The following is a 57131-nucleotide window of genomic DNA, read 5'->3' as shown; positions in this document are numbered from 1 at the left end:
TACTATCAATCACAATGCAGGCTTGCTCTGCGAGAGGTGTTAGGAGTGTCTTTTCCAAATCAATCGCTTGCTCAAGAGATAATTTTTCTTGGCCGATCGATAACGGGTGGATTCTGCGTGTTTCGCTGTAGCGCTTGAGTAACGTCTGCTTGCTTGCATCGAGGAACAAGACGTTCACATCAATGTTGGTTGCAGACTCTAGCTGCTCTAGCATTTCTGTTACTAGCTGAGGCTCTTTCGGTAGGTTACGAATATCAATGCTAACCGCGACGTTTTGATTGATCTCACGTACCGATTCGACAAAGTCGTTGAGCAGGTTTACTGGCAGGTTATCGACGCAGTAATACCCCAAGTCTTCAAGGACTCGTAGCGCAACACTTTTACCGGCCCCAGATTGGCCACTAACAACGATTAACCGCATGTTATTGCTCGCAAGTTGGCACTTGAATCATGATGTCGTAAAGCTCTTGATCGCTTTGAGCGTTACGCAACTGTTTCAGAGTCTGCTTATCGTTTAGTCGCTCTGCCATACAAGAAAGGGTTTTTAGATGCTCCTTACATTGTTCACTTGGAACAAGCAGGGCAAATAGTAGGTCGACAGGACGATTATCAATCGCATCAAATTCGATGGGATCTTGGCATTGCAGTAATACAGCAATCGCTTTATCACTGACATTCATACGAGCGTGGGGAATAGCAATGCCATTACCAATGCCTGTACTGCCCATTTTTTCACGGCTCAACATGCACTCAAACAGTTCTGTTGAATCTTGACCACAGCTTTCTGCTGCGATCTGACTGATGAGCTCAAGGGCTCTTTTTTTGCTTGTGCATTGGACTGCACTTTTGGTGCAGTCCAATGAAAGTACTTCGCTTAATTGCATGTTAGTGACTACTTAGCTTTTCTTTGTGCTTGTTGAGTTGGCGGACGAGTTTATCAACCAATGAATCAATCGCGGCATACATGCTTTCATCTGTTGCTGTCGCATGGATTTCCCCCTGATTTATATGCAGGGTAGCTTCTGCGATGTGATTGATTTTCTCAACTTTTAAAACAACCTGAACGCTATTGATATGATCAAAGAAGCGCTCAAGTTTGTCGAATTTGGTGTGAACATAGTCTTGCATTGAATCGGTAAGATCAACGTGATGGCCTTGAATATTGATTTGCATAGACTTTCCTTTTCAGTTGGTTGCCTGATCATAGTTGCTAAGTAACTAGCGACTAAATGAGCTTATAGCAGGCGTTTACGCTGACTCGAAGGGGCAATGCCCAGAGACTCACGGTATTTCGCTATCGTACGTCTAGCTACCTGAATTCCTTGGTCAGCCAGTAAAGCAGCAATCTTGCTATCACTAAGAGGTTTCGCGGTGTTTTCTGCTGCGACAAGCTTCTTAATGAGTGCGCGAATTGCTGTCGATGAACATTCACCGCCATTGTCAGTGCTGACATGGCTTGAGAAAAAGTATTTGAGTTCGAAGATTCCACGTGGTGTATGCATGAATTTTTGAGTCGTCACACGAGAGATCGTGGATTCGTGCATATCAACAGCTAACGCAACATCATTCAGAACCATTGGCTTCATCGCTTCTTCGCCATGTTCGAAGAAATCACGTTGATGTTCAACAATGCATCGCGCAACTTTGAGTAGCGTCTCATTTCGACTCTCTAGGCTTTTAATTAGCCACTTTGCTTCTTGCAAATTTGAGCGGATGTATTGATTGTCGGCGCTGTTGCCTTTACTACCCAGATCAGCGTACTGCTGATTCACTTTCAGTTTAGGCACGCTATCAGGGTTAATGGTCACTAACCATTTGCCAAGGTCTTTGAAGACAGATACATCCGGGACCACATACTCAGTTTCATCCGGAGTAATCTTACTGCCAGGGCGAGGGTCCAGCTGTTGAATAAGCTGCAAAACTTCACGTAGTTCTGCTTCTTTCAACTTGGTCTCTTTGATAACCAATTTGTAATCACGGTTACCAAGTTGGTCAATATGGCTAGTAAGTACTAACTTAGCTTCGTTGAGCCAAGGAGTATCTTGAGGGAAGGTTGCCAGTTGCAGTAATAAGCAATCTTGCAGGTTGACTGAACCGACACCTAGCGGGTCAAACTGCTGAATTCGTTTACGTACGGCTTCAATTTCATCAAGCTCGATCTCTTCATTGTCGAAATTTTCAAGGATGTCTTCACAAGACACAGTGAGGTAGCCATAGTCGTCGATGGCGTCAATTAGCGCGAAAGCAATGCTTCGGTCAGTATCTGTGAAGGGTGTTAGATCGAGTTGCCAAAGTAGGTAATCGTGCAGGCTCTGTGTGGTTTCGCCTTGATAAACAGGCATGTCATCATCAATCGCAATGCCAGTGTTACCCGTGTTTGCGCTGTAGACATCTTCCCAAGTTGTGTCGATTTCGAGTTCGTTGCCAATCTCTGATTTTTCGATTAAGTCTGAGCTATCAGGTAAGTCTTGCTCTGTGGCTTCAACGGCTTCTTTTTCGTCACTGCTAGGTTTTTCTTCCGATGTTGGCGTGTCTTCATTGCCTTCTTCGACATCGAGTAGTGGGTTAGATTCAAGTGCTTCTTGAATCTCTTGTTGCAAATCTAAAGTAGACAATTGCAACAAACGAATCGCTTGCTGCAATTGAGGAGTCATTGCTAACTGTTGGCCTAGCTTAAGTTGTAATGAGGGTTTCATTCAGTGTGACTTACCTAGTTATTATTCTTAGAACTCTCGATACTCTCTATATAATCATAGACGGAATTGTTCGCCTAGATAAACTTGTTTAACTTGTTCGTTATTGAGAACATCTTCAGGAGTACCTTCAGCGATTAGGTGTCCTTGGCTTACGATGTAAGCTTTTTCACATACGTCTAGTGTTTCACGAACGTTGTGGTCGGTAATCAAAACGCCCAAGCCACGATCGCGTAGGTGAACAATGATTTTTTTGATATCGATAACCGAGATCGGGTCAACACCAGCGAACGGTTCATCCAGAAGAATGAACTGCGGGTTTGCTGCCAATGCGCGAGCAATCTCAACACGACGACGCTCACCACCCGACAGAGCCATACCATTACTGGTGCGGATATGTTGGATGTGGAATTCTTCAAGCAGGTCTTCCAATTTATCTTGACGCTGTTCATTGGTCATCTCATCACGGGTTTGTAATACCGCCATGATGTTGTTCTCAACTGACAACTTACGGAAAATCGATGCTTCTTGCGGTAGATAACCGATACCAAGACGAGAGCGACTGTGCATTGGCAAGATACTGATGTCTCGGTCATCAATGCTGATGGTGCCCTCATCACGCGCAACTAAACCAACAATCATATAGAAAGACGTGGTTTTACCTGCACCGTTAGGCCCAAGCAGACCAACGATCTGGCCTGACTCTACCTGCAAGCTTACATCGGTTACTACCTTACGCTTGCTATAGGTTTTCGCTAGGTTTTTTGCTTTAAGAACAGCCATCGCTACTTATTCACTTCCGTTGGTTGTAAAACCGTTGACACTCGTTTGTTTTCACCACTGTCAGCGACTAATTTCTGAGAACCGATCTGGTAAGTGATCTTAGAGCCGCGAATGATACTGCCATCTTGAGATAGCATCGCATTCTTGGTCATGATCAGTTTGTCGGCAACAAGCTGGTAATGCAGGTCGTCAGCTTCACCGTAGAGTGTCTTACCATCGTCAGTAAGCTGAGAGAAGGTTGCTGGCTTACCGAAGCCTTGAATTTCTTCAATCTCGCCGTTTACGGCGTTGCGGGTAACAATAACCTTATCGGCATTGATATTGATGCTGCCTTGTTTAAGGTTTACATCACCAAGAAAGGTTACTTGATTACTTTTCATATCCAATTGCTGGCTGTCTGAGTCAATGTAGACAGGTTGCTCGCTATCCGAAGAAAGGGCATAGACATTTGGTGCCGCAAGGGTCAAAGCGAATAAACTAAGGTGTAAGAGTTTCATATCTACCTTGAACAGAATTAAAGAGGGTTGCATTGTTGGTACCGAAGTTACCTTTCATTGCTTGTCCCTCAGTTTCAAAAAATGTACCGATCATATGGACCGGAGTCTCTGAATAAAAATCTCGGCTAGGCAGCTCAACAACCATTTTATCTGTAGTCATTGTATCGAAGCTGGCTTCTGGCAATAGGTTCTTTGCCACGACGTTGTCATAAAAAGTGACAACTTGATTCTCATCCATAATCGCGCGATCAGCGGTGACTTGCCATTCAATCGTGTGTCCTTCTCGGAATACCGAAAGAACCGGGTTTTGAAAGTGCGTATCGCCAACCACTGAGTAATGTTCTAAATACGTCGATTCAACCTGATAGCTACGAATACCGCTTTCGTCATAGCTAATGTTGTTTAGGCTTTTGCCACTAAACGCGGGCAGCTCCAAATTTGGAGCTACTTGTATCGTTGATGTTTGCTCTTTGTCGTACAGGTAATAGGTCGACCAAGAGGCAATAAATATTAGTATTAAATAGATAATACGAGTAAAACTCATATGCTTAAACCTTTATGCACGTCGAGTTCATTTCTTGCTTGTAAAATAAGGTCGCAAACCTCACGTACCGCACCATGACCACCGTTAATGGTTGTCACGTAGTTTGCTCGCTTTGCAAGTAGCGGGTGACCATCTGCTACACAGACCTTCAAGCCAACTTTTTCCATCACAGGCCAGTCGATCAGATCGTCGCCGATGTAACCTGTGTTTTCAGGATTTACAGAAAGCTTATCGCAAATATCCTGGTATGCCTTAACTTTATCGTCTTGGCCTTGATAAATCAGCTTGATGCCTAGAGCAGTCATTCGATTCTCAACAATTTGAGATTTACGACCAGTGATGATCGCGATTTTAATACCCGCGTTCATCAGTGATTTAATGCCGTAACCGTCACGAGTGTGAAAGGTCTTCAGCTCTTCACCGTTGTTGCCCATGTAGATGCGACCATCAGAGAATACACCATCGACATCGCAAATTAGTAGTTTGATCTCTTTTGCTACTGCGAATACATCAGCATCTACTGTGCCGTATAAGGTTTCGACTGTCTGTGTCATTACATTACTCCTGCTTTCAGTAAGTCATGCATGTTTAAGGCTCCAACCAGCTTACCTTCATGGCACAACATCAGGCCATTGATGCTTTTAGCTTGCATCAAGTTTAATCCCTCTACTGCGAGCATGTTTGGTTCTGCTACAGTTGGGTTAAGTGTCATTACGTCGCCGATCTGCGTGTTATGAATATCAACGCGCTTGTCTAGGATTCGGCGTAAATCACCATCGGTAAAAATACCGGCCATTTGGCCATCTTCACCAACGATGGCTGTCATGCCCAAGCCTTTTTGAGATATCTCTAACAGAGCATCTCGTACTAGCGCATTTGGTGCAACAACAGGGAGTGCATCTCCTGTGTGCATGATGTCGTCTAGTTTTAACAGCAGTTGACGACCTAAAGCGCCACCTGGATGAGACAATGCAAAGTCTTGAGCGGTAAAGCCTCGAGCCTGCAAAAGTGCAACGGCTAATGCATCACCCATAACCAAAGTCGCCGTGGTACTGGTTGTTGGTGCTAAGCCCAGTGGACACGCTTCTTCCGGTACTGAAATTTGTAAATGGATATCAGACAAGGTCGCCATGTTTGATGCTGGCTTACCTGTCATGCTGATGATCTTGATGTTCAGACGCTTTAATACAGGGAATAGGCTGAGGATTTCTCCCGATTCGCCTGAGTTGGATATTGCGATCACAATATCGCCAGGTTCGATCATGCCTAAGTCGCCATGCGCTGCTTCTCCTGGGTGCACAAAGAAAGCAGATGTCCCGGTACTTGCTAACGTTGCTGCTATTTTGTTGCCAATGTGGCCTGATTTACCCATGCCCATCACAACGACTTTGCCTTTGTTGTTCAGGATAAGGTCGCAAGCTTTACAAAAATCATCATTAAAATATTGGTCTAATTGAGTGAGACCTGCAACTTCGGTTTCCAAAACTTGTTTTGCAACGCTGCGGTAATCAAATGGCTGAGACATCAAATACTCCAAGTACGGGAAGTTAAATCAACAATTAAGCCGACATGTTCATTAGTAGGTAACTTTGGTAGGCCACAAACGTGATAATTAACACTCCGCCTTCAATACGATTCACGCTACGAGATTTTCCTAGTGCCATAACAACAAGCAGTAGCGATACGCCTAGCATTACCCAGAAGTCACGACCCATAGCGAACTCGCTCAAGATCGAAGGGTTTAGGATGCCCGGGATACCCATAACAGCAAGGATGTTGAATACGTTTGAGCCAATGATATTACCCACGGCCATATCATCTTCACCCTTCATAACACCAGCAAGTGATGCGGCAAGCTCAGGCAGACTAGTACCTACGGCAATGATAGTTAGACCTATGACAAGATCGCTCATGCCAAAATATTTCGCGATGATTACCGCATTATCTACCAGCATATCAGCAGCCAAAGGCAGGATGATCAGGCCAATCACGACCCACATTGCGGCTTTAGGGTTGCTTACACCCTCTGGGATTTCTGATTCTTGTTCATCAAGGAAAGCATCGCCGTTCTTTTTCTCGCTGCGGCTGATTTGCAACATAGCAAACAAAAACGCGGCAAAAAGAACAAACAACAACACGCCTTCATAGAAGCCTAAATGGTTATCCCACAGTAGGGCGCCCGCTAGTAGAGTAACACCGATCATTAATGGTAGTTCACGACGAATCACGCCTGAGCTAATAGATAATGGCTTAATCAGTGCTGTAATACCTAAAATCAGCGCGATGTTGGCGATGTTTGAACCTAAAACGTTACCAACGGCTGTATCTGTTTTGCCATCAAGGGCTGCTGTTGCAGAAACCATCATTTCAGGAGCCGAAGACCCCATTGCTAAGATCGTCATACCGATAACTAGTGGTGAAATACCGAAGTTGCGAGCAAGAGCTGCGGCACCGTAAACCAGCTTATCTGCACTCCACACCAAAAAACCTAGACCGATAATAAGAAACGCAATCGCTTCAAGCATGATGATTCCTAAAAAATTAATAAAAACGGAGAATTAACCGCTAATTTTGACCTGTTGCTAGATAAAAGGGAAGTCACTCGGCAAATTAATTACCAGTTAGCTGGCAAGAAAGAGAGCTCAATAGATAATTTTCTAATGCTTTCAAATTCCTGCATAGATTCCTGTTTAATATGAATTAATTGAACAGTGCTTTTAATTCTAAAGTAGACTCATTATTATTGCAGCCATAATTGGCGTTTTTTAAAGCAAGGAAACAACAAAAATATGTTGAACACTGAGCTTGTGAAAGTTAAGAACCTCAGCTTTTCACGCGGTGATCGCGTTATCTTTGATGATATAAGTTTAGAGGTTCCTCAAGGTAAGATAACCGCAATTATGGGGCCGTCAGGGATTGGTAAAACGACCTTGTTGCGTTTGATTGGCGGACAGTTGCCGCCAGATGGAGGCGAAGTCTGGTTTGATGGCGACAACATCCCTGCATTATCACGTCGAAAGCTGTATCAAGCACGAAAAAAAATGAGCATGCTTTTCCAGTCGGGTGCACTTTTTACGGATCTTAATGTCTTTGATAATGTGGCATTTCCACTACGCGAACACACTGAACTGAATGATAAATTCATTCGTACCATCGTATTACTTAAGCTTGAGGCGGTAGGGTTACGAGGGGCAGCACAGTTAATGCCAAGTGAATTGTCTGGCGGTATGGCGAGACGAGCGGCGTTGGCTCGGGCGATCGCATTGGATCCAGAACTTATCATGTACGATGAACCGTTTGTTGGCCAAGACCCAATCACCATGGGTGTTTTGGTTGAGCTTATTCGTAACCTCAATCAAGCGTTGGGCTTAACCTCGATTGTCGTTTCTCACGATGTTCCAGAAGTAATGAGTATTGCGGATTGGGTTTACCTCATGGCGGATAGCAAAATCATTGCTGCGGGAACGCCTGAAGAGTTGTACAACAACGACGATCCGAGAGTGCAGCAATTCTTACAAGGTGAAGCTGATGGTCCGGTGCCGTTTAGATTCCCTGCGCAAAGTCTAGAAAAGGATTTGTTTTAATATGATAGCTAAAACTATTGCGGGTGTCGGTAGACGTACACTTGCGATTTGCGAGTCATTTGGTCGAGCAAGCCTGATGTTATTCGGGGCGTTGTTTGGCATCCCGAGACTAAAAAACTTCCCTTTATTAGTAAAACAACTTTATAGCGTTGGCGTTCAGTCATTGGCTATTATTTTAGTTTCGGGTCTGTTCATTGGCATGGTACTCAGCCTGCAAGGTTATGTCGTGTTAATCGACTACGGCGCAGAGGGGAACCTTGGGCAGATGGTCGCTCTTTCTCTGTTACGAGAGCTCGGTCCTGTAGTTACAGCGCTGCTGTTTGCAGGTCGCGCAGGTTCTGCGTTAACGGCTGAGATTGGCTTGATGAAGGCTACAGAGCAGATTTCCAGCCTTGAGATGATGGCCGTTGACCCTCTTAAACGCATTATTGCACCACGACTTTGGGCCGGGCTTATCTCAATGCCATTGCTTGCTATGATCTTTATGGCGGTAGGCATTTGGGGCGGTCAGTTAGTGGGTGTTGATTGGAAAGGCATTGACCACGGTAGTTTCTGGTCTGCGATGCAGTCTTCTGTTGAGCTAGGTCGAGATATTGGTAACAGCATGATCAAGTGTATGGTCTTCGCTATCACCGTAACTTGGATCGCACTTTTCAATGGTTATGATGCGGTACCGACCTCTGAAGGTATCAGTCAGGCAACCACACGCACAGTAGTGCACTCTTCTCTAGCGGTATTAGGGCTAGATTTTGTTCTTACCGCATTGATGTTTGGGAATTAATCATGCAACAAACTCGAAAATTAGAATTATGGGTCGGCACCTTTGTTATTGCCGGAATTTGCGCAATCTTAATCATGATCTTTCAAGTCGCTGACGTAAAAGGCATAGGTTCGAACCATACTTACAATCTAAAAGCGACCTTTGACAACATTGGTAGCCTAAAGGTTCGTTCTCCGGTGAAAGTGGGGGGCGTGGTTGTTGGCCGAGTTCAAAGTATTGAACTTGATACCGAGAGCTACCTGCCAGTGGTTAAATTGTCTATTGATTCGAAGTACTCACAATTTCCTGATACCTCTAGTGCTCAAATCTTAACGTCAGGTTTAATCGGTGAGCAGTACATCAGTTTAGTTCCAGGCTTCATTTTTGACGATGAAGAGATGTTGGTTGATGGTGATTCGATTGAAGACACCAAGTCAGCATTGGTACTAGAAGATTTGATCGGCCAAGTGCTGTATAGCGTTGGTGGCTCTGATGACAATAAAGCTGAGGAATAAGAGGATGTTGAAAAAGATGAGTCACTTGAAAATAGGGTTTTTCGCTGTAATGGCCTTGTTGATTTCTACTCAAGCTTTTGCGGATGAGACTATTGATAAAACGCAGCCTTACCAAATGATGACGCAAGTCGCTGAGGTGGCATTTGAGCGCTTAAAGATCGAACAAGACAACATTCACCAAGATCCAGAGCTCCTTAAGGTGATCGTGGAAGAAGAGTTGATGCCTTATGTGAATGCTCAATATGCAGCACTTAAGCTGCTTGGTCCAAACTTGAAAGGCGCAGATAGAAAAGACGTGCGTGTATTTATCGACTCATTCCGTAAATACTTGGTTTCTTCTTACGCTCAAGTGCTAACTCAATACACAGATCAGACAATTGAATTTGGCCCTGAACCAAAAATCAAAGCGGACAGCCGTATTACCAGTATCAAGGTAGACATCATTGATTCGCCGCGACCTAACATCAAGCTTGAATTTAAACTTCGTAAAGACAAAAAATCTGGCGAGTGGAAGGCATTTGATATGGTTGCGGAAGGGATCAGTCTGCTGTCGAGCAAGCAATCGGAGTGGAATACTAAGATTCGTCAAGAAGGCATCTTACAGGTTGCTGACGAGCTAGAGAAATTAGCAGCACAACCGATTCGTTTTGAGAGTAATAAATAATGAGCCATTCTCAATGGCAAGCACTAAGCTCTAAAGAATATCAGCTGCTTGGCGATATCGACCGAGACAGTGTCCCTGCAATCTGGCGTATATTGGAAAAGTGGCAAACGACGGAATCGAGCGTTGAAATTGACCTTAGCCATATAAATCGAGTCGATTCAGCAGGAATGGTGATGCTAATTCACTTATTAGAGCATGCAAAAAATCAAAACTGTCATATAATGCTCAGTTTCGTGCCAGAACAATTACGAACGTTGTTCCAATTGAGCAATATCCAGCCAATGATGGCAGAACACATAAAAATTAGGCAGGAGCTATTTGTGGACAGCACAAAAGTACAAGAATTATTAGCAGAAGCACTGAACCTTCAGGAAATTTTCGTGAAGGGTGAAGGCAGTCATTACGAAGTTGTTGCGGTTGATCCATGTTTTGACGGCATGAATCGAGTTAAGAAGCAGCAACTAATCTACGGCCCACTAATGGAATACATTCAACGCAATGATATCCATGCTCTTTCTATTAAGGCTTTTACGCCAGAAGAGTGGGAACGTGATAAGAAACTGATGTCACTTTAAGGTTTATGATGGAAAAGTTTCGAGTTATTGGATCAGACAAGCCGTTAAGCGGTGAAGTGACGATCTCAGGCGCAAAAAACGCAGCGCTACCTATCTTATTTGCTTCAATTCTTGCTGAAGAGCCAGTAGAAGTAAGTAACGTTCCTCACCTACGTGACATCGATACTACGATGGAACTACTAAAGCGTTTAGGCGCAAAAGTATCACGTAACGGTAGTGTTCATGTTGATGGCAGCGAAATCAATGAATTTTGTGCGCCTTACGATTTAGTGAAAACAATGCGTGCTTCTATTTGGGCTTTAGGCCCTTTAGTGGCTCGTTTTGGTGAAGGCCAAGTGTCACTTCCTGGTGGTTGTGCAATTGGTGCTCGACCTGTTGATTTGCATATCCATGGCCTAGAGCAACTAGGTGCGACCATTAAGTTGGAAGATGGTTATGTGAAAGCAAGTGTTGATGGCCGTTTGAAAGGCGCGCACATCGTGATGGATAAAGTAAGCGTTGGCGCTACGATTACTATCATGTGTGCAGCAACACTAGCGGAAGGTACAACAGTACTCGATAATTCAGCGCGTGAGCCTGAGATTGTTGATACGGCTGACTTCCTAAACAAACTAGGTGCTAAAATTTCTGGCGCAGGTACAGATACGATTACTATCGAAGGCGTTGAGCGTCTTGGTGGTGGCCAACACTCTGTGGTTGCTGACCGTATTGAAACTGGTACTTTCCTGGTTGCTGCTGCTGTTTCTGGCGGTAAAGTGGTTTGTCGCAACACCAACGCTCATCTTCTTGAAGCTGCCTTAGCGAAGCTTGAAGAAGCGGGTGCGAAGGTTGAAACGGGCGAAGACTGGATCAGCCTTGATATGACGGGTCGTGAACTGAAAGCGGTGAAAATCGTAACGGCACCTCACCCTGGCTTCCCAACCGATATGCAAGCACAGTTTACTCTGCTTAACATGATGGCGAAGGGCAGTGGTGTTATTACTGAGACTATCTTTGAAAACCGCTTTATGCACATTCCTGAGTTACAGCGAATGGGCGCAAAAGCGGAAATCGAAGGCAACACGGCTATCTGTGGTGAGACGGAAAAACTGAGCGGCGCTCAAGTAATGGCTACGGACCTTCGCGCATCTGCGAGCCTTGTGATTGCTGGCTGTATTGCTCAAGGCGAAACCATCGTTGACCGTATTTATCACATCGATCGTGGCTACGATAAGATTGAAGATAAACTGTCAGCCTTAGGCGCAAACATTACACGATTTAGTGAGTCGAACTAACCTAGGTTAGTGGATTCATGAATCAGTAAGATGAAAACATAAAAGTCGGAACCTTGGTTTCGGCTTTTTTATAGTTGTATTTACCGCAAGTAAATCTATTGCTCATTTTTGCGCAAATAGATGAATCAACTTGGCGGTCGGTGAGGAACAAAATGATAGCAATATTACGTATTTTCGCAGTGGCGATATTTGCGATTCTTATGTTTGTATTTGGGTGTGGTTACTGTTTACTGAGCCCGCGCAACCCAAAACACGTATTTACCTTTGGCCGCTATTTCGGTCGCATGTCGAAGATCTTCGGCATGAAGTTAGAGCTTCGCATCCCAGAAGATGCCTACTCTCGCGGCCAACATGTTTATGTGGCGAACCACCAAAACAGCTGGGATCTATTCACGATTTCATCAGCGGTAACGCCTAAAGTGGTGACGGTTGGTAAGAAAAGCCTAGTGTGGATGCCTCTATTTGGTCAGCTTTACTGGCTGACGGGTAACATCCTAATTGACCGTGCTAACCGCAGCAAAGCGGTGGGTACAATTGATCAGGTAGTGACAAGCCTAAAAGAGAGCGACGTTTCAGTATGGATGTTCCCTGAAGGGACTCGTTCTCGTGGCCGTGGTTTGTTGCCATTCAAAACGGGTGCTTTCCATGCTGCAATTGGCGCAGGCTTACCGATTATCCCTATCGTGTGTAGCTCAACAGGTGGCGTGAAGCTAAACCGTTGGAACAACGGCCATGTGATTGTTGAGATGCTGCCACCTATCAGCACAGAAGGTTACGACAAGTCTAATGTTCGTGAACTAGCTAACTTAGCTCGTGAGCAGATGGCTGCTAAGCTTGAAGAATTAGATAAAGAAGTGGTTGAGCTTAATAAGAAATAATCATCTAAGCGAAACGACGAACAATAAAAAGGTTGCCAATAGGGCAACCTTTTTTGTATCTGATAAACGCTCAGCTTGATGCCTTATTCGCTTACTAGAACCGTTTATTCAAGAGGGTAAAACCTATTTACGAACCGCAATAGCTTCGATTTCGATACCTACATCTTTTGGTAGACGAGCTACTTCAACACATGAACGTGCAGGGTAGTTCGCAACGCCGTGCTCATCAAAGAATTTGCCGTAAACTTCGTTTACTGTGCCGAAGTCGTTTAGGTCTTTTACGAATACCGTTAGTTTTACGATGTCTTTTACAGTCAGGCCTGAAGCTTCAACAACCGCTTGAACGTTGTCTAGAGATTGGCGAGCTTGCACTGCGATATCAGCAGATACTTCACCAGTTGCTGGGTTTACTGGGATTTGACCAGAAGTCAGTACCATGTTGCCAAGGTCAACACCTTGTACGTATGGGCCGATTGCAGCTGGAGCAGATTCTGTGTGAAGTACTTTAGTCATTGGTTTATTCCATCAGTTATTAGATAAAAATCGTTTTTCAGTGTGCCTTCAAATTTGGGCTAGGTAAAGCGTAAAATACCCCGCACAGGCGAGGTATTTGATAGTTTTTACGTTCAAACGGGGTTGCCGTATGACGTTATCTTTCTGTTACGATTTCGCGAGAGAAGACTTTTTCGCAATACTTACACTTTAATCGAATATCTTCTTTCTTTTCAAAGATCTTAAAGCTGCTTTCAACCGGTTCATTGTGAGTAATACAGTTGGTATTTGGGCACTCGAACACATCGTTGATTTGCTCAGGAAGTTCTAATGCTAACTTCTTAACCACTTCGTAATCTTCGATTTGATTAACGGTCGCGTGAGGTGCGTAAAGTGCCAACTTGCTCGCCTGTTCTTCCGTGATAAATACATTCTCAATCTTAAGCAGGTCTTTTCCACCTAGTGCAGATGATGGCAGATTTAGGCCAATGGTCACGCGCTGGTGAGAGTTGTGCATGTCGAACAGTTTTAGCACCTTGATCCCGATGTTAGCTGGGATGTGGTCGATAACAGTACCGTTTCTGATTGCTTCAACTTTTAATTGAGTCTCTTTAGACATGATATCTCTCCTCTACAGCGTTTCGTTAAGAACAAGGGCTAGTAATGCTTCACGCGCGTAAACACCATTCTCTGCTTGCTGGAAGTAGTAAGCGTAAGGTGTTTTATCTACATCGATAGTAATCTCATCAACACGAGGAAGAGGGTGCAGAACCTTCAGGTTATCGCGTGCATTCTCCAGCATTGAAGCGGTCAGGATGTACGCTGATTTGATGTGCGCGTATTCTGACTCATCGAAGCGCTCTTTTTGAACTCGAGTCATGTACAAGACATCAAGCTCAGGAATGACATCTTCCATGTCCGTCAATAGTTGGTACTTGATGCCCGCTTCATCAAGCTCTTCGCAAATGTAGTCTGGCATCGCCAGTGCTTCTGGTGCCACGAAATAGAAACAGATGTTGTCGAACTTCGCTAGCGCTTGCGTCAACGAGTGAACTGTACGGCCGTACTTAAGGTCACCAACGAATGCAACGTTTAGGTTGTCGAGGCGGCCTTGTGTCTCGGCGATAGAGAATAGGTCTAATAACGTTTGTGTTGGATGTTGATTTGCGCCGTCACCTGCATTAATAACCGGTACACCGTTTGAGAACTCAGAAGCCAGACGCACTGCGCCTTCTTGAGGGTGACGCATCACGTAAGCGTCAACGTATGAAGAGATAACCTGTACTGAGTCCGCTAGCGTTTCGCCTTTCTTTGCCAAAGAAGTGTTACCACCACTGTCGAAGCCAATCACGTCACCACCGATGCGTTGAATCGCAGTTTCAAAAGAGAGGCGAGTTCGCGTAGAAGGTTCGAAGAAGCAGCTGGCAACAACTTTGTTCTTGATGAGTTCTGGGTTTGGTTCAGCCTTTAGCTGACCTGCCGTTTGAACAATTAATTCTAGCTCTTCACGAGAAAGCTCTGGAATTGAGATGATGTGCTTTTGATAGAGCGAATTCGCCATGATCTTCTTCCCCACAATAATGTATTGGCCATAAAAAAGCCCCCCATAATGGGAGGCTTTAAAAAAGTGCTGAAAAGCAGAATAGACGGCCTGGTAAGCATCTTAGCTTACGAGCAATATTTGGTGTTTTCACAATATTGGTTGGCGTCATTTTCACTACTCTCAGACAAATTGCCGAGAATTATACGCTTTCAATTTGTGAGCGCAAGCGATTACATCAAGCTTTTGTTTACTTTCAATATTCGCTATTGGCCCAGTGTCGCAACCATAACCGCTTTGATGGTGTGCATGCGATTCTCAGCTTCATCAAACACAATTGAGTAATCCGATTCAAAGACTTCGTCAGTGACTTCTAAACCGTTCATTCCATACTTGTCTGCGACTTGCTGACCAATCACAGTTTCATTGTTGTGGAAAGCGGGTAGGCAGTGCATGAACTTCACTTGAGGGTTACCAGTTAGGTTAATGACATCCATATTCACTTGGTATGGCTTCATTACCGCTACACGCTCGTCCCAAGCTTCTGGGGCTTCACCCATCGAAACCCAAACATCGGTGTATAGGAAATCACAACCTTTCACGCCTTCAGCAACGTCTTCAGTCAACGTGATTTTTGCACCAGTGTTTTGTGCAATGGTTTGGCACTCTTCTACAAGTTGTTCTTCTGGCCAAAAGGCTTTTGGCGCGACAAGGCGAATATCCATGCCCATTTTCGCAGCACCGACTAACAGTGAGTTGCCCATGTTGTTACGCGCATCGCCTAGGTAGGCAAAGCTGATTTGATGTAGATGTTTACCGCGACCATGCTCAAGCATAGTGAGGAAATCAGCCAAGATCTGAGTCGGATGGAATTCATCGGTTAGGCCGTTCCAAACCGGCACACCAGCGTATGCGCCAAGATCTTCGACAGTGCTTTGACCAAAGCCACGGTATTCAATGCCGTCGTACATACGACCTAATACACGAGCCGTATCTTTCATTGATTCTTTCTGACCAATCTGAGAACCAGAAGGGCCTAGATAAGAGACTTGAGCACCTTGATCAAAGGCCGCTACCTCAAAAGCACATCGAGTTCGTGTTGATGCTTTTTCAAAGATCAAAGCGATGTTTTTACCGTTAAGCTTTTTCTGCTCTGTTCCTGCATACTTAGCTTTTTTTAGATCAGCAGACAGATCGAGTAAAAACTGAATCTCTTTAGGAGTAAAGTCGAGAAGTTTTAGAAAGTTACGATTGCGAAGATTAAAGGCCATCTCTCGCTCCTTGCGAATATAGAATCAATGAAGAACTCAGTTAAACATAAAGATGCTATATTTGTGAATATTTATTTTATTAATTTAATAAAAAAGGCCAGTAAATGAATACTGGCCTAGATAAGTTATTGAGTTCGTTTAACTGAGCTCTTTGACTTAGATACCGTCTCTTTCGATAGGGCAGCTCATACAGCGTGCGCCGCCACGACCACGGCCTAACTCGTTGCCAGGAATCGTTAGAACTTCGATACCCGCTTTGTCGTATTTCTCATTGGTGTAAACATTACGCTCATAGCCAATCACGGTACCTGGCTTCACTGTTAGTACGTTGTTAGCGTCATTCCACTGTTCACGTTCAGCTTCATAGTTGTCACCGCCAGTCGTGATGATCTTCAGCTGATCAAGGCCTAGAGCCCCTTCAATTGCTGACAGGTAGTTTTCCGATTTCTCTACACGCATCTCACCATTTTCTTTTGGTGTTAGGCGCCAAGTATCTAGATCTTTGCGAACAATCTCAGGGTAGACAGAGAAAGTGTCGATATCCATGTGCGTCATCACCGTATCAAGGTGCATACAAGAGCGGTGTTTTGGTAAATCGATAGCAATTACTTCGGTTGCTTGACCCGAACGGAACAAGCTAGCCGCTAGGTTTTCGACACCTTGTGGCTTGGTACGCTCAGAGATACCAACCAGTACCGCGCCTTTACCGATAACCAGTACGTCACCGCCTTCAATATTGGCGTTGTCGTAGTGAAGGTCTTCATCACCAAAGTACTTAATGAAATCTTGACCGGCGAACACTGGATGCCAGCGGTAGATAGCACGCAGGTGGTTCGTTTCACGTTGACGTGCAGGCTTCATCATTGGGTTCAGCGATACACCGCCGTAAACCCAGCATGAGGTATCTCGCGTAAACAGGTGGTTAGGCAGAGGTTCGATAACGAAATCGAGTGGTCGATGCATTTTAGGCAGCATCGATGATGATTTGATAGGAAGCTCAGAATAAGCCAAGCCACCGAGTAAGATCGTTGCTAGATGCTCATTATCCATTTGAGCAAGGTAGTTTCTTAAGTCACGGGCAAAAGTAGGCCCATAACGGAAATCTGAGATTTGAGTATTCAGCAACCACTCACGAGCCTGAGGTACGGCAAGCGTCTCTACTAGCAGGTCGTGCAGCAGTAGCACTTCTACGTCTTGACTGCGCAGCGTTTCTGCAAAGGCATCATGTTCTTCACCAGCTGCTTCAACGGCAAGTACATCATCAAATAAAAGATCATGACAGTTTGAAGGGGTGAGGTGGGTGAGTGCTCTTTCAGGTCTATTTAGGAGAACTCGTCTCAATTGACCGACTTCGGAGCCAACGTACAGCTTACTCATTTTGCATCCTTACTATTAATCCAGCGTCTATTTATGACAAGCTTGTCCGTAATATGCAAGTTTTACAGATTGAGTTAATGCAAGGTATTTGGCTAATTATTGGTCATAAAATCTGCCATTTTAAACTTTACGCAGATTAAATTCCAATTTACTGGCTATCGCACGGAACAACGTTTTTGAGGATCTATGCTCAATTCATGGCTTGTTAGAATTGAATTTTGCTTATTAATCGTGATTTTTTATTCACTATTATGCACTTTTTGATAACAAGCTGAGGATTTATGCACCCTAGAAGCGGTTGGGTGTATGCAGCCAATGTGACTAATCACGCAAGTTTTATTCAATAAGCCCTAAAGTGGCCACAAAAACGAAATGCTAAAATACGTGGCGGTTAATAAAATGTTGGAAATTTGTTTCTGTGATTTTAATTTCACTTTTGAATTGATATTGGCTCTGCGATCTCGCGATAAACTTACCTTTCTAGGCCTGATCTGGGTGGCTTTTCTGGACGATCCGTGCCATATTTCGTGGCAATCAAATTTGATCTTTTCATAGTCAACACTCTGGAGCAGACACATGTCTCACGAAGATGAATATCTATCAGTAGCGGAATTAATTGAATTTCAAAAGGAAGAGACTCGCGACATCATTACAGCATTAATTGAAGATGGTAGCGATCCTGAAGCTCTATACGATATCGAGCATCACCTATTTGCTGAAGATTTCGATGTGCTTGAGAAAGCGGTTGTTGAAGCATTCAAAATGGGCTTTGAAGTGCTTGAAGCTGAAGAGACTGAAGACGAAGATGGCAATAAGCTACTTTGTTGTGATGCAACGATGCAATGTACTCTGAATGCAGAAGCGATCGATGAGCAAGTTGAGAAGCTTGTGAACCTTGCAGAGAAGTTCGACATTATCTACGACGGTTGGGGCACTTACTACGAAGGTGAAGATGCTATCTACCCGGACGAAGATGATGAAGGCGAAGAGTAATTCTTTCCTAATTTTAAAAAATGCCAGCCTCGAGCTGGCATTTTTTTACCCTCAGAAAAATAAATGTCTTTATATGCATTCATTCATTATAATGCGGTCAAAATTGATCTAGCTCAAGGAATGATATGCGGTTGCTTCTCGATGGTCTTTGGCAAATTTCGCCACTGACGGATCTCTCTATCCCACAAGATGACATCACTTTTCCGGCTCCGTTAAGCTCAAAGCTCCCTGGTAGCTTGAGTGAAAATGAAATTGCAGAGCAAGAGTGGCACCTGATGCATGACATTGAAGTGGATGACGCTATGTTGGCGTGTCCATTCGTTGAGTTGGTCGTAGCGGGTGTCGATTACTTTGCAGAAGTGCGACTGAATGGCGTTGCCGTGTTTGATTGCGATGGTAGCCAAGCTGAATATCGCAAAGACATCCGCCCTTATATGCAGTCTGGCCGAAACCGTTTTGAGATCCTTTTCCTTGAAGAAGAAGAGAGCCTGCTGCTTGAAGAGGATATGGATGATTCTGTATCTTCACAGGTTGTCGTTAAATCTGATTCGCGCATCGGGATTTGGCAAGCGCCATACCTGCAGTTCGTTCGAAACGTCAAACTAGAGCAAGTTGTCACAGAGCAGATCTGGCACCATGGCGGTGGCTGTGAGTTCAAAGTAGATGTTATCTATCAAACGCTAAAGCCGGGGTTAATATCGGCATCCATCAAGTTTAATGGCATGACACTCGTAATGCCGATAGATGTGCGCGCAGAGCATACCGGCGTTGTGTTTCAGGTGGAAGCTCCCATGGTATTTAACCTTGAGAAGCCCAACCCTAAGCATCTATATCAATTAGAAGTGGTACTTGATGGGCAAGAAGAGAGTTCTTTTGTTGCCTTGAACCCAACTTCTTGCGTCAGTAACTTTTTACGCTAACTCCGTATATTTTAGCACTATCTTCTTTCGCTATAGCGGCACATTCTGCTTATAACGATTTGGCCATGACAACCTCACAAGCGTCGTGGCCTGTCTCTCCCCAAGCTGAGTCAAGGTGCTCAAACCCAAGTTTCTCATAGAGTTTGACCGCAGCACCTAAGCATTCCGTCGTTTCTAAATACATGTGATGATACCCAAGTTGTTTGGCTTGCTTTAAGCTCAAAGCGACAATTCGCTTGGCTAGGCCATGCCCTCGAGTTTGCGGTAAGAAGTACATCTTTTGTAGCTCACACACATTGGGTTTGCCTGCTAGAGGGGCAAAGCCACCGCCTCCGACAACCTTTCCGTTATGTTCGATAACCCAATACATTGCGTTTGCTTGGCTATAGACAGAGTACATATCATCGAGTGTTGGATCGGCCACGCCATAGCCTTTATCTTCTGTGAGCCCATGCTCAGCCGAAACTTGGCGAATGACTTCGGCTAATTGTTGGTTGTCTGACTCTGTGAGTGGACGTAATACAAACTCATCCGCTTGGCATACTTTCGTTAGCCCTTTTAAATAGCTCTCAAGTCCTTGCTTAAGCAGTTGTTGTTCGTTGTTATTGAGTGTCGAGAGTACTTTTTCAAAGAAGATGCTTTGCTGCTGGTCGAGTTGAGATAACGCATCAACACCTTGAGCGGTTAGGGCGACTAATTGGCTACGCTTGTCTGTTGGGTTCTCTAGGCTTTCAACTAAACCAAGCTTGAGCAGACCCGTGACAGTGCGGCTAGCATTCGATTTATCTACGTTAAGTTGCTGTGCTAATTGGTTGATGGTGATTGGCTGCAACTGGATTTCACCAAGAGTATGAGCCTGGACTGGAGTGAGGTCGACATCACCACATTGCTTATCAAGCATGCCAAGTAAACGAACCGTTTGACGAGAATAGTCTCTTAACTGTTGAGAATTCATAACCACCTACCTTTGGATTAAGAAATGAAGTTGCGCACCGCAATCAATTTAATTGCGGTGCGCAACTTTGTCAATGGTGAGCTGAATTTTGTTATTCGAAACTGGTTGCTTCAATCGCTCAGTGAGCTTTAGATTAAGCGTGTTGATGTAAGCAAAACTGAGCTTGTACTGTTTGGCTTTCAGCTTTTCGTAACCAGACTTTCTCGTGGAAGTAGTAAGCAACTGTATTTAAAGCTGGCTCTAGCAAAGCCATCACACCGCCGATGAAGGCATCGCCAGTCAACAAGTAGACAACGGTAAAGGCAACACTAAAGTGGATGCTAGCAAAGCTTGCTGTTTTTAATTTGGTCATCCACTGACGAGCTTTAAGCGCTGGTACTTGAGCCCACGCCTTTTCATGAAAATAGAAGGCAACAGTATTCACAGAGGGCTCAATCATGGCGATTAAGCTACCAATTAAGATGTCGCCTGTGAGTACATAAGCGACACTAAATGCGATAGTAAAATGTAATGCAGCAAAGGTTAGTGTCTTTTTCATGATAATTACTCGGTCGTTGTGTTGTTTCGATAGAGCTATTATTGAGAATTATTATCACTAAATCCAATGGGCAGTTAAGATTGTTTTGATAGGCAAAAGCTATCAATAAACGGGAGTGAGGCTGATTGGATTGGAACTTGGTGCATAAAAAAAGGCTGACCATGAAGGCCAACCTTTTTATCTAGAGCGAGAGGTTCGAAACCTCCTCGTTCATTCAGTTTTAAAGAGCAGCAATTGTTGCTTTTTGCTCTTCAAGCTTCACAAGAGTCTCTTGGTAGCCTTCAAGCTTTTCACGCTCTTTCGCGATAACCGCTTCTGGCGCTTTAGCAACGAAACCCTCGTTACCTAGCTTACCTTCGATACGCTTAATCTCGCCGTGAGTTTTAGCTACTTCTTTATCTAGACGAGCAAGCTCAGCATCTTTGTCGATAAGACCCGCCATTGGGATCATTAGCTCAGACTTACCAACCAGTTTAGTTGCACAAGCAGGAGTCTCTTCACAATCAGCTAGAACTTTAATGTCGTCTAGTTTAGCTAGAGAGTTAAGAACGATCTTGTTCGCTTCGATACGAGCTGCATCTTTCTCATCAGCGACTTTGATCATTACTTCTAAGCCTTGGCTCGGTGCAATGTCGTATTCCGCACGTAGGTTACGGATAGCTGTGATGAAAGTCTTAACCCATTCGATGTCTTCTACGATCTCAGCATTGAAGTTATCTTCGTTAAACTGAGGAAGCGCTTGAGTCATGATTGTCTCGCCTTCAACGCCGTCTACTAGAGGCTTAACGCTCTGCCAGATAGATTCGGTGATGTAAGGAAGAACTGGGTGAGCAAGACGCAGAGTCTTCTCTAGAACCGTGATAAGCGTGTAACGAGTCGCTTGTTGTTGAGCTTCAGTGCCTTTCCAAAGAACCGGTTTAGTTAGTTCTAAGTACCAGTCACAGAATTGGTTCCAGATGAATTCGTAAAGCGTGTTTGCTGCCATGTCTAGACGGTAGTTGTCTAGGTGAGCATTAAACTCTTTCGCTGCAACTTCAAACTGAGATTCAATCCACTTATCCGCTAGAGAGAATTCCATGTTTGCACGGTCTTCAACAGACAGTGACATGCCACAATCGTGCTCTTCTGTGTTCATCAGTACGTAACGGCTCGCGTTCCATAACTTGTTACAGAAGTTACGGTAACCTTCAAGGCGCTTCATGTCCCAGTTGATGTCACGGCCAGTTGAAGCCATAGCAGCAAGAGTGAAACGCAGTGCGTCAGTACCGTATGGTTCGATACCGTTTTCGAAAGTTTTACGTGTTGCTTTTTCGATCTTAGCAGCCAGTTTAGGTTGCATCATGTTGCCACAACGCTTTTCTACTAGCTCTTCAAGGCCGATGCCGTCAATCATGTCGATTGGGTCAAGTACGTTACCTTTCGACTTAGACATCTTGTCGCCGTTTTCATCACGGATAAGACCTGTCATGTAAACCGTTTTGAAAGGTACTTGAGCCTTGCCATCTTCGTCTTTCACGAAGTGCATGGTCATCATGATCATACGAGCAACCCAGAAGAAGATAATATCAAAACCAGATACTAGTACTTCTGATGGGTGGAATGTTTTCATTGCTTCAGTATCTTCAGGCCAGCCTTGCGTGCCGAACGTCCAAAGTGCAGAAGAGAACCATGTATCAAGTACATCGTTGTCTTGCTTAAGCACAACAACAGGCGCTAGGTTGTTCTTTTCACGAACTTCTTCTTCAGTACGACCTACGTAAACTTTACCATCGTTGTCGTACCATGCTGGGATTCGGTGGCCCCACCAAAGTTGACGAGAGATACACCAGTCTTGCACGTCACGCATCCACGCGAAGTACATGTTTTCGTATTGCTTAGGCACGAACTGGATTTCGCCATCTTCAACGGCTTTGACTGCAGGTGCTGCAAGAGGTGCTGTGCGCACGTACCATTGGTCAGTCAGCATTGGTTCGATAACTACGCCACCACGGTCACCGTAAGGGACAGTTAGGTCGTGATCTTTTATCTCTTCAAGAAGACCAAGTTCATCGAATTCAGCAACGATAGCTTTACGTGCAGCAAAACGCTCCATGCCTTGGTACTTAGCAGGGATATCTGTTGAGTAAACATCGCTTTCTTCGCCGTTGGTTGTGAAGACTTCAGCAGCATCACGGATATCAGCGTTGAACGTTAGGATGTTGATCATCGGTAGGTTGTTGCGCTTACCCACTTCGTAATCGTTAAAGTCATGAGCTGGAGTGACTTTCACACACCCCGTGCCTTTTTCCATGTCTGCGTGCTCATCGCCTACGATAGGGATAAGACGGTTAACAACAGGAAGTAGGATTTCTTTACCGATAAGATCTTTGTAACGAGGATCTTCTGGGTTAACCGCTACGCCAGTATCACCAAACATGGTTTCTGGACGAGTAGTAGCAACAACGATGTAGTCTTTACCATCAGCCGTTTTAACACCGTTCGCTAGCGGGTAGCGGAAGTGCCACATGAAACCTTTTTTGTCTTTGTTTTCAACTTCAAGATCTGAAATTGCAGTGTGCAGTTTAGGATCCCAGTTTACTAGACGCTTACCACGGTAGATTAGGTCTTCTTCGTATAGACGAACAAACACTTCTTGAGTCGCAGCCGATAGGCCGTCATCCATAGTGAATCGCTCACGATCCCAATCTACAGATGCTCCAAGACGACGAAGCTGTTTAGTGATCGTGCCACCTGATTCGCCTTTCCATTCCCAGATCTTGTCGATGAAAGCTTCACGACCGTAGTCGTGTTTTGTTTTACCTTCTTCAGCAGCAATCTTACGCTCAACAACCATTTGAGTTGCGATACCAGCGTGGTCAGTACCCACTTGCCAAAGCGTGTTTTTGCCTTTCATACGTTGAGCACGGATAAGCGTATCCATGATCGTATCTTGGAACGCGTGACCCATGTGTAGGCTGCCAGTGACGTTCGGTGGCGGGATCATGATGCTGTAAGCTTCTTTTGATGTGTCACCGTGTGGCTTAAAGTAGCCTTTCTCTTCCCAAGTCTGATACAGAGCTTGTTCGATTGATGTTGGGTTGTATGTCTTTTCCATAGTGCTCTTAAACGGATACTGTGAATGGTTAATCGTGGTCAAACTTCATAAGTGAAGCTTCTTGAATCTAAATCCAAAGATAGCTTTAACTATGAGGTTTGACTATGGATGTTGAATCTCGATCGTCTGTAGCTGATATCCAGCCTGACGGTAAATTTTATACCTTTCTCGAGCGAGTTGCTTAGCTTTTTCTTCGCAAGGGACGAAGTCTATCACCTGAGCAAAGGCGTTCGCAAAGGTTGTATGATTATCGGCCAGATTAATTACTAGCTGACGATTCCAATTATGTTTTACGCCTTGATAGCCAATTTCGATGTTGGTTGAATACTTTGGGCCTTCGCCAACCAAGTTGTGCGCAATAAACTCACTGGGTTCGACTTGCCACAAAACTTCAGCAATACGCTCGGCATGTTCTTTGTCATTACAGTTGAGATAAAGCTTAGCGCCTTGTTTCGCAAAGTGCTGAGCAAGAAACAGCACATAGTGAGCAAAACCATCTTCGCTGGCTTGCGGACTGTCTGAAGGCACAATGTAAAATGTAGCAGTCTGCATACTTAATACTCGAACTGAAAATCGTGGATATCAATGTTACTCGGTTAACAGGATCTAACAAATAGCGCTTATTAAAAAAGGGCCCGTAGGCCCTTTTTATTATTTTGAAGATTGCTCTTCAGTCTCTTGGCCGCTGCGGTTCAATAAGAATTGGACTAGCATTGAGACAGGACGACCTGTCGAGCCTTTCGCTGCGCCTGACTTCCAAGCTGTACCAGCACTATCGATGTGTGCCCAGTGGTACTTCTTAGTGAATTTAGACAGGAAGCAACCAGCAGTAATTGTGCCGCCAGGACGGCCGCCGATGTTCGCCATATCAGCGAACGGGCTGTTTAGCTGCTCATGGTACTCGTCTGCCATAGGTAGACGCCATGCTCGGTCACTTGCTTGCTCAGAAGCATTAACAAGTTCGTGAGAAAGCGGGTTGTGGTTCGATAGAACGCCACTGATGTGGTGACCTAGAGCGATAACACATGCGCCAGTTAGCGTAGCAACATCGACAACACAATCTGGTTCAAAACGCTCAACGTAAGTTAGAGCATCACATAGAACCAAGCGACCTTCAGCATCAGTGTTTAGTACTTCAACCGTTTGGCCTGACATTGTCGTTAGGATATCACCTGGACGGTAAGCATTGCTGCCTGGCATGTTTTCACAACCTGCTAGGATACCAACCACGTTAATAGGTAAGTTCAGTTTAGCCAATGCTTTCATTGTACCGAATACTGACGCCGCACCACACATGTCGTACTTCATCTCATCCATACCTTCACCAGGCTTAAGCGAGATGCCGCCTGAATCGAAAGTCAGACCTTTACCGACTAATACAATCGGCTTCGCATCTGGATCCGGAGCGCCTTTGTATTCCATGATAGACATCATAGATTCATTTTTAGAGCCACGGCCTACTGCTAGGTATGATGTCATACCCAGTTTTTCCATCTCTTCTTCGCCAATGATCTTAGTCTTCACTGTCTCGTAATCGTCAGCTAAACGACGAGCTTGAGATGCAAGATAAGCAGGGTTTGCGATGTTTGGTGGCATGTTGCCTAAATCTTTAGACGCTTTTACACCTGAAGCAATAGCAAGGCCGTGAGAAATAGCTTTCTCACCCAGGCTCAATTCGCGGCGTGTTGGTACGTTGAATACCAATTTACGTAGTGGGCGACGAGTCTCTGGTTTGTTGCTCTTGAATTGGTCGAATGTGTAAAGACCATCTTTAGTCGCTTCTACTGCTTGGCGAACTTTCCAATAAGTGTCGCGACCTTTAACGTGAAGTTCTGTAAGGAAACATACTGCTTCCATAGAACCTGTTTCGTTTAGTGTGCTGATGGTTTTTTGGATAATTTCTTTGTATTGACGCTCGCCTAGCTCACGTTCTTTACCACAGCCTACCAGTAGAACACGTTCTGAAAGTACACCAGGTACTTGATGCAGTAGTAGCATCTGGCCAGGTTTACCCTCTAGATCACCGCGACGAAGCAGTGAACTAATGTAGCCATCGCTAATCTTATCTAATTGCTCGGCTACTGGAGAAAGGCGGCGCGGTTCGAATACACCGACAACGATACATGCGCTGCGCTGTTTCTCTGGGCTGCCACTTTTTACACTGAACTCCATGCGTACTCCTACATCCTGAAGACAAATCGAACTAAATGTTAGATAATGGGTTCTTACTTGTTGGATCCTATAATGGAACTAACCTTAAAGAAGAACGCTAACACTTAGCTAAAAATTTAAAAAAATAAAAGGTTCAACGGGAAATTATAGTGATTCAATCAAAAAAACAAGTTTTGTATAGGTAATTTGAGCGTGATTATTGTTAGATATTTGATCCGCGAGACAATCAAGAGCCAATTTGCGATCTTTTTTGTTCTCTTTCTCGTGTTTCTCAGCCAAAAATTCATCAGTGTTTTAGCGGACGCCTCTGATGGTGATATCCCCGCGAGTCTTATATTGTCGATTGTTGGCTTAAATATGCCAGCGATGGGCCTATTGATGCTTCCTCTCAGTATTTATATTGGTATTTTGCTGACTTTTGGCCGCCTTTACGCCGAAAGTGAAATTGTGGTGATGAACGCCACCGGTATTGGTAATAAATTCCTGATTCAATCTGCACTTTACTTAGCTTTAATTACCGCAACGGTTGCCGCTTTTAACTCATTTTGGTTGTCTCCTTGGTCACAAGACAAAGTTGAACAAATGTATGAAGAAGTAGCCGCAGAGAACAGCGTTGATTTGCTACCAAAAGGTAAGTTTGAAGGCACGCCGGATGGTTCTTCTGTGGTGTTTATCGATGATATTGACGGCAATAAATTAGAAAATGTGTTCGTTGCTCAAATGCGCCCACGTGACTCAGTACTGCCAAGTGTGATGTTCTCGAAGTCGGGAGATGTAAAAGAACTCAGCGATGGTCGCCAAGTTATCGTGATGTACGATGGCACTCGTCATGAAGGTGTGCCTACACGCCTTGATTATATGGTGACACACTTTGAAGAATACGAAGGCCTGATCGGTCAACGTGAAGTTGAGAAGAAAGGTCGAGACTGGGAAGCTATCCCGACACTTGACCTTATCGGTAACCCGAATAATAGCGCGAAAGCTGAATTGCAATGGCGTATTTCTTTGGTACTTTGTATTCCATTGTTGACCATGCTTGTCGTGCCGCTGTCTGCGGTAAACCCTCGCCAAGGTCGTTTTGCGAAAATCGGCCCAGCAATACTGATTTATCTCACCTATTTCTTAGCAATCAGTGCAACTAAATCTTCAATTGAAGAGGGAAGCATTCCTGCGGTAATCGGCATGTGGCCAATCAATGCGTTGTTGTTATTTGTCGCGATTGGTGCAAACTTTATGGATAGCGTGCCAGTAAGGCGTTTGAAAGAAAAATTCAAGAATAAGAGGTTGGCTTAAGCCGTGTTTAAGATTCTCGATTTATATATAGGCAGAACCATCATCGCAACGACGTCACTGGTATTGGTGACGTTTGTTGGTCTCTCTGGGATCATCAAGTATGTAGAACAGCTGAGAAAAGTTGGCCGTGGTACATACGATCTATTACAAGCGCTGTACTTTGTTTTACTGAGTATCCCTCGTGATATCGAAATGTTCTTTCCAATGGCTGCATTGCTTGGCGCCTTGATTGGGCTTGGTATGCTTGCTGCGAGTTCTGAGCTGGTAGTTATGCAGGCCGCTGGTTTCTCTAAGTTAGATATCGGCCTATCGGTACTTAAAACCGCTATTCCACTGATGATCGTGGTGACACTACTTGGTCAGTGGGGCGCACCGCAAGCGCAGAAAATGGCTCGTGATTTAAGAACTATTTCCATTGCTGGTGGTAATATTATCTCGACGCAAAGTGGTGTGTGGGCTCGTGATGCGAATGACTTCATCTTCATTGTCAAAATCGATGATCAGAAGCTATATGGAATGAACATGTGGCGCTTTGATGAAAATAAGGCACTTAAGACCGCTATTTACTCTGACGAAGTTGATTACGTTGGAGATAACGTGTGGACGATGAAGGATGTCGAGATAACGTCTTTTGAAAACGAACTTCAAATTACCAAAGAAAGTCTACCGACATACTCATGGAAGACATCACTTGCTCCAGATAAGCTTGCGATTGTAACGGTTAAGCCAGAAGAGCTCTCTTTAAGTGGTTTGTATGATTATGTTTCCTACCTTAAAGCGTCGGAGCAAGATGCATCACGTTATGAACTGGCATTGTGGAGGAAGATAACTCAGCCAATTTCGATCGCGGTTATGATGCTGATGGCACTGTCGTTTATCTTTGGTCCTTTGCGTAGTGTGACCATGGGGGCGAGAATACTGTCAGGTGTTATTGCTGGCTTTACCTTCTATATATCCAGTGAGTTTTTTGGCCCTGTGAGTTTGGTTTATCAGATACCGCCCGCCTTTGGCGCAATCGCCCCGAGCGTGGTGTTCCTTGGAATTGCCATCATGCTCTTGAGGCGGAAACTGTAAATAGAAAAAAGGAAGGCATAACGCCTTCCTTTTTTGATCTTGATTGGAGCTAACTTAAATCACGCTATCTTGCTTGTGGTAACACAACGACTTCGGTCTTTGCCCAGATATCGTGAAAGCCACGTTTTTGAGGATCGAATGGCACACATAGGTTTGCCAATCCAAAACCTGAAGTACCTAAGCGAATTAGCGCCTGAGTTACTGTGATAGCTGAGCCATCTTTGTTTTGAACGCGCAGTTTCCAAGCTCTCATACCGAGAGTTTGACCAGCTCTAGTCCAGAAAAATACAAAGAAATAGACCCAAACGGCCACTAAGTAAAAGGTGTATGCAGGGCTCCAAATCGGATGGTTGGTTAAGAAGTCACTAACATCGGCATAACCGCTGTGGTTAAATATGCCGAGAGCCATGAGCGCGTGCAGTAGAGCGACAATGACGCCAGCCGCCAACATTTCAATAGCGATTACGATCAGAGCGTCATAGAACAAGGCACCAAATCGGCGCATGACTCCTGCTGGTGGCAGAGTGTTTGTTGATGTCATGTGTTATTACTTCTTTAAAAATTGAGGCGTCAGAATATAGTTTAAGGCTTAGCCTGAAAAGAGACATGACGCACAGCTTATGACTTAGTGGCGAAATTATCGGCAAACACACATGAATTCAAGTTTTTATACTTGCCACATCAGTTCGCATACGTATAATGCCAAACATCGAAAGGGCAATGCCCCAAGATAATGCCGGTATGGTGAAATTGGTATACACGACGGATTCAAAATCCGTTGCCTTCGGGCGTGGCGGTTCAAGTCCGCCTACCGGTACCATATTTAGATAAAGCCCTGATCAGAAATGGTCAGGGCTTTGTTGTATCTTGAGTATGGAAAACGTTGCCTCGCGGTAGCGGCAGGAATGCCTGTCCAATCGGTCCGCCTAAACCGGTACCATATTTTAAGATAGAGCCTCAACGAAAGTTGGGGGTTTGTTGTATCTGGAGTCTGGAAAGCGTTGCCTTCGCGGTAGCGGCAGGAATGCTTGTCCAATCAGTCAGATCTTGCTGTTTCATTCCTAAATCTCGCAGTTTCACTTCGTAATTTCATTTCCTAATAAATTAATCATCTTAAATCATACTGTTACCTGTCATTCCTTCTTCTATTGTCTATGTTTAAGTAAATAACAGAGGAGAGAGATATGCTGACAGTAACCCCTTACTTGTTTTTTGACGGTCGTTGTAGTGAAGCGTTGGATTTTTATCATAAGTGTTTCGGCGGTGTGGTTTTATCGAAGCAACTTTTTAGTGATGCACCACAAGTAATAGAGGGAGCTCAACCTGATTGGGTCATGCATGCTGAGTTCGAAGCATTTGGTATGAAGCTGATGATGTCTGATGGTGTTAAGGCAAAAGAGCTAGAAGGGAACAACCTAGCACTTTCTCTTGTTACAGATGATACCGCGACCCAAGAACAGATCTTTGAAAAGCTAAAGCAAGATGGACGAGTAATGACGCCGTTAGCGGATACTTTTTGGGGCGCTCGGTTTGGTAAGGTTGAAGATAAGTTTGGAATACGCTGGATGGTGCATTGCGATTCTTTAAATTGAACCTGTGAAATTGGATAGTGAAATTGCTGCTTGGTTTTATTAGAATTATAAATAGAGATTATTAATCAATATTATATATAAAAATGGGCAGCATAAAGATTACCGTAGATCGCATTCAGCCCGGTCTGCATATACGACTCCCCGTAAAATGGAATGAACACCCATTTTTATTCAACAGTTTTAAAATCAAAGATGACGCCCAAGTAAAGGTAATTCGACATCTTGGGATTAAGCACGTCTATATAAACTTGAATCAAAGCGATACATCTCCTCTACCTGCTAACCATGTTATTGAGCAAGAAGCCGATACTGACTTACAAGTAAGCCTTGAAGCGGAAAGAATGTGGAAAGATAAGCATGAACGTATCGAAACTTTAAGCTCTTATCGTCGCAGAGTGAGTCATTGCGAGAAAGAGTTCGAACGTTCGCTGGCCCGAATGCGCTCTGTGATGACCAAGATCCGTAACCGACCTTTAGATGCAGTAGGGGAGGTAAAAGCTCTGGTTGATGACATTGTCGAAACATTAGTAAGCGATGATAACGTCACATTGCACCTTATGAATGCTAAAGCTGATTTTGAAGACATCTACTTTCATACATTGAATGTTTCTGTTGTCGCGCTGATGATAGGTAAAGCTAAAGGTTACAATACGCAGCAATTAAAAGATCTTTCCTTCGCAGCGTTGTTCCACGATGTAGGCAAAATCAAAATACCAGTCGCTATATTAAGAAAGCAGAGTGCGCTTACGGTACCAGAAGAGAACTACTTAAAGCTTCACACTAAATATGGTGCAGATATTGTTTCAACAATTGATGACTTTCCTGAAAGGGCCAAAAAGGTGATTGCTCAACATCATGAGGTGAATGATGGTTCTGGTTATCCCGAAGGCTTAAAAGAAGATGAGATAGATGAATTTGCCAAGATAGTCGCAGTGGCTAATGCATTTGATAACCTTTGCCATGGTAAAACGCAATCTCAACAAATGATCCCGTATCTGGCACTGTCCCACTTATATAAAAGCTGCAAGCATTTATATAGCCAAGATAACTTGGGGCTATTAGTTAAGTTCATGGGAGTCTACCCACCAGGAACCGTAGTACAGCTTTCAAATGATTCGATTGGGGTTGTGATATCCGTTAACGCTAAACATATGCTTTATCCAAATGTACTTATCTATGATCCTAGCGTGCCAAGAACCCAAGCCCCGATTATTGACCTCTTTATTAAAGAGATAAAAATCGTCAGTGCCGTTCATCCAAGTAAATTACCGGAACAAGTGAGAGAGTATCTAAACCCAAGAGCTCGTTTATCTTATTTTTTTGATAACGGGGAGTAGTTATCCACAAGGTGTTGTGGGTAATTTGTTCGAAGCTTGGGGTGAAAATGGTATAAATAAGCCCTTGGTTGAAATATCTCCGCTTAACCTCTTTTTTTCAATAAAAAACACATTTAATGCTTGCCAATAAGAGCGGCATCTCTATAATGCCGCCTCACTGACACGGTAGACGCCACAAGGCTTCAGCGCAGAATGTTAGTAAAGGCAACTAGCTTTGAGTGATTATTCGCTCCTACTTTTAGAAAGTAGAAATTAATTCCAAATAAGTGTTTGACACTGAGAATTAAGTCGCTAGAATGGCCGCCTCTTCCGAAGTGATGCAAGTCACAACGAAGAGAAGCTCTTTAACAATTTAAACCTATCAATCTGTGTGGGCACTCGTTGATGAATATCAAAACGTTTTATCGTTAGATAAAACAGATTCTTAGGAATCAACTTTGGTTTCAATGAACTGAGTGACCAATACAAATAACTACTTTCTCTTGTAGAAAGAAGGTATTTGGCACAGTCAATTCATTATCTTTCTGTTGGAAAGATAATAGCTTTAGAATTACTTTTTGTAGTTTTGAAGTCAGTATTCGTTGAGTCACAAAATCTTAAATTGAAGAGTTTGATCATGGCTCAGATTGAACGCTGGCGGCAGGCCTAACACATGCAAGTCGAGCGGAAACGACACTAACAATCCTTCGGGTGCGTTATTGGGCGTCGAGCGGCGGACGGGTGAGTAATGCCTAGGAAATTGCCTTGATGTGGGGGATAACCATTGGAAACGATGGCTAATACCGCATAATGCCTACGGGCCAAAGAGGGGGACCTTCGGGCCTCTCGCGTCAAGATATGCCTAGGTGGGATTAGCTAGTTGGTGAGGTAATGGCTCACCAAGGCGACGATCCCTAGCTGGTCTGAGAGGATGATCAGCCACACTGGAACTGAGACACGGTCCAGACTCCTACGGGAGGCAGCAGTGGGGAATATTGCACAATGGGCGAAAGCCTGATGCAGCCATGCCGCGTGTATGAAGAAGGCCTTCGGGTTGTAAAGTACTTTCAGTTGTGAGGAAGGGGGTAGTGTTAATAGCGCTATCTCTTGACGTTAGCAACAGAAGAAGCACCGGCTAACTCCGTGCCAGCAGCCGCGGTAATACGGAGGGTGCGAGCGTTAATCGGAATTACTGGGCGTAAAGCGCATGCAGGTGGTTCATTAAGTCAGATGTGAAAGCCCGGGGCTCAACCTCGGAACTGCATTTGAAACTGGTGAACTAGAGTACTGTAGAGGGGGGTAGAATTTCAGGTGTAGCGGTGAAATGCGTAGAGATCTGAAGGAATACCAGTGGCGAAGGCGGCCCCCTGGACAGATACTGACACTCAGATGCGAAAGCGTGGGGAGCAAACAGGATTAGATACCCTGGTAGTCCACGCCGTAAACGATGTCTACTTGGAGGTTGTGGCCTTGAGCCGTGGCTTTCGGAGCTAACGCGTTAAGTAGACCGCCTGGGGAGTACGGTCGCAAGATTAAAACTCAAATGAATTGACGGGGGCCCGCACAAGCGGTGGAGCATGTGGTTTAATTCGATGCAACGCGAAGAACCTTACCTACTCTTGACATCCAGAGAAGCCAGCGGAGACGCAGGTGTGCCTTCGGGAGCTCTGAGACAGGTGCTGCATGGCTGTCGTCAGCTCGTGTTGTGAAATGTTGGGTTAAGTCCCGCAACGAGCGCAACCCTTATCCTTGTTTGCCAGCGAGTAATGTCGGGAACTCCAGGGAGACTGCCGGTGATAAACCGGAGGAAGGTGGGGACGACGTCAAGTCATCATGGCCCTTACGAGTAGGGCTACACACGTGCTACAATGGCGCATACAGAGGGCAGCAAGCTAGCGATAGTGAGCGAATCCCAAAAAGTGCGTCGTAGTCCGGATTGGAGTCTGCAACTCGACTCCATGAAGTCGGAATCGCTAGTAATCGTAGATCAGAATGCTACGGTGAATACGTTCCCGGGCCTTGTACACACCGCCCGTCACACCATGGGAGTGGGCTGCAAAAGAAGTGGGTAGTTTAACCTTTCGGGGAGGACGCTCACCACTTTGTGGTTCATGACTGGGGTGAAGTCGTAACAAGGTAGCCCTAGGGGAACCTGGGGCTGGATCACCTCCTTATACGAAGATATTCACGATAAGTGTCCACACAGATTGATATGTTTAAACAGTTAAGAGTAACCTATGTCCCGTTCGTCTAGAGGCCTAGGACACCGCCCTTTCACGGCGGTAACAGGGGTTCGACTCCCCTACGGGATACCATCTTTAAGCGCATTTATTTAAGTGTCTTTAAAAATGGTTCATTTATTGAATCAAGCTCTTTAACAATTTGGAAAGCTGACTGATTGATTACTTACGAGTAATTCAATCAAATTTAAAAGTTCTCAATGTTTACCTTTATGGTAAACACAACAAACACATTCAAGTGTCTTGTATTCGAATCAAACATAGTTTGATTCACAATTGAGTCCGGCAAACAGTCATTGAGAATTAACCCTTCTTAATGACAACCAAAAACCTTGGTTAGTTGCCATACGCTTATTTGTCTTCACTTTTTAAAGTGAAAGCAAATAGAAATCCTTTCGGGTTGTATGGTTAAGTGACTAAGCGTACACGGTGGATGCCTTGGCAGTCAGAGGCGATGAAAGGCGTAATAACTTGCGATAAGCCCAGATTAGGTAGTAATAACCTTTTGAGTCTGGGATTCCTGAATGGGGAAACCCACTTACATAAGTAAGTATCCTGTTGTGAATACATAGCAGCAGGAGGCAAACCGGGGGAACTGAAACATCTAAGTACCCCGAGGAAGAGAAATCAACCGAGATTCCGAAAGTAGCGGCGAGCGAAATTGGATTAGCCCTTAAGCTTTTAATGATGCAGGTGAAGAGTCTGGAAAGTCTCGCAGTAAAGGGTGATAGCCCCGTAACCGACACATCATAATCAGTGAAAACGAGTAGGGCGGGACACGTGATATCCTGTCTGAATATGGGGGGACCATCCTCCAAGGCTAAATACTACTGACTGACCGATAGTGAACCAGTACCGTGAGGGAAAGGCGAAAAGAACCCCTGTGAGGGGAGTGAAATAGAACCTGAAACCGTGTACGTACAAGCAGTAGGAGCACCTTCGTGGTGTGACTGCGTACCTTTTGTATAATGGGTCAGCGACTTAATTTTAGTAGCAAGGTTAACCGTTTAGGGGAGCCGTAGGGAAACCGAGTCTTAACTGGGCGTACAGTTGCTAGGATTAGACCCGAAACCAGGTGATCTAGCCATGGGCAGGTTGAAGGTTGAGTAACATCAACTGGAGGACCGAACCGACTAATGTTGAAAAATTAGCGGATGACTTGTGGCTAGGGGTGAAAGGCCAATCAAACCTGGAGATAGCTGGTTCTCCCCGAAAGCTATTTAGGTAGCGCCTCGGACGAATACTACTGGGGGTAGAGCACTGTTAAGGCTAGGGGGTCATCCCGACTTACCAACCCTTTGCAAACTCCGAATACCAGTAAGTACTATCCGGGAGACACACGGCGGGTGCTAACGTCCGTCGTGGAGAGGGAAACAACCCAGACCGCCAGCTAAGGTCCCAAAGTATAGCTAAGTGGGAAACGATGTGGGAAGGCTCAGACAGCCAGGATGTTGGCTTAGAAGCAGCCATCATTTAAAGAAAGCGTAATAGCTCACTGGTCGAGTCGGCCTGCGCGGAAGATGTAACGGGGCTAAGCTATACACCGAAGCTGCGGCTACGTACCTTAGGGTATGTGGGGTAGGGGAGCGTTCTGTAAGCCGTTGAAGGTGGTCTGTAAGGGCTGCTGGAGGTATCAGAAGTGCGAATGCTGACATGAGTAACGATAAAGGGAGTGAAAAACTCCCTCGCCGGAAGACCAAGGGTTCCTGTCCAACGTTAATCGGGGCAGGGTAAGTCGACTCCTAAGGCGAGGCCGAAAGGCGTAGTCGATGGGAAACAGGTTAATATTCCTGTACTTCTTACAATTGCGATGGGGGGACGGAGAAGGCTAGGTGGGCCTGGCGACGGTTGTCCAGGTTCAAGTACGTAGGCGGGTGGTTTAGGTAAATCCGGACCGCTATTAACGCTGAGATACGATGTCGAGCTACTACGGTAGTGAAGTCATTGATGCCATGCTTCCAGGAAAAGCCTCTAAGCTTCAGATTGTAAGGAATCGTACCCCAAACCGACACAGGTGGTCGGGTAGAGAATACCAAGGCGCTTGAGAGAACTCGGGTGAAGGAACTAGGCAAAATGGTACCGTAACTTCGGGAGAAGGTACGCTCTTATCAGTGAAGTCCCTTGCGGATGGAGCAGACGAGAGTCGCAGATACCAGGTGGCTGCAACTGTTTATTAAAAACACAGCACTGTGCAAAATCGTAAGATGACGTATACGGTGTGACGCCTGCCCGGTGCCGGAAGGTTAATTGATGGGGTTAGACTTCGGTCGAAGCTCTTGATCGAAGCCCCGGTAAACGGCGGCCGTAACTATAACGGTCCTAAGGTAGCGAAATTCCTTGTCGGGTAAGTTCCGACCTGCACGAATGGCGTAATGATGGCCACGCTGTCTCCACCCGAGACTCAGTGAAATTGAAATCGCTGTGAAGATGCAGTGTACCCGCGGCTAGACGGAAAGACCCCGTGAACCTTTACTACAGCTTGGCACTGAACATTGAACCTACATGTGTAGGATAGGTGGGAGACTTTGAAACCGCGTCGCTAGATGTGGTGGAGTCGTCCTTGAAATACCACCCTTGTAGTTTTGATGTTCTAACGTTGGTCCCTGAATCGGGATTACGGACAGTGCCTGGTGGGTAGTTTGACTGGGGCGGTCTCCTCCCAAAGAGTAACGGAGGAGCACGAAGGTGGGCTAAACACGGTTGGACATCGTGTGGTTAGTGCAATGGCATAAGCCCGCTTGACTGCGAGAATGACAATTCGAGCAGGTGCGAAAGCAGGTCATAGTGATCCGGTGGTTCTGAATGGAAGGGCCATCGCTCAACGGATAAAAGGTACTCCGGGGATAACAGGCTGATACCGCCCAAGAGTTCATATCGACGGCGGTGTTTGGCACCTCGATGTCGGCTCATCACATCCTGGGGCTGAAGTCGGTCCCAAGGGTATGGCTGTTCGCCATTTAAAGTGGTACGCGAGCTGGGTTTAGAACGTCGTGAGACAGTTCGGTCCCTATCTGCCGTGGGCGTTGGAAAATTGAAAGGGGCTGCTCCTAGTACGAGAGGACCGGAGTGGACGAACCTCTGGTGTTCGGGTTGTCATGCCAATGGCATTGCCCGGTAGCTAAGTTCGGAATCGATAACCGCTGAAAGCATCTAAGCGGGAAGCGAGCCTTGAGATGAGTTTTCCCTGACGCTATAAGCGTCCTAAAGGGTTGTCGTAGACTACGACGTTGATAGGCAGGGTGTGTAAGTGCTGCGAGGCATTGAGCTAACCTGTACTAATTACCCGTGAGGCTTAACCATACAACACCCAAGGGGTTTTGTGGACTCAAAGACAGACCTTGAATGAGTTTGAAGAGAATTTAACAGCTTTCCGAATTTTAAAATTTGCTTGGCGACCATAGCATTGTGGACCCACCTGATTCCATGCCGAACTCAGAAGTGAAACACAATAGCGCCGATGGTAGTGTGGGGCTTCCCCATGTGAGAGTAGGACATCGCCAGGCTTTAATTTCGACTTTGTCTACAAAGTAGACAAGTCACCATAGAGTTCTAAGTTTTCTTAGTATTTTATGTTGACTTTCAAAGTGGAAAGCGTATTATACGCGTCCTGCTTAAGTGCTAAGGCACTGAAAGCAAAGCTCTTTAACAATTTAAACCTATCAATCTGTGTGGGCACTCGTTGATGAATATCAAAACGTTATTACTTAGGTAATAGCAGTTACTTCGGTAACAAAATTGATTTCAATGAACTGAGTGACCAATACGTTTAACTACTTGTAGTTATTCGGCACAGTCAATTCATTATCATTCTGTTGGAATGGTAATAGCTTTAAAATTACATAGTAGTTTTGAAGTCAGTATTCGTTGAGTCACAAAATCTTAAATTGAAGAGTTTGATCATGGCTCAGATTGAACGCTGGCGGCAGGCCTAACACATGCAAGTCGAGCGGAAACGACACTAACAATCCTTCGGGTGCGTTAATGGGCGTCGAGCGGCGGACGGGTGAGTAATGCCTAGGAAATTGCCTTGATGTGGGGGATAACCATTGGAAACGATGGCTAATACCGCATAATGCCTACGGGCCAAAGAGGGGGACCTTCGGGCCTCTCGCGTCAAGATATGCCTAGGTGGGATTAGCTAGTTGGTGAGGTAATGGCTCACCAAGGCGACGATCCCTAGCTGATCTGAGAGGATGATCAGCCACACTGGAACTGAGACACGGTCCAGACTCCTACGGGAGGCAGCAGTGGGGAATATTGCACAATGGGCGAAAGCCTGATGCAGCCATGCCGCGTGTATGAAGAAGGCCTTCGGGTTGTAAAGTACTTTCAGTTGTGAGGAAGGGGGTGTAGTTAATAGCTGCATCTCTTGACGTTAGCAACAGAAGAAGCACCGGCTAACTCCGTGCCAGCAGCCGCGGTAATACGGAGGGTGCGAGCGTTAATCGGAATTACTGGGCGTAAAGCGCATGCAGGTGGTTCATTAAGTCAGATGTGAAAGCCCGGGGCTCAACCTCGGAACTGCATTTGAAACTGGTGAACTAGAGTACTGTAGAGGGGGGTAGAATTTCAGGTGTAGCGGTGAAATGCGTAGAGATCTGAAGGAATATCAGTGGCGAAGGCGGCCCCCTGGACAGATACTGACACTCAGATGCGAAAGCGTGGGGAGCAAACAGGATTAGATACCCTGGTAGTCCACGCCGTAAACGATGTCTACTTGGAGGTTGTGGCCTTGAGCCGTGGCTTTCGGAGCTAACGCGTTAAGTAGACCGCCTGGGGAGTACGGTCGCAAGATTAAAACTCAAATGAATTGACGGGGGCCCGCACAAGCGGTGGAGCATGTGGTTTAATTCGATGCAACGCGAAGAACCTTACCTACTCTTGACATCCAGAGAAGCCAGCGGAGACGCAGGTGTGCCTTCGGGAGCTCTGAGACAGGTGCTGCATGGCTGTCGTCAGCTCGTGTTGTGAAATGTTGGGTTAAGTCCCGCAACGAGCGCAACCCTTATCCTTGTTTGCCAGCGAGTAATGTCGGGAACTCCAGGGAGACTGCCGGTGATAAACCGGAGGAAGGTGGGGACGACGTCAAGTCATCATGGCCCTTACGAGTAGGGCTACACACGTGCTACAATGGCGCATACAGAGGGCAGCAAGCTAGCGATAGTGAGCGAATCCCAAAAAGTGCGTCGTAGTCCGGATTGGAGTCTGCAACTCGACTCCATGAAGTCGGAATCGCTAGTAATCGTAGATCAGAATGCTACGGTGAATACGTTCCCGGGCCTTGTACACACCGCCCGTCACACCATGGGAGTGGGCTGCAAAAGAAGTGGGTAGTTTAACCTTTCGGGGAGGACGCTCACCACTTTGTGGTTCATGACTGGGGTGAAGTCGTAACAAGGTAGCCCTAGGGGAACCTGGGGCTGGATCACCTCCTTATACGAAGATACTCACGATAAGTGTCCACACAGATTGATTAGGTTTAGAAAAGTTAAGAGACGATATTGGGTCTGTAGCTCAGCTGGTTAGAGCGCTCGCCTGATAAGCGGGAGGTCGGTGGTTCAAGTCCACTCAGACCCACCAATATCGACCTAGATGGGGCTATAGCTCAGCTGGGAGAGCGCCTGCCTTGCACGCAGGAGGTCTGCGGTTCGATCCCGCATAGCTCCACCATCTTTAAGGGTTTTTCCCTAAGAATCTTTAAAAATGGTTTCGAAAGAAATCAAGCTCTTTAACAATTTGGAAAGCTGACTGATTGATTACTTACGAGTAATCCAATCAAATTTAAAAGTTCTCAATGTTTACCTTTATGGTAAACACAACAAACACATTCAAGTGTCTTGTATTCGATTCAAACTTGTTTGAATCACATTGAGTCCGGCAAACAGTCATTGAGAATTAACCCTTCTTAATGACAACCAAAAACCTTGGTTAGTTGCCATACGCTAAGACCCTTTCGGGTTGTATGGTTAAGTGACTAAGCGTACACGGTGGATGCCTTGGCAGTCAGAGGCGATGAAAGGCGTAATAACTTGCGATAAGCCCAGATTAGGTAGTAATAACCTTTTGAGTCTGGGATTCCTGAATGGGGAAACCCACTTACATAAGTAAGTATCCTGTTGTGAATACATAGCAGCAGGAGGCAAACCGGGGGAACTGAAACATCTAAGTACCCCGAGGAAGAGAAATCAACCGAGATTCCGAAAGTAGCGGCGAGCGAAATTGGATTAGCCCTTAAGCTTTTAATGATGCAGGTGAAGAGTCTGGAAAGTCTCGCAATAAAGGGTGATAGCCCCGTAACCGACACATCATAATCAGTGAAAACGAGTAGGGCGGGACACGTGATATCCTGTCTGAATATGGGGGGACCATCCTCCAAGGCTAAATACTACTGACTGACCGATAGTGAACCAGTACCGTGAGGGAAAGGCGAAAAGAACCCCTGTGAGGGGAGTGAAATAGAACCTGAAACCGTGTACGTACAAGCAGTAGGAGCACCTTCGTGGTGTGACTGCGTACCTTTTGTATAATGGGTCAGCGACTTAATTTTAGTAGCAAGGTTAACCGTTTAGGGGAGCCGTAGGGAAACCGAGTCTTAACTGGGCGTACAGTTGCTAGGATTAGACCCGAAACCAGGTGATCTAGCCATGGGCAGGTTGAAGGTTGAGTAACATCAACTGGAGGACCGAACCGACTAATGTTGAAAAATTAGCGGATGACTTGTGGCTAGGGGTGAAAGGCCAATCAAACCTGGAGATAGCTGGTTCTCCCCGAAAGCTATTTAGGTAGCGCCTCGGACGAATACTACTGGGGGTAGAGCACTGTTAAGGCTAGGGGGTCATCCCGACTTACCAACCCTTTGCAAACTCCGAATACCAGTAAGTACTATCCGGGAGACACACGGCGGGTGCTAACGTCCGTCGTGGAGAGGGAAACAACCCAGACCGCCAGCTAAGGTCCCAAAGTATAGCTAAGTGGGAAACGATGTGGGAAGGCTCAGACAGCCAGGATGTTGGCTTAGAAGCAGCCATCATTTAAAGAAAGCGTAATAGCTCACTGGTCGAGTCGGCCTGCGCGGAAGATGTAACGGGGCTAAGCTATACACCGAAGCTGCGGCTACGTACCTTAGGGTATGTGGGGTAGGGGAGCGTTCTGTAAGCCGTTGAAGGTGGTCTGTAAGGGCTGCTGGAGGTATCAGAAGTGCGAATGCTGACATGAGTAACGATAAAGGGAGTGAAAAACTCCCTCGCCGGAAGACCAAGGGTTCCTGTCCAACGTTAATCGGGGCAGGGTAAGTCGACTCCTAAGGCGAGGCCGAAAGGCGTAGTCGATGGGAAACGGGTTAATATTCCCGTACTTCTTACAATTGTGATGGGGGGACGGAGAAGGCTAGGTGGGCCTGGCGACGGTTGTCCAGGTTCAAGTACGTAGGCGGGTGGTTTAGGTAAATCCGGACCGCTACTAACGCTGAGATACGATGTCGAGCTACTACGGTAGTGAAGTCATTGATGCCATGCTTCCAGGAAAAGCCTCTAAGCTTCAGATTGTAAGGAATCGTACCCCAAACCGACACAGGTGGTCGGGTAGAGAATACCAAGGCGCTTGAGAGAACTCGGGTGAAGGAACTAGGCAAAATGGTACCGTAACTTCGGGAGAAGGTACGCTCTTATCAGTGAAGTCCCTTGCGGATGGAGCAGACGAGAGTCGCAGATACCAGGTGGCTGCAACTGTTTATTAAAAACACAGCACTGTGCAAAATCGTAAGATGACGTATACGGTGTGACGCCTGCCCGGTGCCGGAAGGTTAATTGATGGGGTTAGACTTCGGTCGAAGCTCTTGATCGAAGCCCCGGTAAACGGCGGCCGTAACTATAACGGTCCTAAGGTAGCGAAATTCCTTGTCGGGTAAGTTCCGACCTGCACGAATGGCGTAATGATGGCCACGCTGTCTCCACCCGAGACTCAGTGAAATTGAAATCGCTGTGAAGATGCAGTGTACCCGCGGCTAGACGGAAAGACCCCGTGAACCTTTACTACAGCTTGGCACTGAACATTGAACCTACATGTGTAGGATAGGTGGGAGACTTTGAAACCGCGTCGCTAGATGTGGTGGAGTCGTCCTTGAAATACCACCCTTGTAGTTTTGATGTTCTAACGTTGGTCCCTGAATCGGGATTACGGACAGTGCCTGGTGGGTAGTTTGACTGGGGCGGTCTCCTCCCAAAGAGTAACGGAGGAGCACGAAGGTGGGCTAAACACGGTTGGACATCGTGTGGTTAGTGCAATGGCATAAGCCCGCTTGACTGCGAGAATGACAATTCGAGCAGGTGCGAAAGCAGGTCATAGTGATCCGGTGGTTCTGAATGGAAGGGCCATCGCTCAACGGATAAAAGGTACTCCGGGGATAACAGGCTGATACCGCCCAAGAGTTCATATCGACGGCGGTGTTTGGCACCTCGATGTCGGCTCATCACATCCTGGGGCTGAAGTCGGTCCCAAGGGTATGGCTGTTCGCCATTTAAAGTGGTACGCGAGCTGGGTTTAGAACGTCGTGAGACAGTTCGGTCCCTATCTGCCGTGGGCGTTGGAAAATTGAAAGGGGCTGCTCCTAGTACGAGAGGACCGGAGTGGACGAACCTCTGGTGTTCGGGTTGTCATGCCAATGGCATTGCCCGGTAGCTAAGTTCGGAATCGATAACCGCTGAAAGCATCTAAGCGGGAAGCGAGCCTTGAGATGAGTTTTCCCTGGCACTATAAGTGTCCTAAAGGGTTGTCGTAGACTACGACGTTGATAGGCAGGGTGTGTAAGTGCTGCGAGGCATTGAGCTAACCTGTACTAATTGCCCGTGAGGCTTAACCATACAACACCCAAGGGGTTTTGTGGACTCAGATGTACCAGACCTTGAATGAGTTTGAAGAGAAATAACTTTTAGATAAGCTTTCCGAATTTTAAAATTTGCTTGGCGACCATAGCATTGTGGACCCACCTGATTCCATGCCGAACTCAGAAGTGAAACACAATAGCGCCGATGGTAGTGTGGGGTTTCCCCATGTGAGAGTAGGACATCGCCAGGCTCCAAATTTATTTTCACTTTTTAAAAAGTGAAGACAAAAAGTTTTCAGAATCGTTTTTAAACGATATTTGAATTGCTGATATAGCTCAGCCCGGTAGAGCGCACCCTTGGTAAGGGTGAGGTCCCCAGTTCGAGTCTGGGTATCAGCACCATATTTAGTTGATTTGATTATTTAAGTTAACAACAGAATTTGTTTGACGACCATAGCATTGTGGACCCACCTGATTCCATGTCGAACTCAGAAGTGAAACACAATAGCGCCGATGGTAGTGTGGGGCTTCCCCATGTGAGAGTAGGACATCGTCAGGCTCAAATTGCTTTAAGCTGAATAGACACTGCGGAGTGGTAGTTCAGTTGGTTAGAATACCGGCCTGTCACGCCGGGGGTCGCGGGTTCGAGTCCCGTCCACTCCGCCACTTATTAGAAAGCCTAGTCTTACGACTAGGCTTTCGCCGTTTCTGGGTGTTGATAATTTGGTCTTTGACCAAGGAGTCCCGGTCGGCTACGACCCCAGTCACTCCATTACTTATAAGAAGCCTCGCTAGAAATAACGGGGCTTTTTTGCATCTAAATCATAGTGCTTCGCACGTCAGTCGAATAACTGCACAAAAGACTTTCCTGTAGCCTACGTGTTACCCAAACCCTACGATTAGGGTGACATCATTTCTGACTCCAGTTGTGAGTTGGCACTAGCATGACTTCAAACGCGGCTGAGTGCTTAAACACTCGAGCTATACGACGTTGTAAGTTAGGTTCATGAGACTGTTCTAATCAGCATGTCCATTTCAATACCTGTGGCTCTATAAGCCTTACAACTCATCCTACGTGCCCTGCGTTTGTGGATGTTTGCTTTATCAAGTTCAAGTATTAGCTAACAGCCCTTCGTCTACGAAACCTGATTTCTGTTCTATCTATGAATCTAGAGGGTAGTTCTGATGTGTAATTAGGAATCCATCATGGATGTTTCTGCTAAGAACACTATAGCCCTTAATGAGTCGACTTAATGCATTAAGCTTAAACCACTATTAATTGTATTGATCACCCAACCGGATTGAGATTCTCTGGTTCTAAGTGTAGGTCCTTAGGGGATGTTTACCGGTCTCTCTTCGACTCTGATGTGTTTGTTGACTCGACATGAATCTGTTGTGTTGACCACTTTACTCTGAGCATATTGATTTCTTGCTGGTTAGTTCAAGCTATGTTTTGGCTATTGCGACTAATATGAAATTAGAAAGGTCATTACTGTTTACTTGGTAGGAAGAAAATCCCTCAAGCCATCGGCGGATAGTTTTGTGATTATTTTAAGAAATAGATAAAGCCTTAAACCTAGTGGGTCGAACTATGAAATTGAGTTTTAACTTTGAAGATGCGAGCCAGATCTTTGTGGGATCTTTTGCTTTGGCCGTGCCAATTTCTTTTTCTGAAGAGGCTTGGAAGTTAGGGGAGACTTTACCTACCGCTAATCTATTGCTGTTATTTTTACTGTCTGCGGTGTTCTTAGGCTTCTATACGTATGAGAGTGTCTTTCAAAAAGATGTTGTTGCACGGTTGCCGGTGTTTATTTTCAGAATAGTTATTGCTTATGTTATGACGGCATTGGTCGTTGCTTTGGTACTGACTTGCTTGGACAAATTACCTCTGTTGAGTGACCCAGTTGTATCGATCAAAAGAGTGATTGTTATTTCAATGCCAGCCTCTATGGGCGCTATTGTAGTGGATAGTTTTGATAAAGAGTGACTTGTGTATCATTTGGATTGAAGCGCCTTACAGAGTTTTTCTAGCGCTTATTTGATTTGTTATTTAGCTTTGTCATCTCTAGGCTTAGCATTGATTTGTTCAGCCGATCTTCTCAATAATAAAATGAGTAGTAACGTACTATGAGTGACTCTTACGTGAATGTGTCGTTTGTTGTTGGACGATTTTGAAGGGAGTTAAGTGGCGAAGATTTGTAGCTTTGGATGGATATAAAAACGGTTGGTTTTTGAATTGAATATGATATTTGAAATGTGAGGGTAGTTGTATTGAGAAGTTATGATCTTTAGATGCAAAAAAGCCGCATCAATGATGCGGCTTTTTTTAATTGGCTCCCCTTGCAAGACTTGAACTTGCGACATACGGATTAACAGTCCGCCGTTCTACCAACTGAACTAAAGGGGAATTGATTGTTTAGTCTCTAATCAAGAGAATGGTGCCGACTACCGGAATCGAACTGGTGACCTACTGATTACAAGTCAGTTGCTCTACCTACTGAGCTAAGTCGGCATCATGAATCAAAAAGCTTATGCTTGATGATTAACTTGGCTCCCCTTGCAAGACTTGAACTTGCGACATACGGATTAACAGTCCGCCGTTCTACCAACTGAACTAAAGGGGAATTATTCTTAAAGCTTTAAAGAAATGGTGCCGACTACCGGAGTCGAACTGGTGACCTACTGATTACAAGTCAGTTGCTCTACCTACTGAGCTAAGTCGGCACATAATATTTCTTTGTGCTTTACTGTTGTTGTCTAGGACACCAACAAATAAATTGTGGTGCCCGGAGGCGGAATCGAACCACCGACACGAGGATTTTCAATCCTCTGCTCTACCGACTGAGCTATCCGGGCGACGAGGTGTATTAAACGTGTTTTCGCGTTCTGGGTCAACATTAAATTGCAAAAAAAGTATCGTTTGATGTTTTTCTATACTTAGTGGGTTGTTTTTGCTCATTTGGGGTGAAAAACCTAGGTCTAGCATGCCCTAAAAGATAGTAAAACTACGGTTAACTACACTGAATGGGCGCCGAAATAAAAAAAGCACGTATGAAAACGTGCTTTTTTATTTAAAAATTTTCTAGGGAGTTTAGTGTTTTACTTCAAACCTATTAACCCAAGCTTCTAATTCGTTTGAAAGAGAGGCAAGAGTTTGGGTGCTGCTATGACTTTCTGTTACGACATTGCTCAGTTGGTTACCGCTCTCTTCGATCATATTAATACGCTTCGATATATCATCGCTCACCTGAGTCTGCTCAGCGGCCGCAGTTGCGATTTGATGACTCATTGATGAAATGGACTCTAATGCGACAACAATCTGTTGTAGTGCTTCAGAGGCGTTTTGAGACTCTGTTACGGTACTTTCACTGGTCGCGGCACAAACTTCCATGGTTTGAATTGCGTTGCGAGATCCTTCTTGAAGGTTGTTAATCATTAATTGGATTTCTTTGGTGCTCGATTGTGTTCGGCCTGCAAGGTTACGAACCTCATCTGCTACAACCGCAAATCCACGACCTTGTTCGCCAGCTCGAGCTGCTTCAATGGCTGCGTTAAGTGCCAACAGGTTAGTTTGCTCCGCTATATCACCAATCACATCCAATACTTTCGCAATGTTGTTTACATCGTTATCTAGGTTAGCGACAGCTTCGCTTGCTGTGCCTAGTTGGCCTGCTAGGCCTTGAATGTTGTCTACTGTGTTGTGAATCAGTTGTTGGGTATGCTGGCTCTGTTTATCGGCCTCGTCGGTGTTGCGCGCGGTATCGCTAGCTGAATCAGCAACGTTATTGGCTGAAGAGGCCATCTCGGTCATTGCTGTCGCGATCATCTCTGTTGATTGCTGTTGGGTCTCTGTTAGTTGAGCAATTGACCCAGCACGGTCTTCTACGCGCTGCAGTTCTCCCCTTAATGCCAGCATTGAAGCGTCTAGGTTTGATACCAACTCAGCCAGTGACTTACTCATTTGTTGTACGGCGTGGTAAATACTGCCGTTTGTCGCCTGAGTTTCGAAAGTGGTTTGAATTCGACCTTGTGCTACGGCTTGTACAGCTTCTCTTACATCTTTAGGTTCGCCACCAAGAAGCGCTAGCATGCGTTTAATAGATATAATTAGGCTCGATAGAATAAGACCAGCAATCACGACACAAAGGAACAGCTGCCATTGAGCGGTAGACCAGAAACGAGCGTTAACTTCATTGAACCCGATACCTGTGCCGACAACCCAGCCCCAATGTGGTGTTTTCTCTGCTATAGACAGTTTTTCTTCAATCGTTCCATCTGGCAGTTTTTGTGTCCAGGTGTACTCAATGATCTGCCCAGTACGATTACCAAGTACTCTTTGGATTAGCTGACCAACACTATTCCCGTTGCCATCTTTAAAGTCGTTAAAGCTGGTTCCGTGTAATTGAGGATCTAATGGTGTCGCGACAAACGTCATGTTCTCATCGGCTACGTAAACATATTCATTATCTTTATAGATGTTGTTACGTAGAAGGCGAGTAGCTAGTTGCTTAGCTTGCTCTTCTTCTAGAGTGCCATCAATCGCCATTTTTTCGACTTCAGTAAGGATGCTGTATGCACTCTTAAATAGCTCGGTCACGCGAGCTTTGTTGTCCATGTTGCTCGCGACTCTCAATGTCCATAAACCAGTAGCGGTCAGTGCTAGCAGGGCGATCAAGATGATGCCCGATAATAAGTAAGCTTGCGTTTTTAGTTTCATGTTTCCCCGCGCAGCGATTCAATAATTAGTATTAGGTATAGTTCATCGAATCTTAATCTAAGTCGTGTATGGCAGATATTAGAAAGATATCAAAACATGATAGAGATTAAATTTTCGAAGAAAAAAAAGTAATGAAATGGAATTCTGTTTGTTTTGATGTGACGGCTTACGGAGTTAAGGTGGGGAAGGGGATTTCTGGGATTAGTTGGTTCTGTTGGAATAGAGGTTCTTTATAGAACTTAGAATCAACTGCTGTAGTGAAGGTACTAGAAGGATATGACTCAACTTATCGAGACTGATTAAGAGTTGTGTTGAGCTGATGTGTCTATTGAATAGAGTTTGTTTTTGTTCAAACGAAAAAAAGCCAAGTCTTTCGACTTGGCTTTCTTGAATGTGGCTCCCCTTGCAAGACTTGAACTTGCGACATACGGATTAACAGTCCGCCGTTCTACCAACTGAACTAAAGGGGAATTATTTGTGTCAACATCAGGCCTATAAAGACCATTATTTGTTAAGCACCAAATAATGGTGCCTCGAGGCGGAATCGAACCACCGACACGCGGATTTTCAATCCGCTGCTCTACCGACTGAGCTATCGAGGCAAAAGAATGGTGCCGACTACCGGAGTCGAACTGGTGACCTACTGATTACAAGTCAGTTGCTCTACCTACTGAGCTAAGTCGGCACACTAAATTCTTTGCTTAAAGAGTTAAACTCTTCAATTAAAACCTCATATAAAATGAAGTTCTTTAAAAATGGCTCCCCTTGCAAGACTTGAACTTGCGACATACGGATTAACAGTCCGCCGTTCTACCAACTGAACTAAAGGGGAATTATTTGTGTCAACATCAGGTCTATAAAGACCATTATTTGTTAAGCACCAAATAATGGTGCCTCGAGGCGGAATCGAACCACCGACACGCGGATTTTCAATCCGCTGCTCTACCGACTGAGCTATCGAGGCAAAAGAATGGTGCCGACTACCGGAGTCGAACTGGTGACCTACTGATTACAAGTCAGTTGCTCTACCTACTGAGCTAAGTCGGCACACTAAATTCTTTTTGCTTTCGTCCGTGCTACCACTCCCTGTTAAAGAGTGTTGACACCAACAAATCAAATTGTGGTGCCCGGAGGCGGAATCGAACCACCGACACGAGGATTTTCAATCCTCTGCTCTACCGACTGAGCTATCCGGGCAACGGAGCGCTATTAAACGGATTTTCTGCATAACCGTCAACACCTTTTTTGAAAATAATTAAAAAAAACGTTCGTTAGTTGTTTTTTTATTCAAAAGTGAGGCTTACGTTTTACCTTGGTTAAAATCTTTCTTGAATTTTGTTACTTTTTCTAAGTATCGGCGCGACTCTTTGTTTGGGTGTTTCTTAGTAAGTGCCCAGTACGCTTGGCTAGGTTGCAGCGAGTTTAAGTCTCGCATTGCTCGTTTTCTGTCCTTACTGAAGGTGTTGAGCACGCCACCCGTGCCGCCGTTGTATGCTGAAATCATACTGTATTCGAGCGTTGTCGGATGTTTTACGTCTTTCAAATAACGATTTTTAAGGATGTAAAAATATGCGGTACCAGCATCAATGTTGTTTTCTGGATTGAATAAATACTCTGGGCTGGGCTCTCCAGGCTTGTTCTTTACTAGTTTAAAGACATCTCGACCTGCGGTTTTAGGCACCACTTGCATCAGACCGTATGCATTTGCCCAACTCACCGCGTATGGGTTGAAACTACTCTCTGTCTTGATTATTGCGTAGATCAAGTCTTCAGGAATGTCGTAACGCTGAGATGCTCGTCGAACGATGTCGGCGTATTGGTAACTACGCTGGCTAGCGTGATCGGCCACCATTGGGATCTCAACATAATAGGCTTTTTTAAAGTCGACTTCTTTGGTTTTTAGGTTGTTAGCGATCAGGTAATCCGCGAATTGGTTAGCGCGCCATGTCCATTGAATGGGCTTTTTATCTTGGTCTACAACTTGATTATAGAGGAAAGGTTTGCCTTCTAACTTGATGCTTTTGGAAGAGAATAGATCGACATGCGCCGGATCATCAGGCGTCAAAAGCGTTGTCATGATCGCGTTTTTGAGGTGTTTTTTAGGCTCAGTAGAGGAGACGGTTTCTACCGTTATGAGGCCTTCGCTAAAGTTTACTTCTGAACGGCTTAGGTAATTATCTATGTATTTCACATAGTTACTTTTACCGGCCATCTTTACTTCACTGCTGCCCCAGCGCTTTTGGATATTGCCAGAAAAGCTATTAATCAAAGAGTCTAGTGCTCCGGTGTCTTTTTCAAACTGACCGGGTAGCTCTGCCAAATTGCTTACAAATCGGTTGGTCGGCTCATAATTAACATCATAAATGCTTTCGACAAATTCACGGCTGCAGCCAGTTAATAACATGGCTGTTAGGAAGTAACTTAGCTTTTTCATAGTTCCTCATACAAAAATGACATCGCAGCGTTAACCATGATGTCATTAAAAATTGCTTAAATAAATGTCTTATTCGCTTGGTGGAGTATAGCCATCAATTACGACATCTTTACCTTCGAAAAGGAAGTTAACCATCTCAGTTTCAAGAAGTTTACGATGTTCAGGATCCATCATGTTTAGCTTCTTTTCATTGATCAGCATTGTTTGCTTGCTTTGCCATTGTCCCCAAGCTTCTTTAGACACGTTGTCAAAGATACGTTTACCTAAGTCACCTGGGTAAAGTTGAAAATCTAGGCCTTCAGCATCTTTTTGAAGGCGAGCACAAAATACAGTGCGGCTCATAGTGGTTCCTCTTATGGCGTTCGTTGATTCAAACGGCGTCGTTCAGTTCAAAGGGTAGGCTCTCAATAAGCTGCTTTACAGGAGCGGCTAGGCCAATTTCTTCCGGTTTTGATAAGTTATACCAGAGACCTTTAGTCCCTTCCATTATCAAATCTGGTTGTTTATCTAATTTCACTAATACTGGCGTGATATCTAAGTGGTAGTGGCTGAAAGTATGTCGAAACGCAATCATGGTCTCGATTGAATCGGTTTCACTGTCTTTGATCGAGCGAAGATCTAACTGATGTTCGATCTCTGCATTTTCATTTTGAGGGAAACAGAATAGCCCTCCCCAGATACCAGATTGAGGGCGTTGTTCGAGCCATACTTGATTGTTGTGGTACAGAATCACAAACCATGTTTCTTTTACTGGTTTTTCTTTCTTAGGTTTCTTACCTGGAAAGTCGAGTTGTTTATCAAGTTTCTTGGCTTCACACATGCTTTCAATCGGGCACAACGCACATTTAGGCTTGCTACGGGTGCAAACCATCGCGCCCATATCCATCATTGCTTGATTGTACTTATCGACATCTTTCTTCGGTGTGTGTGCTTCGGCGTGTTCCCAGAGCTGGTTCTCGACTTTCTTTTGTCCTGGCCAACCTTCAACGGCAAAGCTTCTCGCAAGTGTTCGTTTTACATTGCCATCAAGAATCGCATGAGGAAGTTTGTGAACCGAAGACAGCACTGCAGCTGCCGTCGAGCGACCTATGCCCGGTAGCGAGTTCATCTCTTCGATAGAAAGCGGAAATTCACCACCATATTGCTCAGCAACGATCTTGGCTGCTTTATGTAGATTGCGAGCTCGTGCGTAGTAACCAAGCCCTGTCCATAAGTGCAGAACCTCATCTTGTTCGGCGTTCGCTAGGTCGATAACCGTTGGAAAGCGTTCTAAGAATCGCTGGTAGTATGGAATCACCGTGGCGACTTGAGTCTGCTGAAGCATAATTTCAGATAGCCAAACGGTGTAGGCGGTTTTGTTTTGTTGCCAAGGTAATTCTTTACGCCCGTAGGCGTCATACCACTTTAATATGGCGGTTGCGAAAGGAGTCACGACATACTCTATGCTTTGCTATTATTAGAAGCGAAATTGCACCACACTTAACGTTGGATGTAAAACAGACAAATTGTGTGGGAATTTATCCACGGAAAGACTTGCACCGAAGGCAATTCTTTGGATAATCCCCGCTTTGATTAATCAATGTGCAGGCAAAAATCAATGAGTGAAGTGACCACTAACGAATATACTGAAGATGGCAAACTGGTTCGCAAGATCCGTAGTTTTGTTCGCCGCGAAGGCCGCTTAACAAAAGGCCAAGAAAACGCGATGAATGAATGTTGGCCAACAATGGGTATCGACTACAACCCAGAGCTTCTTAACTGGAAAGAAGTATTTGGCAACGATAACCCAGTTGTACTAGAAATTGGCTTCGGTATGGGTGCATCACTGGTTGAAATGGCAAAGAAGGCACCTGAGAAAAACTTCTTAGGTATTGAAGTTCACAGCCCAGGTGTTGGTGCTTGTTTAGGTACAGCGCGTGATGCTGGCGTAACTAACCTGCGTGTAATGTGTCACGATGCAGTAGAAGTATTTGAACACATGATTCCAGATAGCAGCCTGCATACACTGCAACTGTTCTTCCCTGACCCATGGCACAAAGCTCGTCACCACAAACGTCGTATCGTTAAGGCTGAGTTTGCAGAAATGGTTCGCGGTAAGCTTCAACTTGATACTGGTATTTTCCACATGGCAACAGACTGGGAAAACTACGCAGAGCACATGATTGAAGTGATGAACGTTGCTCCAGGCTTCGAGAATATCGCTGAAGATGGTGATTACATTCCTCGCCCAGATGAGCGTCCACTGACTAAATTTGAAGCTCGTGGCCACCGTCTTGGTCATGGTGTTTGGGATATTAAGTACAAGCGTACTAAGTAATTTTCGAGCACAACAAGTGAAGGTAAACCTGCTTTAGGTTAAACCTTACACTTTGTGGGATTGATTAAAGCCAACATTATTGTAATGTTGGCTTTTTTGTCCTTAGGCTTTTATTGCGATAAAGGTTTAAGGACAGAAAGTAATGTTAGAACCCTACAAAAATAACAATATAGAAGTAAGCATACATGAAACCAACTCAAGCTATTTTAGCCGAGATTTTAGACGAAGTTCGTCCCCTAATTGGTCAGGGAAAGGTTGCTGATTATATCCCTGCATTGGCTCGCGTATCGAACCAGAAACTGGCGATTGCGGTATACACCAATGAAGGTGAGGTGATTCAAGCGGGTGATGCAGAGGAAGCCTTTTCTGTGCAATCCATCTCTAAAGCCTTGAGCCTGACATTAGCTATGGTGTTATACAAGCCTGAAGAGATTTGGCAACGCGTAGGCAAAGAGCCTTCTGGCCAAGCCTTTAACTCTATGATTCAGCTTGAGATGGAGCATGGGATTCCCCGTAACCCGTTCATTAATGCGGGCGCAATTGTCGTTGCAGACCTACTACAAAGCCGCTTATCTGCACCTAGACACCGCTTATTGGAGTTTGTGCGTCAGTTGTCGGGCGACACCCATATCGTCTATGACAAGATAGTAGCGGCTTCAGAAATGATGCACAGCGATCGTAATGCGGCTATCGCTTACTTGATGCGTTCATTTGGTAACTTTGAAAATGATGTTATCCCTGTTTTGAATAACTACTTTCATGCCTGTGCGCTTAAAATGACGTGTGTGGACTTGGCAAAAACCTTTAGCTATTTGGCGAACAAAGGTGTGTCGGTTCAAACCAAGAAAGAGATCATCACGCCAGTTCAAACCAAGCAGTTGAATGCTTTGCTTGCGACATGCGGTTTGTATGATGGGGCTGGTGAGTTTGCTTACCGTGTTGGGATGCCAGGTAAATCGGGTGTGGGTGGCGGTATTATCGCTATCGTTCCTGGCGAAATGACTATTGCGGTGTGGTCTCCAGAGCTTGACCCTTCTGGTAACTCTTTAGCAGGTACTAAGGCGCTAGAGTTGCTTTCAGAGCGAATTGGTCGTTCGATTTTCTAGTAGAAAGATGCGAGATTCGAGCACGGACTTCGTCCTACAGAACGCTTCGCTCCGAGAAGGGGTCATAAAACAAAAAGGGTTGGCTTTAAAGCCAACCCTTACACAATACATCTCGAATCTATTCGTCTTCTTCTGCCATAAAGGCTTCCAGCAAATCGTTGAGGAATAGCTTCCCTTTTTCTGTGATCTGCCAGTGAGTGTCGGTTTCATTCAAGTAGCCTAGCTCTTTTGCCCATTCAATAGTTTCTTGAATCGAGTCAAAACCAAGCCCAGTCGTATCGATAAAATCTTGCTTTGGACATGCTTCCATTAGCCTAAAGCGGTTCATGAAGAACTCAAAAGGGCGGTCTTCATTGGGCACTTCAAATTCGTCTGATAGATAAGGCTTCACCATGTTCTGGTAAGCTGCTAGGTAGCCTCTAGGATGCTTAACCTTAGTGGTGCGAACAATGCGCCCATCAGCAAAGCTCAGCTTGCCATGAGAGCCACAGCCAATACCTAAGTAGTCACCGAAGCGCCAGTAGTTGAGGTTATGTTGGCATTGATATCCAGGCTTGCTGTAGCCTGAGATTTCGTACTGTACATACCCTGCGTCTGCGAGCTTTTTGTGGCCTAATTCGAAGATATCCCAGAGATCATCGTCATCAGGTAGAGTTGGCGTTTTGTAATAGAACATGGTGTTAGGTTCTATTGTTAGCTGATACCAAGATAAATGTGGAGGGTTAAGCTCGATCGCTTTATCCAAATCAGCCAATGCTTGATCTATGCTTTGATCGGGTAAGCCGTGCATGAGATCTAAGTTGAAACTATTCAATCTAATTTTATGCGCTAAATGAGCGGCATTTACCGCTTCGTCTTGACCATGAATACGCCCAAGTCTTTCAAGCTTATCTTGCTCAAAACTTTGCACACCCACCGAGATTCGACTCACTCCTGCCTTTTGGTAACCTGCAAAACGCTCAGCTTCGATAGTTCCCGGGTTGGCTTCCATGGTGATTTCTATTTCAGGTTTGAACGGAATACGTTGCTCAATACCTTGTAGTAACCGCCCGATGCCTTCAGGAGAGAATAAACTCGGAGTTCCTCCACCTATAAAGATTGAGTGCAATGGACGAGGCATACCATTGAGCTGATATTTTTCGATATCGGTATCGAGATCCTCAAGCAGTGCATCTATGTACTCTTTCTCTGGGATCTCGGCTTTGAGGGCGTGAGAGTTAAAATCACAATACGGACACTTTTGTACACACCATGGGATGTGGACATAGAGGCTAAGTGCGGGTGGTATTAGCGCTGCATTGTGCATTACAGAGCTTGCTCCTTGAGAGTCTTTAATAGTGACGCAAGCGCTTTACCACGGTGTGATAGTTGCTTCTTACGTGAAGATTCAAGTTCTGCTGATGCGCAGTTATCTTCTGGAACAAAGAATACGGGATCGTAGCCAAAGCCATTCTCACCATGTTCTTCGGTAAGGATGCGACCTTCCCATTTCCCGTGACACACTAGAGGTGTTGGATCATTCTCGTGACGCATTAGCACCAACACACAGTGGAAACGCGCAGTACGCTTTTCAGTTTCGACACCTTGCATCGCGTTTAGCAATTTTTCGATGTTCTGTTTATCGGTTGCCCCTTCACCTGAGTAACGCGCTGAGTAGATGCCCGGAGCACCATTTAAGTAATCAACCTCTAAACCTGAGTCGTCAGCAATCGCTGGCTGTCCTGTTTCTTTCGCGGCGTGGCGAGCTTTGATGATGGCATTTTCAATGAAAGTTGTCCCCGTTTCAGCGACTTCTGAAACGTTAAATTCACTTTGTGCGACCACGTCAAAGCCAAACTCAGACAGAATATCTGCCATCTCGCGAACTTTACCTTGGTTGCCTGTTGCTAAAACAATCTTGCTCATGGGAATGTGACTCTAATAAGTGAATAAATGAAAAGTAAGGGATAGCTTACTCTTCTATATAGAATTTCTGTGTGAAGCGCAGTGGGCCAGTGCCTTTCAAGCCTGCGTTAACATCGATGTTAAAGGTGATGTTCTCTTCGTGAGTTACAGGGAACTCAGCAAGGTAATAAATCGCATCACCTTCTTTGATTTCTCGAAACTTCAAAGTTCGGGTGTTTCCAACGAGGTTCTTCGCTGTTCCCGTAATTTTAGCCGTTGTAGCAGGCTTGCCTAGGGAAGCCTTGTCTAACACGCTGATGTTGAGGATTGCTGAGTATCCATTTCGCTTAAGTTTGTATTGCTTAGCGACTTGCGCAGTTAGAAACGTGGAATTAAAAGCCGAGTAGTGAACCTCGACATCTTTGATGTTTTTAAACTGCCCTGCCCAACTAGGTAGGGCAATAAGAGAGGTGAGTAGTGCTGTTATCCATAGACGCATAATGACTCCAATAAATAGCAAAAAGCCATCATAGGATGGCTTTGACTTCAGTTGGGATTTGGCTTGGCGAGCATATTCGAACTTGCTTATGCCGACCGAGCTCTCCCTTTCCTATCTTAATTTGCCCTTTTGCGACCTTAAACTGTTTCGCTAGGTATTTCGCTAAATGGGCATTGGCTTTGCCATCTACCGGTGGGGCGGTAATGGCAATTTTTAGTTCCTCACCATGCAAGCCAACAATCTTGTCTCGGCTTGCTTTGGGTTGGATATAGAGCCTAAGAAGAATATCGTCTTCCTCGGCCCAAACCGCTTTTGGCATCGTCAAAGTACCTGATGTTTGTACTTGAATTATAGTTGATACCAAATAGGACCAATCATGTCGCCCATTAGGAAGTTCGCAAATTGCAGAACAATGAACAGAACCAGTACGCTTAGGTCGAAACCACCCATGTCCGGAAGGATACGGCGAATAGGCACTAACATTGGTTCAGTCAGTTGATGGAATACGTACTCTATTGGGCTACGACCTTGGCTTACCCAGCTTAGGATTGCACGGATAAGTAGAACCCAGAAAATTAAACCACCAGCCGCTTTGAGCAGAGACAGTGCACCAAAGATTAGGAAGCTAATATCGAAAACGGCAGCGCCGCCAGAGATAATCAGGTTTAGAGCAACGAACTTAAGTACACACAGCACATAAGCAAAAACAACCGTCGCAAGATCAAGGCTGCCGATAGATGGAATAACTCGGCGTAGTGGGGCAACAACCGGTTGTGTCGCTTTTACGATGAATTGTGAGAATGGGTTGTAGAAATCTGCACGTGATGCTTGTAGCCAGATACGCAAGATCACAACCATGATGTAAAGATCAAAAACGGTCGAGATCAGAAAGCTCATCGAGTTCATATTGTTTCCTTTTTCGGATTTACTTGCCGCTTAGATATAACCTGAGCGGCAAAATGCTTGTTTACCTTGATTGGTACTAAAACAGTTTTTCCATCTCTTCAGCCCGAGCGACTGCCGCTTGCATGGCTTTGGCTACGATGTCTGATAGTTGATGTTCGTTAAACGTGCGTAGTGCTTCTGCGGTCGTGCCGCCTTTTGATGTCACTTGTTCACGCAGTGTTGATAATTCAGTCTCTTGGTTTGCTACCACCATCTCTGCCGCGCCTAACGCAGACTGCTGAACTAATTTACGAGCGGTTTCTTGGTCGAAGCCTTGGTTGACTGCTTCTGCTTGCATCGCTTCCATAAACAGGAAGAAGTAAGCCGGAGCACTACCCGCCGCCGCAATAATGTTATTGATACCAGATTCTTGCTCAACCCAGCTTACTTCACCTACAGCTTGCATCAGCTGAGAAGCAAAGTCTTTATCATCTTGGCTAACGGTTGAATCGGCATAAAGACCGCTCATCCCCTTCCCAAGTAGTGATGGCGTGTTTGGCATCACACGAACAAGGTTCAGCTGGCAGTTTAACATCTCATTGAGTCGATTCGCATTAATACCCGCGGCAATTGAGATAACCAGTTTGTTGCTGAAGTCGATATCTTGTAAGGGCTTACATACATTAGCCATCATTTGTGGCTTCACGGATAACACGACAACGTCTGCTTGCTCTGCTGCTGCAATATTATCGCTGGTGGTATTGATGCCGTATTCTTGTTCTAACGGCAACCTTCTGGTTTCTGAAGGTGCGGTTGCCGTAATCTTTTGCGCTG

The 57131-nt window shown here is 45.2% G+C and carries 47 protein-coding genes, 18 tRNA genes, 7 rRNA genes and 1 pseudogene (2 of these 73 cut by a window edge); 30 read left to right on the top strand and 43 right to left on the bottom strand.

Features of this window, described 5'->3' with window-relative positions:
* From rapZ to BCU34_RS12055, 10 genes are all read right to left on the bottom strand, one after another.
* Window positions 1–421: the 5' end (the start) of an RNase adapter RapZ gene (rapZ, locus tag BCU34_RS12100; protein ID WP_048659269.1), read on the bottom strand. 449 nt of this gene lie to the left of the window's left edge; 421 of the gene's 870 nt are visible here — the first part of the coding sequence; the start codon lies at window positions 419–421; its stop codon lies off the left edge, out of view.
* Window position 422: 1 nt separating this feature from the next.
* Window positions 423–884: a PTS IIA-like nitrogen regulatory protein PtsN gene (gene ptsN, locus BCU34_RS12095; RefSeq protein WP_004738707.1), complete on the bottom strand. Its 462-nt coding sequence runs from the start codon at window positions 882–884 to the stop codon at window positions 423–425.
* 1 nt (window position 885) lies between these two features.
* Window positions 886–1173, bottom strand: a complete 288-nt coding sequence (gene hpf / locus BCU34_RS12090; protein WP_102478653.1) for a ribosome hibernation promoting factor — start codon at window positions 1171–1173, stop codon at window positions 886–888.
* A gap of 62 nt (window positions 1174–1235) precedes the next feature.
* Window positions 1236–2696, bottom strand: a complete 1461-nt coding sequence (locus tag BCU34_RS12085; RefSeq protein WP_102478654.1) for an RNA polymerase factor sigma-54 — start codon at window positions 2694–2696, stop codon at window positions 1236–1238.
* 54 nt (window positions 2697–2750) lie between these two features.
* Window positions 2751–3476, bottom strand: coding sequence for an LPS export ABC transporter ATP-binding protein (gene lptB / locus BCU34_RS12080; protein ID WP_004735304.1), 726 nt, complete (start codon window positions 3474–3476; stop codon window positions 2751–2753).
* 2 nt (window positions 3477–3478) lie between these two features.
* On the bottom strand, window positions 3479–3973 hold the full coding sequence (lptA, locus tag BCU34_RS12075) for a lipopolysaccharide transport periplasmic protein LptA (protein WP_004735305.1): 495 nt from the start codon (window positions 3971–3973) through the stop codon (window positions 3479–3481).
* Window positions 3954–4517: an LPS export ABC transporter periplasmic protein LptC gene (gene lptC / locus BCU34_RS12070; RefSeq protein ID WP_004735306.1), complete on the bottom strand. Its 564-nt coding sequence runs from the start codon at window positions 4515–4517 to the stop codon at window positions 3954–3956. Before lptC ends, lptA begins: the two co-directional genes overlap by 20 nt.
* A complete protein-coding gene (kdsC, locus tag BCU34_RS12065) occupies window positions 4514–5071 on the bottom strand; it encodes a 3-deoxy-manno-octulosonate-8-phosphatase KdsC (RefSeq protein ID WP_102478655.1) in 558 nt (185 codons plus the stop codon). Before kdsC ends, lptC begins: the two co-directional genes overlap by 4 nt.
* Window positions 5071–6042 (bottom strand): arabinose-5-phosphate isomerase KdsD, encoded by a 972-nt coding sequence (kdsD, locus tag BCU34_RS12060; protein WP_102432495.1) that lies wholly within the window; start codon window positions 6040–6042, stop codon window positions 5071–5073. The genes kdsC and kdsD overlap by 1 nt, the downstream gene beginning before the upstream one ends.
* A gap of 34 nt (window positions 6043–6076) precedes the next feature.
* Window positions 6077–7042: a calcium/sodium antiporter gene (locus BCU34_RS12055; RefSeq protein WP_048659266.1), complete on the bottom strand. Its 966-nt coding sequence runs from the start codon at window positions 7040–7042 to the stop codon at window positions 6077–6079.
* A 264-nt stretch (window positions 7043–7306) separates the two neighbouring features.
* On the opposite strand from BCU34_RS12055, the gene mlaF reads away from it, so the two are divergent.
* The 8 genes and pseudogenes from mlaF (at window position 7307) to BCU34_RS12015 (ending at window position 12767) form a co-directional block, all read left to right on the top strand.
* The gene (gene mlaF, locus BCU34_RS12050) at window positions 7307–8101 is read left to right on the top strand and encodes a phospholipid ABC transporter ATP-binding protein MlaF (protein WP_102478656.1); all 795 of its coding nucleotides are present in this window, start codon (window positions 7307–7309) and stop codon (window positions 8099–8101) included.
* 1 nt (window position 8102) lies between these two features.
* Window positions 8103–8882, top strand: a complete 780-nt coding sequence (gene mlaE / locus BCU34_RS12045) for a lipid asymmetry maintenance ABC transporter permease subunit MlaE (RefSeq protein ID WP_017632286.1) — start codon at window positions 8103–8105, stop codon at window positions 8880–8882.
* Window positions 8883–8884: 2 nt separating this feature from the next.
* On the top strand, window positions 8885–9376 hold the full coding sequence (gene mlaD / locus BCU34_RS12040) for an outer membrane lipid asymmetry maintenance protein MlaD (RefSeq protein ID WP_048662139.1): 492 nt from the start codon (window positions 8885–8887) through the stop codon (window positions 9374–9376).
* A gap of 49 nt (window positions 9377–9425) precedes the next feature.
* A complete protein-coding gene (locus BCU34_RS12035) occupies window positions 9426–10040 on the top strand; it encodes a phospholipid-binding protein MlaC (RefSeq protein ID WP_240698006.1) in 615 nt (204 codons plus the stop codon).
* Window positions 10040–10342, top strand: a pseudogene (locus BCU34_RS12030) (lipid asymmetry maintenance protein MlaB); the annotation flags it as partial. The gene BCU34_RS12035 and the pseudogene BCU34_RS12030, both read left to right, overlap by 1 nt.
* A gap of 18 nt (window positions 10343–10360) precedes the next feature.
* The gene (gene ibaG, locus BCU34_RS12025) at window positions 10361–10615 is read left to right on the top strand and encodes a BolA family iron metabolism protein IbaG (protein WP_017058924.1); all 255 of its coding nucleotides are present in this window, start codon (window positions 10361–10363) and stop codon (window positions 10613–10615) included.
* Window positions 10616–10623: 8 nt separating this feature from the next.
* A complete protein-coding gene (murA, locus tag BCU34_RS12020; protein WP_017058925.1) occupies window positions 10624–11889 on the top strand; it encodes a UDP-N-acetylglucosamine 1-carboxyvinyltransferase in 1266 nt (421 codons plus the stop codon).
* Between the two features lie 152 nt (window positions 11890–12041).
* Window positions 12042–12767 (top strand): 1-acylglycerol-3-phosphate O-acyltransferase, encoded by a 726-nt coding sequence (locus BCU34_RS12015; RefSeq protein WP_017058926.1) that lies wholly within the window; start codon window positions 12042–12044, stop codon window positions 12765–12767.
* Between the two features lie 123 nt (window positions 12768–12890).
* On the opposite strand, the gene BCU34_RS12010 is transcribed toward BCU34_RS12015, so the two are convergent.
* The 5 genes from BCU34_RS12010 to arcA all read right to left on the bottom strand — a co-directional run bounded on the left by BCU34_RS12010 (window position 12891) and on the right by arcA (window position 17447).
* Window positions 12891–13280 carry a RidA family protein gene (locus BCU34_RS12010; protein ID WP_009847729.1) on the bottom strand — a complete coding sequence of 130 codons (390 nt, stop codon included), beginning with the start codon at window positions 13278–13280 and terminating at the stop codon, window positions 12891–12893.
* Window positions 13281–13416: 136 nt separating this feature from the next.
* Window positions 13417–13878 carry an aspartate carbamoyltransferase regulatory subunit gene (pyrI, locus tag BCU34_RS12005; protein WP_017632290.1) on the bottom strand — a complete coding sequence of 154 codons (462 nt, stop codon included), beginning with the start codon at window positions 13876–13878 and terminating at the stop codon, window positions 13417–13419.
* Window positions 13879–13890: 12 nt separating this feature from the next.
* Window positions 13891–14820 carry an aspartate carbamoyltransferase gene (gene pyrB, locus BCU34_RS12000; RefSeq protein WP_102478658.1) on the bottom strand — a complete coding sequence of 310 codons (930 nt, stop codon included), beginning with the start codon at window positions 14818–14820 and terminating at the stop codon, window positions 13891–13893.
* A gap of 245 nt (window positions 14821–15065) precedes the next feature.
* Window positions 15066–16070 (bottom strand): ornithine carbamoyltransferase, encoded by a 1005-nt coding sequence (locus tag BCU34_RS11995; RefSeq protein ID WP_102530383.1) that lies wholly within the window; start codon window positions 16068–16070, stop codon window positions 15066–15068.
* Between the two features lie 156 nt (window positions 16071–16226).
* Window positions 16227–17447, bottom strand: coding sequence for an arginine deiminase (gene arcA, locus BCU34_RS11990; RefSeq protein ID WP_048659260.1), 1221 nt, complete (start codon window positions 17445–17447; stop codon window positions 16227–16229).
* Between the two features lie 576 nt (window positions 17448–18023).
* Between arcA and rraB the strand changes: the two genes are divergently transcribed.
* A complete protein-coding gene (gene rraB / locus BCU34_RS11985; RefSeq protein WP_017058930.1) occupies window positions 18024–18440 on the top strand; it encodes a ribonuclease E inhibitor RraB in 417 nt (138 codons plus the stop codon).
* Window positions 18441–18565: 125 nt separating this feature from the next.
* On the top strand, window positions 18566–19360 hold the full coding sequence (locus BCU34_RS11980) for a glycosyl hydrolase 2 galactose-binding domain-containing protein (RefSeq protein ID WP_102431399.1): 795 nt from the start codon (window positions 18566–18568) through the stop codon (window positions 19358–19360).
* Between the two features lie 49 nt (window positions 19361–19409).
* Here the strand turns inward: BCU34_RS11980 and BCU34_RS11975 are convergent, their stop codons facing one another.
* From BCU34_RS11975 to pepA, 5 genes are all read right to left on the bottom strand, one after another.
* Entirely contained in the window at window positions 19410–20315 is a 906-nt protein-coding gene (locus BCU34_RS11975) for a bifunctional helix-turn-helix transcriptional regulator/GNAT family N-acetyltransferase (RefSeq protein WP_102431398.1), read from the bottom strand.
* A gap of 133 nt (window positions 20316–20448) precedes the next feature.
* Complete coding sequence (locus BCU34_RS11970) at window positions 20449–20853, bottom strand: DUF2061 domain-containing protein (RefSeq protein ID WP_048662132.1); 405 nt, start codon at window positions 20851–20853, stop codon at window positions 20449–20451.
* Window positions 20854–21073: 220 nt separating this feature from the next.
* Complete coding sequence (locus BCU34_RS11965) at window positions 21074–23947, bottom strand: valine--tRNA ligase (RefSeq protein ID WP_102431397.1); 2874 nt, start codon at window positions 23945–23947, stop codon at window positions 21074–21076.
* Window positions 23948–24049: 102 nt separating this feature from the next.
* On the bottom strand, window positions 24050–24499 hold the full coding sequence (locus BCU34_RS11960; RefSeq protein ID WP_048659254.1) for a DNA polymerase III subunit chi: 450 nt from the start codon (window positions 24497–24499) through the stop codon (window positions 24050–24052).
* Between the two features lie 99 nt (window positions 24500–24598).
* Window positions 24599–26119 (bottom strand): leucyl aminopeptidase, encoded by a 1521-nt coding sequence (pepA, locus tag BCU34_RS11955; RefSeq protein ID WP_017058936.1) that lies wholly within the window; start codon window positions 26117–26119, stop codon window positions 24599–24601.
* A gap of 192 nt (window positions 26120–26311) precedes the next feature.
* On the opposite strand from pepA, the gene lptF reads away from it, so the two are divergent.
* Together lptF and lptG are read left to right on the top strand one after the other, a co-directional pair.
* Window positions 26312–27412, top strand: coding sequence for an LPS export ABC transporter permease LptF (gene lptF / locus BCU34_RS11950; protein ID WP_048659253.1), 1101 nt, complete (start codon window positions 26312–26314; stop codon window positions 27410–27412).
* A gap of 3 nt (window positions 27413–27415) precedes the next feature.
* Window positions 27416–28486, top strand: a complete 1071-nt coding sequence (gene lptG / locus BCU34_RS11945; RefSeq protein WP_048659252.1) for an LPS export ABC transporter permease LptG — start codon at window positions 27416–27418, stop codon at window positions 28484–28486.
* A 64-nt stretch (window positions 28487–28550) separates the two neighbouring features.
* On the opposite strand, the gene BCU34_RS11940 is transcribed toward lptG, so the two are convergent.
* Window positions 28551–29027, bottom strand: a complete 477-nt coding sequence (locus BCU34_RS11940) for an RDD family protein (protein WP_048659251.1) — start codon at window positions 29025–29027, stop codon at window positions 28551–28553.
* A gap of 194 nt (window positions 29028–29221) precedes the next feature.
* Between BCU34_RS11940 and BCU34_RS11935 the strand changes: the two genes are divergently transcribed.
* The 16 genes from BCU34_RS11935 (at window position 29222) to BCU34_RS11860 (ending at window position 44442) form a co-directional block, all read left to right on the top strand.
* Window positions 29222–29306, top strand: a tRNA-Leu gene (locus BCU34_RS11935).
* A 364-nt stretch (window positions 29307–29670) separates the two neighbouring features.
* Window positions 29671–30078 carry a VOC family protein gene (locus BCU34_RS11930; protein ID WP_102431395.1) on the top strand — a complete coding sequence of 136 codons (408 nt, stop codon included), beginning with the start codon at window positions 29671–29673 and terminating at the stop codon, window positions 30076–30078.
* 83 nt (window positions 30079–30161) lie between these two features.
* Window positions 30162–31415, top strand: coding sequence for an HD-GYP domain-containing protein (locus BCU34_RS11925; RefSeq protein ID WP_102479789.1), 1254 nt, complete (start codon window positions 30162–30164; stop codon window positions 31413–31415).
* Between the two features lie 598 nt (window positions 31416–32013).
* Window positions 32014–33568 (top strand): 16S ribosomal RNA (locus BCU34_RS11920).
* A 65-nt stretch (window positions 33569–33633) separates the two neighbouring features.
* A tRNA-Glu gene (locus BCU34_RS11915) sits at window positions 33634–33709 on the top strand.
* Between the two features lie 331 nt (window positions 33710–34040).
* Window positions 34041–36934: ribosomal RNA gene (locus tag BCU34_RS11910) — 23S ribosomal RNA — on the top strand.
* 87 nt (window positions 36935–37021) lie between these two features.
* Window positions 37022–37137 (top strand): 5S ribosomal RNA (gene rrf, locus BCU34_RS11905).
* Window positions 37138–37515: 378 nt separating this feature from the next.
* Window positions 37516–39070, top strand: a 16S ribosomal RNA gene (locus BCU34_RS11900).
* 67 nt (window positions 39071–39137) lie between these two features.
* A tRNA-Ile gene (locus tag BCU34_RS11895) sits at window positions 39138–39214 on the top strand.
* A gap of 14 nt (window positions 39215–39228) precedes the next feature.
* Window positions 39229–39304: transfer RNA gene (locus BCU34_RS11890), tRNA-Ala, on the top strand.
* A gap of 294 nt (window positions 39305–39598) precedes the next feature.
* Window positions 39599–42492 (top strand): 23S ribosomal RNA (locus tag BCU34_RS11885).
* A 98-nt stretch (window positions 42493–42590) separates the two neighbouring features.
* A 5S ribosomal RNA gene (gene rrf / locus BCU34_RS11880) occupies window positions 42591–42706 on the top strand.
* Window positions 42707–42780: 74 nt separating this feature from the next.
* A tRNA-Thr gene (locus BCU34_RS11875) sits at window positions 42781–42857 on the top strand.
* A 41-nt stretch (window positions 42858–42898) separates the two neighbouring features.
* Window positions 42899–43014 (top strand): 5S ribosomal RNA (rrf, locus tag BCU34_RS11870).
* The 16S, 23S and 5S rRNA genes sit together here with 5 tRNA genes alongside, the layout of an rRNA operon.
* A 30-nt stretch (window positions 43015–43044) precedes the next feature.
* Window positions 43045–43121, top strand: a tRNA-Asp gene (locus BCU34_RS11865).
* Between the two features lie 925 nt (window positions 43122–44046).
* Window positions 44047–44442: a DUF2391 family protein gene (locus BCU34_RS11860; protein WP_017060180.1), complete on the top strand. Its 396-nt coding sequence runs from the start codon at window positions 44047–44049 to the stop codon at window positions 44440–44442.
* A 344-nt stretch (window positions 44443–44786) separates the two neighbouring features.
* Here BCU34_RS11860 and BCU34_RS11855 read toward each other — a convergent pair.
* From BCU34_RS11855 to mutY, 16 genes are all read right to left on the bottom strand, one after another.
* A tRNA-Asn gene (locus BCU34_RS11855) sits at window positions 44787–44862 on the bottom strand.
* 29 nt (window positions 44863–44891) lie between these two features.
* Window positions 44892–44967: transfer RNA gene (locus tag BCU34_RS11850), tRNA-Thr, on the bottom strand.
* Between the two features lie 36 nt (window positions 44968–45003).
* A tRNA-Asn gene (locus BCU34_RS11845) sits at window positions 45004–45079 on the bottom strand.
* Window positions 45080–45103: 24 nt separating this feature from the next.
* Window positions 45104–45179: transfer RNA gene (locus BCU34_RS11840), tRNA-Thr, on the bottom strand.
* Window positions 45180–45235: 56 nt separating this feature from the next.
* Window positions 45236–45311, bottom strand: a tRNA-Phe gene (locus tag BCU34_RS11835).
* A gap of 235 nt (window positions 45312–45546) precedes the next feature.
* Window positions 45547–47172 carry a methyl-accepting chemotaxis protein gene (locus BCU34_RS11830; protein WP_102479761.1) on the bottom strand — a complete coding sequence of 542 codons (1626 nt, stop codon included), beginning with the start codon at window positions 47170–47172 and terminating at the stop codon, window positions 45547–45549.
* 394 nt (window positions 47173–47566) lie between these two features.
* Window positions 47567–47642: transfer RNA gene (locus BCU34_RS11825), tRNA-Asn, on the bottom strand.
* Window positions 47643–47698: 56 nt separating this feature from the next.
* Window positions 47699–47774: transfer RNA gene (locus tag BCU34_RS11820), tRNA-Phe, on the bottom strand.
* A 7-nt stretch (window positions 47775–47781) separates the two neighbouring features.
* Window positions 47782–47857, bottom strand: a tRNA-Thr gene (locus BCU34_RS11815).
* A gap of 71 nt (window positions 47858–47928) precedes the next feature.
* Window positions 47929–48004 (bottom strand) — tRNA-Asn (locus BCU34_RS11810).
* Window positions 48005–48060: 56 nt separating this feature from the next.
* A tRNA-Phe gene (locus BCU34_RS11805) sits at window positions 48061–48136 on the bottom strand.
* Between the two features lie 7 nt (window positions 48137–48143).
* Window positions 48144–48219, bottom strand: a tRNA-Thr gene (locus BCU34_RS11800).
* Window positions 48220–48293: 74 nt separating this feature from the next.
* A tRNA-Phe gene (locus BCU34_RS11795) sits at window positions 48294–48369 on the bottom strand.
* 103 nt (window positions 48370–48472) lie between these two features.
* On the bottom strand, window positions 48473–49606 hold the full coding sequence (gene mltC, locus BCU34_RS11790; protein WP_048659428.1) for a membrane-bound lytic murein transglycosylase MltC: 1134 nt from the start codon (window positions 49604–49606) through the stop codon (window positions 48473–48475).
* Between the two features lie 69 nt (window positions 49607–49675).
* Window positions 49676–49948 (bottom strand): oxidative damage protection protein, encoded by a 273-nt coding sequence (locus tag BCU34_RS11785; protein ID WP_010435637.1) that lies wholly within the window; start codon window positions 49946–49948, stop codon window positions 49676–49678.
* A gap of 28 nt (window positions 49949–49976) precedes the next feature.
* Window positions 49977–51038 (bottom strand): A/G-specific adenine glycosylase, encoded by a 1062-nt coding sequence (gene mutY, locus BCU34_RS11780; protein ID WP_102479702.1) that lies wholly within the window; start codon window positions 51036–51038, stop codon window positions 49977–49979.
* 165 nt (window positions 51039–51203) lie between these two features.
* Here mutY and trmB point away from each other — a divergent pair, with 165 nt between their 5' ends.
* Both trmB and glsB read left to right on the top strand, forming a co-directional pair.
* Window positions 51204–51923, top strand: a complete 720-nt coding sequence (gene trmB, locus BCU34_RS11775; protein ID WP_102479701.1) for a tRNA (guanosine(46)-N7)-methyltransferase TrmB — start codon at window positions 51204–51206, stop codon at window positions 51921–51923.
* Between the two features lie 185 nt (window positions 51924–52108).
* Window positions 52109–53029: a glutaminase B gene (gene glsB, locus BCU34_RS11770; protein WP_048668736.1), complete on the top strand. Its 921-nt coding sequence runs from the start codon at window positions 52109–52111 to the stop codon at window positions 53027–53029.
* A 118-nt stretch (window positions 53030–53147) separates the two neighbouring features.
* On the opposite strand, the gene hemW is transcribed toward glsB, so the two are convergent.
* The 6 genes from hemW to proC all read right to left on the bottom strand — a co-directional run.
* Window positions 53148–54335 (bottom strand): radical SAM family heme chaperone HemW, encoded by a 1188-nt coding sequence (hemW, locus tag BCU34_RS11765; protein ID WP_102479700.1) that lies wholly within the window; start codon window positions 54333–54335, stop codon window positions 53148–53150.
* Window positions 54335–54934, bottom strand: coding sequence for an XTP/dITP diphosphatase (locus BCU34_RS11760; protein WP_048668738.1), 600 nt, complete (start codon window positions 54932–54934; stop codon window positions 54335–54337). The genes hemW and BCU34_RS11760 overlap by 1 nt, the downstream gene beginning before the upstream one ends.
* A 46-nt stretch (window positions 54935–54980) precedes the next feature.
* Window positions 54981–55412: a DUF4426 domain-containing protein gene (locus BCU34_RS11755; protein ID WP_102431289.1), complete on the bottom strand. Its 432-nt coding sequence runs from the start codon at window positions 55410–55412 to the stop codon at window positions 54981–54983.
* A gap of 28 nt (window positions 55413–55440) precedes the next feature.
* Window positions 55441–55731, bottom strand: a complete 291-nt coding sequence (gene yggU / locus BCU34_RS11750) for a DUF167 family protein YggU (RefSeq protein ID WP_102479699.1) — start codon at window positions 55729–55731, stop codon at window positions 55441–55443.
* Window positions 55732–55760: 29 nt separating this feature from the next.
* Window positions 55761–56318: a YggT family protein gene (locus tag BCU34_RS11745; protein WP_017067798.1), complete on the bottom strand. Its 558-nt coding sequence runs from the start codon at window positions 56316–56318 to the stop codon at window positions 55761–55763.
* Window positions 56319–56394: 76 nt separating this feature from the next.
* Window positions 56395–57131: the 3' portion of a pyrroline-5-carboxylate reductase gene (proC, locus tag BCU34_RS11740; RefSeq protein WP_102431288.1), read on the bottom strand. The gene runs 82 nt beyond the window's last position; 737 of the gene's 819 nt are visible here — the last part of the coding sequence; its start codon lies off the right edge, out of view; the stop codon is at window positions 56395–56397.

This window comes from Vibrio sp. 10N.286.45.E10 (genome assembly GCF_002874195.2).
In the GTDB taxonomy this organism is placed as follows: domain Bacteria; phylum Pseudomonadota; class Gammaproteobacteria; order Enterobacterales; family Vibrionaceae; genus Vibrio; species Vibrio crassostreae.
This window is presented reverse-complemented; position numbering and strand designations above follow the sequence as displayed.

What these genes read in the sequence shown, in the direction of transcription:
- ptsN (WP_004738707.1), bottom strand. Translation starts at nt 884, where the DNA reads ATGCAATTAAGCGAAGTACTTTCATTGGACTGCACCAAAAGTGCAGTC.
- hpf (WP_102478653.1), bottom strand. Translation starts at nt 1,173, where the DNA reads ATGCAAATCAATATTCAAGGCCATCACGTTGATCTTACCGATTCAATG.
- BCU34_RS12085 (WP_102478654.1), bottom strand. Translation starts at nt 2,696, where the DNA reads ATGAAACCCTCATTACAACTTAAGCTAGGCCAACAGTTAGCAATGACT.
- lptB (WP_004735304.1), bottom strand. Translation starts at nt 3,476, where the DNA reads ATGGCTGTTCTTAAAGCAAAAAACCTAGCGAAAACCTATAGCAAGCGT.
- lptA (WP_004735305.1), bottom strand. Translation starts at nt 3,973, where the DNA reads ATGAAACTCTTACACCTTAGTTTATTCGCTTTGACCCTTGCGGCACCA.
- lptC (WP_004735306.1), bottom strand. Translation starts at nt 4,517, where the DNA reads ATGAGTTTTACTCGTATTATCTATTTAATACTAATATTTATTGCCTCT.
- kdsC (WP_102478655.1), bottom strand. Translation starts at nt 5,071, where the DNA reads ATGACACAGACAGTCGAAACCTTATACGGCACAGTAGATGCTGATGTA.
- kdsD (WP_102432495.1), bottom strand. Translation starts at nt 6,042, where the DNA reads ATGTCTCAGCCATTTGATTACCGCAGCGTTGCAAAACAAGTTTTGGAA.
- BCU34_RS12055 (WP_048659266.1), bottom strand. Translation starts at nt 7,042, where the DNA reads ATGCTTGAAGCGATTGCGTTTCTTATTATCGGTCTAGGTTTTTTGGTG.
- mlaF (WP_102478656.1), top strand. Translation starts at nt 7,307, where the DNA reads ATGTTGAACACTGAGCTTGTGAAAGTTAAGAACCTCAGCTTTTCACGC.
- mlaE (WP_017632286.1), top strand. Translation starts at nt 8,103, where the DNA reads ATGATAGCTAAAACTATTGCGGGTGTCGGTAGACGTACACTTGCGATT.
- mlaD (WP_048662139.1), top strand. Translation starts at nt 8,885, where the DNA reads ATGCAACAAACTCGAAAATTAGAATTATGGGTCGGCACCTTTGTTATT.
- BCU34_RS12035 (WP_240698006.1), top strand. Translation starts at nt 9,426, where the DNA reads ATGGCCTTGTTGATTTCTACTCAAGCTTTTGCGGATGAGACTATTGAT.
- murA (WP_017058925.1), top strand. Translation starts at nt 10,624, where the DNA reads ATGGAAAAGTTTCGAGTTATTGGATCAGACAAGCCGTTAAGCGGTGAA.
- BCU34_RS12015 (WP_017058926.1), top strand. Translation starts at nt 12,042, where the DNA reads ATGATAGCAATATTACGTATTTTCGCAGTGGCGATATTTGCGATTCTT.
- BCU34_RS12010 (WP_009847729.1), bottom strand. Translation starts at nt 13,280, where the DNA reads ATGACTAAAGTACTTCACACAGAATCTGCTCCAGCTGCAATCGGCCCA.
- pyrI (WP_017632290.1), bottom strand. Translation starts at nt 13,878, where the DNA reads ATGTCTAAAGAGACTCAATTAAAAGTTGAAGCAATCAGAAACGGTACT.
- pyrB (WP_102478658.1), bottom strand. Translation starts at nt 14,820, where the DNA reads ATGGCGAATTCGCTCTATCAAAAGCACATCATCTCAATTCCAGAGCTT.
- BCU34_RS11995 (WP_102530383.1), bottom strand. Translation starts at nt 16,070, where the DNA reads ATGGCCTTTAATCTTCGCAATCGTAACTTTCTAAAACTTCTCGACTTT.
- arcA (WP_048659260.1), bottom strand. Translation starts at nt 17,447, where the DNA reads ATGAGTAAGCTGTACGTTGGCTCCGAAGTCGGTCAATTGAGACGAGTT.
- rraB (WP_017058930.1), top strand. Translation starts at nt 18,024, where the DNA reads ATGTCTCACGAAGATGAATATCTATCAGTAGCGGAATTAATTGAATTT.
- BCU34_RS11980 (WP_102431399.1), top strand. Translation starts at nt 18,566, where the DNA reads ATGCGGTTGCTTCTCGATGGTCTTTGGCAAATTTCGCCACTGACGGAT.
- BCU34_RS11975 (WP_102431398.1), bottom strand. Translation starts at nt 20,315, where the DNA reads ATGAATTCTCAACAGTTAAGAGACTATTCTCGTCAAACGGTTCGTTTA.
- BCU34_RS11970 (WP_048662132.1), bottom strand. Translation starts at nt 20,853, where the DNA reads ATGAAAAAGACACTAACCTTTGCTGCATTACATTTTACTATCGCATTT.
- BCU34_RS11965 (WP_102431397.1), bottom strand. Translation starts at nt 23,947, where the DNA reads ATGGAAAAGACATACAACCCAACATCAATCGAACAAGCTCTGTATCAG.
- BCU34_RS11960 (WP_048659254.1), bottom strand. Translation starts at nt 24,499, where the DNA reads ATGCAGACTGCTACATTTTACATTGTGCCTTCAGACAGTCCGCAAGCC.
- pepA (WP_017058936.1), bottom strand. Translation starts at nt 26,119, where the DNA reads ATGGAGTTCAGTGTAAAAAGTGGCAGCCCAGAGAAACAGCGCAGCGCA.
- BCU34_RS11940 (WP_048659251.1), bottom strand. Translation starts at nt 29,027, where the DNA reads ATGACATCAACAAACACTCTGCCACCAGCAGGAGTCATGCGCCGATTT.
- BCU34_RS11930 (WP_102431395.1), top strand. Translation starts at nt 29,671, where the DNA reads ATGCTGACAGTAACCCCTTACTTGTTTTTTGACGGTCGTTGTAGTGAA.
- BCU34_RS11925 (WP_102479789.1), top strand. Translation starts at nt 30,162, where the DNA reads ATGGGCAGCATAAAGATTACCGTAGATCGCATTCAGCCCGGTCTGCAT.
- BCU34_RS11860 (WP_017060180.1), top strand. Translation starts at nt 44,047, where the DNA reads ATGAAATTGAGTTTTAACTTTGAAGATGCGAGCCAGATCTTTGTGGGA.
- BCU34_RS11830 (WP_102479761.1), bottom strand. Translation starts at nt 47,172, where the DNA reads ATGAAACTAAAAACGCAAGCTTACTTATTATCGGGCATCATCTTGATC.
- mltC (WP_048659428.1), bottom strand. Translation starts at nt 49,606, where the DNA reads ATGAAAAAGCTAAGTTACTTCCTAACAGCCATGTTATTAACTGGCTGC.
- BCU34_RS11785 (WP_010435637.1), bottom strand. Translation starts at nt 49,948, where the DNA reads ATGAGCCGCACTGTATTTTGTGCTCGCCTTCAAAAAGATGCTGAAGGC.
- trmB (WP_102479701.1), top strand. Translation starts at nt 51,204, where the DNA reads ATGAGTGAAGTGACCACTAACGAATATACTGAAGATGGCAAACTGGTT.
- glsB (WP_048668736.1), top strand. Translation starts at nt 52,109, where the DNA reads ATGAAACCAACTCAAGCTATTTTAGCCGAGATTTTAGACGAAGTTCGT.
- hemW (WP_102479700.1), bottom strand. Translation starts at nt 54,335, where the DNA reads ATGCACAATGCAGCGCTAATACCACCCGCACTTAGCCTCTATGTCCAC.
- BCU34_RS11760 (WP_048668738.1), bottom strand. Translation starts at nt 54,934, where the DNA reads ATGAGCAAGATTGTTTTAGCAACAGGCAACCAAGGTAAAGTTCGCGAG.
- BCU34_RS11755 (WP_102431289.1), bottom strand. Translation starts at nt 55,412, where the DNA reads ATGCGTCTATGGATAACAGCACTACTCACCTCTCTTATTGCCCTACCT.
- yggU (WP_102479699.1), bottom strand. Translation starts at nt 55,731, where the DNA reads ATGCCAAAAGCGGTTTGGGCCGAGGAAGACGATATTCTTCTTAGGCTC.
- BCU34_RS11745 (WP_017067798.1), bottom strand. Translation starts at nt 56,318, where the DNA reads ATGAACTCGATGAGCTTTCTGATCTCGACCGTTTTTGATCTTTACATC.